The sequence below is a fragment of the Lentzea sp. NPDC020367 genome (assembly GCF_044387305.1).
Taxonomy (GTDB): Bacteria; Actinomycetota; Actinomycetes; order Mycobacteriales; family Pseudonocardiaceae; genus Lentzea.
This window is the reverse complement of record NZ_JBIRVV010000001.1, coordinates 628,385-684,145: the sequence shown is the minus strand read 5'-3', so window position 1 is coordinate 684,145 and position 55,761 is coordinate 628,385. Positions and strand designations below refer to the sequence as shown.

The window sequence follows — 55,761 nt, the reverse complement described above, 5'->3', positions numbered from 1 at the left end:
AAGGCCCTGGCAGGTAAGAGTCTCGGCCACACCGACTGGCTGCAGATCGACCAGAGCCGCGTCGACACGTTCGCCGCCGCCACCGACGACCACCAGTGGATCCACGTCGACCCGCAGCGCGCCGCCACCGGACCGTTCGGCGGCACGATCGCGCACGGCTACCTGACGCTGGCCCTCCTCATCCCGTTGATGACCGAACTCCTCGACGTCTCCGGCGTGCGGATGAGCCTCAACTACGGGCTGGAGAAGGTGCGGTTCCCCGCGCCGGTGCCGGTCGGGTCCAAGATCCGGTTGCTGGGCCGGGTCGAGTCGGTCGAGGACGTGCCGGGCGACGGCGTGCAGCTCACCGTCGACTTCACCGTCGAGATCGAGGGCTCCGCGAAGCCCGCTTGTGTCGCACGTGCCGTCTACCGCCACTACGCATGAGGTGAAGTCATGGCGACAACAACGCAGTTACGCCGTGCGGTCGCGTCGAGCTTCCTCGGCAGCGTGATCGAGTACTACGACTTCCTGCTCTACGCCACGGCCTCTGCGGTCGTGTTCAACAAGGTCTTCTTCTCCTCGTTGGACCCGCTGGTCGGCACGATCGCGAGCTTCGGCACGTTCGCCACCGGCTACCTCGCCCGGCCGCTCGGCGGAGTCCTCTTCGGACACTACGGGGACCTGCTGGGGCGCAAGAAGATGCTCGTGCTGACCATGAGCCTGATGGGTGTGGCGAGCTTCCTGATCGGCCTGCTGCCCACCTACGCCCAGGTCGGCTGGCTCGCGCCGGCCGGACTGATCCTGCTGCGCGTCGTGCAGGGCATCTCCGTCGGCGGAGAGTGGGGCGGAGCCGTGCTCATGTCCGCCGAACACGCCACGTCCCGGCGCGGACTGTGGGCGAGCTTCACCAACGCGGGCGCGCCGTGCGGCATGGTGCTGTCGACGCTCGCGTTGTCCGGCACCGCCGCGCTGGTCGGCGAGAAGGCCTTCCTCGAGTGGGGCTGGCGGGTGCCGTTCCTGCTGAGCCTGGTGCTGCTCGGCATCGGCCTGTTCGTGCGGATGAAGGTCGAGGAGACACCGGTCTTCAAGGCGGAGCGCAAGCCGGGCTCGATGCCGTTGCTCGACGTGCTGCGCAACCACCCGCGCACGCTGCTGCTCGGCATCGGCGTCGGCCTCTCGGCGTTCGTCGCGCAGTCGACGTTGACGACTTTCATCCTCGCCTACGGCGTTCAGGCGGGTAACACCAGGCAATCCATCCTCAACGCGCTGACGCTGTCCTCGGCGCTCGCGGTGATCGGCATCCTCGGCTGGTCGGCGGCCTCGGACCGGTTCGGGCGCAGGCCCGTCGTGCTCGCCGGCGCCGTGCTCATGGCGGCGTTCGGGTTCGTGCTGTTCCCGTTGGTGGACAACGGGTTCGTGGTCATCGCACTGGCGCTCGGCCAGGCCGTGATCCACCCGATGATGTACGGGCCGCTCGCCGCCCTGTACAGCGAGCTGTTCAACACCGGCAGCCGCTACACCGGCGCCTCGCTCGGCTACCAGCTCGCGGGCCTGGGCGCCGGACTCGCGCCGTTGCTCTTCGCGCAGGTGCAGAGGTCCTCCGGCACGGGCGCGATCCCGTTCATCCTCGCGGCGTTCTGCCTGCTCACCGTCGTGTGCACGGTGATCCTGCGGGAGACCAGCCGATCCAGCCTGACAGGAGACAGGAATGCGGAACTCGGGGCTGGGCAGCTGGCCGCACCGCCGCGCGCGCATGGCGCCGAAGCGTGAAGCGCTGACCTACGAAGGCGTCTCCACGACGTACGGGGAGCTGGCCGTCCGCACCACCCGGCTGGCGTGGCGGTTGCGGGAGCTCGGCGTCGGGCACGGTGACCGGGTCGCGTACCTCGGCCCGAACCACCCGTCGTTCGCCGAGACCCTGTTCGCCACGCACCAGCTGGGCGCGATCTTCGTGCCGTTGAACTTCCGCCTCTCCCCGGCGGAGATCAACTACCAGCTCGCCGACTGCGGAGCGCACGTGCTGGTGCACGCGCCTTCGCACGTCGTCGAGCACCCACGGGCGGTTTCTCTTGCCACGTACGAGGACTGGCTTCTCGGCGGTTCCGACGAGCCGCTGGACGAGCCGGTCGGCATCGACGACATCGCGCTGATCCTCTACACCTCCGGCACCACGGGCAGGCCCAAGGGCGCGATGCTGAGTCACGCCAACCTGTTGTGGAACACGTTCAACCTGATGATCGGCGTCGACATCGCCTCGGACGAGGTCGCGCTGGTCACCGCTCCGCTGTTCCACGTCGCCGCGCTCACCCAGACGTTGCTGCCCACCTTCATCAAAGGTGGGCACAGCGTCATCACCTCGGGCTGGGACGTCACCAAGTGCGTCTCGTTGATCGAGACCCATCGCGTGACGTGGATGTTCGGCGTGTCCACGATGTACGCCGACCTGGCCGGTTCCCCGTCGTGGCACACCGCGGACCTGTCGTCGTTGCGCGTGCTGCTGTGCGGCGGGGCGGCCGTGCCGGACGCGGTGATCCGCGCCTATCAGGACCGGGGTCTGGTGTTCTGCCAGGGTTACGGGCTCACGGAGACCGCGCCCGGTGCCACGTTCCTGGAGGCTTCGGACAGCGTGCGCAGGGCGGGCTCGGCCGGGCCGTGCGTGTTCCTCGGCGATCTACGGCTGGCCGACACCGGCGAGATCGAGGTGCAGGGCCCCAACGTCACCCCGGGCTACTGGAACGACCCGGTCGCCACCGCCGCCGCGTTCACCGACGACGGGTGGTTCCGCACCGGCGACCTCGGCAGGCTCGACGACGGTCATCTGTACGTCCTGGACAGGCTCAAGGACATGTACATCTCCGGCGGCGAGAACGTCTATCCGGCCGAGGTGGAGAACGCGATCACCTCGCACCCGGACGTGGCCGAGGTCGCTGTCGTCGGGGTGCCGGACCAGCGCTGGGGCGAGGTCGGACGCGCGTTCGTCCGGCCTCGCGACGGCGCTGTGGTCGACGCGGCCGGGTTGCGGGAGTTCCTGTTGCCGCGCCTGGCGAAGTACAAGATCCCGGTGCACGTCGAGGTGGTGTCCGAACTGCCGCGCACGGGGTCCGGGAAGGTCCTCAAGCCCGCGCTGCGCCGGTTGCCGCTGTGACCTCGTGCCGGGCCAGGATCGTCTGGACCGCCTCGTCCACCGAGTGGGCCATGGCCTTCTCGGTGGGCGCCCAGTTCATCAGCAGCATCCGGGGCCAGAACGCGAAGTTCGAGATCATGCCGAGGAACTGGGTGGCGGCCAGGATCGGATCCGGTACCTCCAGGGTGCCGGCGGTGTGCTCGGCGGCGAGGTAGTCGCGGACCGCGTCGAAGAACGGCTGTTTGCCCAGCTTGAACTGGGTCTGGCCGAGTTCGGGGAACCGCGGTGCCTCGGCGATGACGATGCGGAACAACGCGACCATGCCGGGCCTCGTCAGCAGCGCCACGTACCGGTTGCCGAGCGCTGTGAGCCCCTTCGCCGGATCACCGGGCTGCGGGGTGAGCGCGCCCTCCTCCGTGCGCCAGTAGTCCGTGACGATCGCGTCGAACAGCTCGGCCTTCGTCGGGAACTGCTTGAACAGCGTCGCCTTCGACACCCCGGCCGCGTCGGCGATGCGCGCGAGCGAGGTCTTGTCGTAGCCGGATTCCAGGAACAGTCCCGTCGCCGCGTCGACGATCGCCGTCCGCTTCTGCTCCGCCATGCGCTCGTGGTAGGTCGGCACGCCGTCCAGTATGCCATGAGATGAGTCACTTGACTCACCATGCCGGTCGTGTCTACCGTTCCGAGGTGAGTCACTCAACTCACCACTGGAGGACATGATGGGACGCTTCGAAGGCAGGACGGTGTTCGTCACCGGCGCCACGAGCGGGATGGGCGCGAGCCACGTGCGGGGCTTCCACGCGGAAGGCGCACAGGTCGTGATCGCCGCGCGGGACCTGGAGGCGGGTTCGAAGGCCGCCGAAGAACTCGGTGAGCGGGCGTTCGCCGTACGGCTCGACGTGACGGACGAGGACGCGTGGATCTCCGCGGTCCAGGCCGCGGAGGAGCGGTTCGGGCCGGTGTCGGTGCTGGTCAACAACGCGGGCGCGCAGCACGCGGCCGCGCTGATCGAGGACACCTCGCGCGAGGTCTGGGACCGGACCATGGCGGTGAACCTGACCGGTCAGTTCCTCGGCATCAAGCACGTCGCACCGTCGCTGCGCAGGGCCGGCGGCGGGTCGATCGTGAACATCGCGTCGACCATGGGCAACGTGGGTTCGCCGTACTACGCGCCGTACGTCGCGAGCAAGTGGGCGCTGCGCGGACTGACGAAGACCGCCGCGCTGGAGCTCGGCCGCGACGGGATCAGGGTGAACTCGATCCATCCCGGCGTGGTGTCGACGCCGCTGATCAACGAACCGGTCGCGGCCGGTCAGCCCGCGATCGGCGACCTCTACTCCCCCGCGCCGTTCGCCGTGCCGCGCCTCGGCGAGCCCGGCGAGTTCACCGCGCTGGTTCTCTACCTGGCTTCGGCCGAGGCGGCGTTCGCGACCGGCTCGGAGTTCGTGCTGGACGGCGGCCTGCTGCTCGGCCCGGCGCTAGCCGCGTAGGTAGTTCGTCACCGGGCCGAACGTGACCAGTCCGGTGCCCGCCACGAGTTCGTCCTTGGCGGGCAACAACAACGCGTGGGCGCGCTCCCGCAGTTCGTCGTCGCGCAGTCTGGTCGCCGCCATCGCCAGCAGGCAGGCGCGGACCTCGGTGAGCAGGTCCGCCGGCCCGTCCGGGAGCGCTCGCGCCGCGGCCAGCGCCTCGTCACGGGGCAGTGCCAGCGGGCGAACCCAGTCCAGCAACGGGCCCCAGTCGTCATCGAGTTCCACTGTGGACGGACCGTGCACGCTCAGCAGGGCCAGCGGCAGGAGTCCGCGCTCCATGCCCCACATCCCGGTGCCCTTGACGCGCTCGGCCGCGGCTCGGTAGGCGCGATCGGCGTCGGCGGTCTTCCCGCCCGCCGTGAGCTTCAGCGCCGCGTACCAGTCGGTGAAGACACCGACCAACGGCAGGTCGTGGCGCCGGGCGAGGTCGTCCGCCGCGGCCGCGTGCAGGTCGGCGGTGCCGAAGTCGGCCAGCGCGGAGCAGGCCTGGACGAGGATCAAGTGACCCAGCACCTCGTAGGTGACGTCGGTGGCGACTTCGAGGAGTTCGCGGCCGATCGCGGCACGCTCGTGGGCGAGGCCCGTGCGGCGGAAGGTGTGCATGAAGCGTGCGTTCAGCGCGAACGCCCGGAGTGCGGGATCGCCGAGGTCACGGGCTATGGCCTCGGCTTCCCGCGCTTCGCAGAGGCGGGCGCTGGTGCCCCGGTCTTCCATGGCGATGGTGGCGAGCAGACGGGCGCGGGTCGCGGTGGGGCCGGGAAACGCGGGCAGCGTGCGTTCGGCGGCGGCGATCAGTTCGGCGGAGTGGGCCGGGTCGTCGTTCGTGGTCCAGATACCGGGGACGTCGTACGAGCCGATCACCTCGGCAAGTTCCCGCGGACCGCCGGCCAGCCGCAACGCCGCCGACCTCTGCTCCCGTGCCGCTGCCAGGTCTCCGCTCACCGCCAACGCCCTGACCAGCCCCGCCAACCGCTCCGAGCCCGCCGCGATCGCGGCACGCCACAGCCGCACCGCCTCCCGTGGCGAACGCGTCTGCTCCGCGGCCTCCGCCAGTGCGTTCGCCGCCGCCGCGCTCCTCGTGCCCGCGAGGGCGTAGTGATGCGCGAGCGTCTGCACGTCACCAGGTCGCAGCGCCTCCGCCACCGCCTCGTGCCAGCGAGCACGCCTGGTCAGCGACACGTCCTCGTACACCGTGTCGCGCACCAACGCGTGCGTGAACCGGGCGTGACCGGGTGCCACCTCCACGACGAACCCGGCTTCGATCGCGACGTCCAGCGCGTCGAGCACGTCGTGACCGGCCAGTGCGGCCAGCAGGTCCACCTCGACGTCCCTGCCCAGCACGGAGGCCTGGCGCAGCACGGTCCGCGCCTGCGCGGGCAACTCGGCGAGGCGGTGGCGGAGCACGTCCCGCACGCCGGCCGGGACCGCGCCGAGATCGCCGCCGGACGCGACCAACCGGCCGAGTTCCTTGACGTAGAAGGGATTGCCGCCGCTGCGTTCGTGGATCGCGACCGCGTTCTTCGCCCCGACCAGTGCGGCGACGGCGTCCGCGTCCAGACCGCCGAGCTCGATCCGGACCGGTTCGGCCCGGGCCAGGGCCTCCAGCGGTACCGCGGAGCGTGAGGTCGCCACGATCAGCACCCGGCCGGAGAGCCGGTGGCCGGTGAAGGCGGCGAGCACCGCCAGGGTCTCCTCGTCGGCCTGGTGCAGGTCGTCCAGCACGACCAGCACCGGTGCCGCCGATTCCACAGTGGACACGATCGTGAGGCGGAGCTGGAACCTGTCCGCGGCGGCGAGCTTCTCCCCCAGCGCCTCCACGACCTGTTGCCACGGCCACGCGACGGGCGCGTCCTCCTGGCAGCGCGCCCACACCGTCCGCCAGCCCCGACCGGCCAGCATCCCGGCGAAGGCCGTCGCGAGCGCGGTCTTGCCCACGCCGGCCTCGCCCGTCACCAGCGCGATCCCCAGCCCGGCCGCCGGGACGGCGGACTCCAGCAGTGCGAGTTCGGCGGCACGTCCCACCAGCGACGACTCGGGTGCGGGCAGCAGGCGCGGCGACTGGGCCAGGATGTCCGCCTCCAGCGTGCGGAGTTCCTCACCGGGATCGACGCCGAGGTTCTCGACGAGCGCGTGCCGGGCGTCCCGCACTGCCGCGAGCGCGTCGCCCTGCCGTCCCTCCCGGTACAGCGCCAGCGCCAGCAGGTTCCACGCCTTCTCGCGCCACGGGTGCTCGGCCAGGTGAGCCCGCAGGTCCGCGACGACGCCCGCCGCGCGGCCCAGTGCCAGCGCGGCCTCGGCCCGGCGTTCGACCGCCACGAGCCGCAACTCCTCGAGGCGGTCGATCTCGGCCCGTGCCCAGTGGAACTCCGCGAACTCGGCGTAGGCGGGACCGCGCCACAACGCGAGCGCACCGTCCAGCACGGACAGATCGCCGCCGAGCATCTCCTCGAACCGCCACGCGTCCACGTCGTCGGCGAGCAACGCGTAGCCCGCGCCTTCGGTGACCAGCAACGAGGACGGAGTCCGGGGTGGACGGTCAGGTTCGAGTACCTTGCGCAACGCTCCGACGAACGTCTGCACCGTGCCGAGGGCGCCGTCCGGCGGCTCCTCCCACAGGTCGGCGACCAGCAGGCGCACCGGTACGACGCGACGCCGGGCGACCAGCAGGCGGGCCAGCACGGCGCGTTGTTTCGGGCCACCGAGGCGGGCGGATCCCGCGGTCAGCGGGCCGAGCACCCCGAACGTCACCACCCGCTGACCCTAACGCTGATTCGTTGCTGATCGGGCCTCGGCACAGTGACCTCGTGAACCACACCGCATTCGACCACCAGCGCGTTCAGGTCTCCGACGGCGTCGAACTGAACGTCGCCACCACCGGCCAGGGCAGCCCGGTCGTGCTGTTGCACGGCTTCCCGCAGACCCACCTCATGTGGCGGCACGTCGCCGCCGACCTGGCCGCCGACCACACCGTGATCATGCCCGACCTGCGCGGGTACGGCGACAGCGACAAGCCCGCCGACACCGGCCTCACCTACGCCAAGCGCACGATGGCCGCCGACGTCGTGGAGGTGGCCCGCGCATTGGGGCACGACACGTTCGCCCTGGCAGGGCACGACCGGGGCGCGCTCGTGGCGTTCCGCGCCGGGCTCGACCACCCGCTGCACGTCACGCACCTCGCGTCGCTCGACGTGCTGCCGACGCTGGACATGTGGGACGTCATGCGGGGAACGTCCGCCGCCGTCGGGTTCCACCTGTTCCTGATGGCCCAGCCGCCGGGCCTGGCCGAGCAGATGATCAACGCGGTCCCGGACGCCTTCTTCGGCCACTTCCTCGACATCTGGAGCCAGAAACCGTTCCCCGAGGGCATCCGTGCCGAATACCTGCGGGCGAGCCGGGAGGCTGTCACGTCGATCGTCGCGGACTACCGGGCGTCGGCGACGATCGACGTCGAGCACGACACCGCCGACAAGAACGCGGGCAACCAGCTGGAGATGCCGGTCACGGTGCTGCAGCAGGACTGGGGTGCCGCGCTCGGCTTCGACGCCAGGGCGCTGTGGCAGGCCTGGGCACCTGACCTCGACCACCGCACGGTCTCCTGTGGACACTTCATGGCCGAGGAGGCGCCGGAGGTCGTCGCCGGGGCGATCCGCGACCTGCTGGAGCGCTGACGCGAACGGGCCGGGGCTCGCGGCCCCGGCCCGTCGCACCGCTATCCGACCGTGAACGTCACCTTCAGCAGATCGCCGTGCCGGGTGACCGAGCTGACCGGCTGGTTGTTCAGCTCGACGGTGCGGACACCGGGGGCGTGCACGGTGATCGTCACCTGACCCCGGTCCGCCGTGCGCCCGACCGCGAGCCGCAACGTGCTCCCGTCGAACACCGCGGAGGCGTTCTCCAGCTTCTTCGACGCCGTGAGCCACGTGCGCCCGTCGACCTCGACCGACTGGCGGTTCAGCAGATCGATGCTCAGCGGCTTCTCGCCCGCCCTGCGCACCAACGCGTACCCGCCGTCGTACAGCACGTCGTCACGCCGATCGCCGGCCAGTTGCACGCGCACGTGCCCGTCACGCACCTGTTGCGCGGACACGATCGCACTCGGTGCGGCCGCCGACCTGGTCTCCAGCACCGTCGTGAACCGGGTGGTGGTCCCGTCACGCCGGGCCAGGACGAACGGGATCTGCTTGCCGTCCGTGGCCAGGCCGGGCCCTGTCGTCTGGAGCACCCGCGTGGACGACGGTTCGAGCGCCCTCATCGACAACACCGACTGCGGCGTCTTCCACTCCGCCTGCCAGGTGCCGTTCGCCGCGGTTCCCTCGGCCACGAACCGCAGTTCGTCGTAGCCGAAGTCCTTGTCGTTGGGATCGAGCACACACGTGCCGCAGGCCGGCGGCGTCATCGTCGGGCCGGACACCGTCAGGTCGCCTACCCCGTGCCACGACTGGTCGAACCGGTGCGCCGACGAACCACGAGCGTCGAACACGTCCACTGTGTACTCGTCGGTCATCAGCTCGGCTCGCCGCAGCGACACGTCCGGCATCGCCGCGTACGGCTTGTCCGCCTTGGCGTCGACCACCTTGAACCGCGGCGTGGTACCGAAGTACTCCAGCGCACCGCGGATGTTGCGGTCCTGGCTCTTGCCATCGACCACGACGGTGTTGTGCGACACCGACTCGCGGTACCAGTTGTTGGTCAGGTCCGCGTTGTCCACGCCGTAGATCTGGCCGAGGTCGGTGGACTGCAACCCTCCCCCGCCGACGACGTCGAGGTGCAGCTTGTCGGCGTGGCCGTGAGTGCCGCCCGCGACGCCGTGGTCGAGCCGCAACGCGTTGGCCTGGAACGGATCGACCGCGCCGGAGAAGCCCAGTCGCACGTCGTCGAACAACGCGACACCGGCGGCGTTCTCCACCGCCAGCGAGATCCGGGCCGCGATCGCGTCCTTCGGCACGTCGGCGCTCAGCGTCCGGGAACGCCAGCCGAGCAGGTCGTGGAACGTGGTCACGACCGGCGCCGAGACACCCGCGGGCGTCACGAACGACAGCTCGATCCGTGCGCCGCCGTTCTCCTTCAACGGCAGCAGCGGTGAGAACGTCCGCGCGTCGAGCTTCACCGACGTCACGTTCCCGCCGGTGACCGGGACATCGGTCGTCCACGCGCTGCGGTTCAGGCCGCCGGTGACCTTCGCCGACGACGCACCGCGGTACGGCAGCGGCGACAGTTCTGCCGCGCCCTGCTTGGTCCAGCCCTGGGCCGAGTCCTCGAACCCACCGGACCCCAGCAGGTCGTCGGCGAACAGGTCGACGTCGTCGACCGTCACATCGCCCCGCACGGTGAGCTTCACCGAACGGGCGAGCGGCGGCACGTCCAGGCCGGTCTCCCGAGCCGACCAGGAGTCACCGGTGATGTTCAGCGAACCCCGACCGACCTCCCAGCGGTCGAGCAGGAAGACCGCGTCGATGCTGCCCTTGCCCTTCGCCATCGCCTGCAGCGTCAGGTGACTGAGCCGGGAGCCGCCGAGCGGGAACGTCTGCGAAGCCGCTCCGGTCAGCCTGCGGTCCTTCCACGTGCCGCCGTCGAGCTGCCAGAACGCGGGCTTGGTCGCGTTGCCGAGCGACGCCTCCTCGAAACCGGGGTTCGGCACGAGGTTCGGCGCGTCGGAGGACCGCAGCACCGTCTCGCCGAGCCCGCCGAACGTGGCGCTGGGCTGACGCGGTCCGCTCAGGCTCGGCAGGGTGTCGACGCCGAAGCGCAACGCCCATCGGTCCGAACGGGGACGGCCGAGGTTGGTGTAGGCGTAGTTCAGGCCCGTCGCGAAGTCGCGTTCGCCGTACTCCGCGTAGGCCCACTCGGCCATAGCCGCGAAGCTCGGCCCGAAGCGCCGGCCCCACGTGCCACCGTCACCGGCCGCCGGGATCGTCAGGTCGGGATGCAGGTACGGCAGCAGCGTCGTGTGCATCGAGCGGAAGCGTTCGTCCACTGTGTAGTCGCGTTCGCCCAGGTTGCGCGCGGAGACCGCGAGCGAGGTGAGCGCCTGCAACGCGTACACGTGGTAGCTCGCGGCGCCCTCCCACCACCAGCCGTCGGACAGCCGGGCCTTGTTCAGCAGGAACTCGGTGCCCATCTCGGGATCGTCCAGCGCCCACTTCCGCAGACCCGCGTCCCCGATCGCGGACCCGATGCCGTGCACCGCCGCGACCGTCCAGGCCTGGAAGTTCGACGTCACCGTCGGATACGACTGCACCAGTTCCGCGAGTGGCTTCAACAGGTTCAGCGAGATGTCGACGCGATCGGACTCGGGCAGCGTGTCCCGGATCAGGTCGTAGCCGTCGATCAGGCCGATGGCGGCGACGGCCTCGTCCAGCGACTGGTAGTGCACCCGGCCGTAGATCACGTTCAACGGCACGGACAGGAACCGTTCGGCGTAGTACGCCAGGACGTCCCGTGCCTTGGCGGCGTAACGCTGGTCGCCGGTCACCCGGAACGCGAGCCCGAGGTCGGCGACGGCCTGGGCGGCGTTGTTGTGCCAGATCTCGATCCACGCCGCGTCCAGCAGATCACCGGTGTAGGACTTGCCGTCGATCGGGCAGCGGTGCAGCTTCGGGGAGCTGTAGTTGAACTCCAGCGAGGTGTTGGTGCCGGGGCACTTGAAGTTGCCGCTCCAGCCGCCGTGGTTCACCGGCTGGTCGAGCGGCCGCGCGAGCCACGCGTCCGCCTCGGCCTTCACGACCGAGTCGAACGCCTTGCGCGCCCAGTCCTGCCCGGCGATTCGCTGCTTCAGCGCGTCGAGCTGCGCGGGAGTGCTGTAGACCCGTGGCGCGCCGCCGGGAGAGGTCGCCTGGTCGGCCTTGAAACTCGCCTGCTGCACCAGGGTCACGTCGCCGGCGGGCGTCGCGGTCAGCACACCGGACGACCCCGCCGGCAGCGACACCGAGACGATCGTGGACTCCCCCGGTTGCAACACCGGAGTGACGGCGGGCGTCACCGAACCGGGCCCGTCCACGGCCAGTTGCAGCGAGTCGGCGACAGCGCGGCGGTTCGTGACGGTGGTCTGGAACTTCGCCTGACCACCGGCGGCCGCGCTCTTGGTCTGCGTGTCCGGGGAGATCCACGGCGACTCCGGCGTGACGCGGACGTCGTCGACCCACGCGGTGCCGGTGGCGTTCTGGATCGCCGGGATGATCTGCAGCTTCGTCATCAGCGGCGGCACGCGGAACGTGCCGGAGATCGTCGTCCAGTCGCGCGAGCCGGTCAGCACGCCGTTGAGCAGGCCTGACGGCGAGTAGACGCTCTGGCCGTTCGCGTCGGTGTAGAGGAACCCGACGGTGACCCGCAGGCCGCCCGGGAAGTCGGTGTAGTCGGCCGTCTCGACCCTGTCCAGCTTGACCCTCGCCGACACCTGCACGACGGGCCAGGTCTTCTGGTCGAGCGGAACGGTGACGAAGCCGCCGATCTTCTGCGTCGGCGAGGCGTCGATGCGCAGCGACCTGGTGCCCTGGAAGGCCGTCGTCGAGTCGACCTTGTAGGTGGCGCTCAGGTACGGCGTGCACCACGCGGGCGCCGGACAGGCCTCAGTGGACGGTGAGGTGAGCTCGAAGCCGGGGTTGCTGACCAGGTTCACCCAGGACTCGGCCCTGACCTTCAGGTCGTCGAACCGCACGGTGCCCTTGGCCCGGTCCAGCGCGATCGACAGGAACGCCGACACCGTGCCGGCCGGAACGGTGTGCACATCGGCACGCTCGGTCCAGTCCTGCGTGCCGGTGAGATTGACGCCCTTCCAGGTGCGCTTGCCGGTGGCGTCCACGAACGCGATGCTGATCTTCGCCGCGTTGTCGGCGGTCGCGCCCTGCACCACGTTGTCCAGCTGCACGCGGCCGGACACCTTGACCGAGCTGATCCGCCGGACGTCGATCCCGAACGACGCCGACGTGGCGCCTTCCCAGGCCGAGCCCGTGGCGGACGTGACGGCTAGAGCGCCGTTCTCGCGCTTGGCTCCGGTGGAGAGCGTCCACGACGTGGTGGCGTTCTCGAAGCCGCCGTTGCGCAGCAGTTCGTGTGCCACCGGTGTGTCCGGGGCCGGTGGTCCTGGTGCGGCGGAAGCGGTCGCACTCGTGGCGACGGCCATGGCCGCCACGACGACGAACGCCTGCAACACCGCGACAGATCTCCTCATCGGGTTCCTCCAGATAAGAATTCATTCCGCCTGAGGGAAGGAATGCAACGGCCCCCGCACGTTGCCGGAATCCTGCGACATCGCGGAAGTCCAGTCAATGCCCGGTTTTCGCTTCACCGTCCACACCGGAATCTTTGCGGAATGACTTCGTCTTCCGTTGACCCACCGCCCGCCACGTGGCAATACTGCGTCAGGTAAGTGGTGCAGACCACCTCGTCCTCCCGCCCGCCCGCGGGTCACACCCCTGTGGAGGAAATGCATGCGAACAAAGACGTTGCTCGTGCTTTCCAGTTGCGCGGCGATACTCGCCTCGACCATTGCCGCACCATCGGCGATGGCGGCAGCGCTGAACAACTACTTCGAAACCCCTGCCGCCGGTTCGCCCTACACGCTCGCGAAATGGGCTGCCGACGGCTGGAACGCGCCCTGGCACCAGGGTCTCGACACCCGCACCTACATCGACTCCAGCGTGAAGCGCAGCGGCAGCAAGTCGTTGCGGGTCACCTACCCGGCCGGGCAGTTCGGGCCGGGCCCGTCCGGTGCGCAGGCCCCGTTCGCGATCCCGCGCGCCCAGCAGTACTACGTGGCGCAGTGGGTGCGCTTCAGCTCGGACTTCAGCTGGGGCAACACGAACTTCGCCGGCAAGGTCGGCGTCGGCCTCGGCGCGGGCGCGTCCTGCTCCGGCGGCCAGGCGTGCGACGGCTACAACGGCTTCACGTCGCGGTTCATCTGGCGCAGCGGCGGCAAAGCAGCGATCTACTACTACAGCATGGATCACGCCAGCCAGTACGGCGACTACCGCGACCTCTCGCTCGACGGGAAGCCGGTCTACTACCCGCCGGGCCAGTGGGTCGAGATCGTGCAGCGGGTCAAGGTGAACACCGTGACGAACGGCAACGCCAACCCGGACGGCGAGATCCAGGTGTGGTTCAACGGCCGCCAGGCCGCGCTCATCACCGGCCTGAAGTTCGTGCGCAACGGCGACCTGATCGACCGGGCCTACCTGTCCTCGTTCGCGGGCGGCGGTGACGCGTCGTTCGCGCCGACCAGGACGGGTTACATCTGGTACGACGACCTGCGCGTGAACACCAGCCCGATCTAGCTCAGCCATACGTCACCAGCGGTTTCTCCGGCAGCAGAGCCAGAGTTTCCGGCAGTGAGTCGAACGTCAGGTGATCGCTGAACACCGGCAGGGGATCCACCTCTCCCCCGGCCACGAGAGCGAGCACGGCGGGCAGGTGCGGCGTGATGTCGGGCCTGCCCGTCGTGAACGTGACCGCGTTCATGTACATCGGCCCGGTCGGCACCGTGACGCCGGCGAAGTAGATGCCGGCGCTGTGGCAGTGCCCGCCCGGTTCGGTCGCCTTCAACGCCGCCGTGAGCCCGTCCGGATGCCCGGAGGCGTCGTAGGTCAGCGGGAACTCCCGCTGGTCCAGGTCGCCCGCCGATGCGACCGCCTGCGCGCCATACCCCTCAGCAATGGCGCGACGACGGTCGTTCGGATCGACGTAGACGACCCGGGACGCGCTCAGCGCCCGCGCGAACGCGCAGGCGTACAACCCGATGCTGGTGCCACCGAAGACGAGCAGCGCCGCACCGGGAGCGTGCGTCTGTCCCTTGAGGACGCTGCCGTACGCGTCCGTCAGGTTGTCCGAGGCTGACGCGAACGCCTCGGGCCTCACCCCGTGCGGCAGCTTGACCAGGTTCGCCGCCGCCCACGGCACTCGCACCAGTTCGGAGAACAGGCCGCCCCACGCACCACCGAGCGGCAGCCCGAACATCGCGTACCGGGGCACCGACAGACAGCGCGACGGCGCCCCCGCCGAGCACGTGGCACAGGTACCGCAGGAGGTGTGCCACGGCACGACGACGAGATCACCCGCGACCAGCCCGGAGACCTCGTCCCCCACCTCCACGACCTCGGCCACGCACTCGTGCCCGAGCTGCAACGGCGCCGGGAACGGCGTGCGTCCCGCGATCACCGCCCGGTCGAGGTCGCACGTGGTGGCGGCGACGGGCCGCACCACCGCGTCGCCGGGATCGACGACGCGCGCGTCCGGAACCTCACGCCAGCGCAGCTCACGAGTTCCGATGTACTCCAGCACCCTCATTTGACACTCCCCGCGGTGAGTCCTGAACGCCAGTACCGCTGCAACAGCAGGAAAGCGAGTACCAGCGGCAAAAGCGCGAACAACGACCCCACGACCATCAGCGGGTAGTAGTCCGGGTCGATGTTCGCGAGTGAGTTCCAGCTGTACAGACCGAGGCTGACCGGGTAGAGGTTCTGGTCGGACAGCATCACCAGCGGCAGGAAGAAGTTGTTCCAGATGGACGTGAGCTGGAACAGGAAGATCGTCACGTACCCCGGCGCGAGCATCCGCAGTCCCACGGACACGAAGCTGCGGATCTCCGTCGCGCCGTCGACCCGTGCCGCTTCGAGCACCTCGTTCGGCACGTAGGACGCGGAGAACACCCGCGCCAGGTACACGCCGAACGGGTTGAACAGGACCGGGATGATCACCGACCAGATCGTGTTCGCCACACCGGCCGCCGACGCCATCAGGTACAGCGGCAACGCGAGCACCGCGGCCGGCACCATCACCGACACCAGCACGAGCGCGAACAGCTGGTTCTTGCCGGTGAACGAGAACTTGTCGAACACGTACCCGGCGGCCGTGCTGATCAACGCGCCGACCGCCGCGCCGCCGACCGCGTACATGATGCTGTTGAGGTACCAGCGCCCGTAGATGCCCTTCTCCTGTGTGAACAGGCCCTTGACGTTGTCCACCAGGGCGAAGTTCTCGACTGAGAAGAAGTCGGACGCGAACAGCGCCTCGGTGTCCACGGTGGAGGCCAGCAGCAGCCAGACCAGCGGCAGCAACGCGTACAGCGCGCCGACACCGATCACGACGTTCGCGGTGAGCCGCCCGGTCATGCCCTACCTCCCCTGGACGCGCCACGGGTGACGGCGAACGAGAGCAGACAGCACACGACCAGCAGCAACACCGAGGCCGCCGAGGCCAGGCTGTGGTTGTTGCGCGCGAACGCGGCGTCGTAGATGTACATGTTGGGGGTGAAGCGCGGGCCGATCAGCGGGGTGACCTTGCTGAGCAGCATGGGTTCGGTGAACAGCTGCAGCGCGCCGATCACGGTGAAGATCAGCACGGTGACGATCGTGCCCCTGATCAGCGGCACCTTGATCGTCACGGCCGCGCGCACGGGCCCGGCGCCGTCGATCGCGGCCGCCTCGATCACCTCCTGCGGCACGGCTCGCAGCGCGGCGAAGAAGATCACCGTCGTGTAGCCGAGGCCGCTCCACAGCGCGATGTTCACCAACGACGGCACGACCATCTCAAGTCCGAGGAAGTTGACCTCGATGTCGAGGCCCTTCATCAGGTCGATCACCGGCGAGATGCCGGGCGTGTAGAGGTAGAGCCAGAGGACGGTGGCGATGATGCCCGGCACGGCGTGCGGCACGAACAGGATCGTCTGGCTGATCTGCCGCAGCCGCACCACTCCCGAGTCGAACAGCAGCGCCAGCGACAGCGCGCCGACGATCACCAAGGGAATGAACACGGCCGAGTACAACAACGTCACGCCGACGCCCTGCAGGAAGCTGGGGTCGGTGAGCACGACACCGTAGTTGCGCAGACCGACGAACGCCGTCCGACCGTTGCCGAACCCGAGCCCGGTGTGCGAGCGGGCGAAGAAGCTCAGGTAGATCGCGTACAGCGTGGGCACGAGGAACACGACGGCCAGCAGCGCGACGAACGGGCCGAGCAGCAGGCCGACGGCGGAGCGTTGCCTGATCACGAGCGCCTCACCGACAGACCGAGGCTGCGCATGTCCGGCAGCGTCTCCGCCTCGGCGTCACGAAGTGCCTGCGCGATCGTGGTGCCGTAAGGGATCCGGGCCAGCCCGTGGTGGATCGACGTGGCGGTGGACTGCATGCGCGGCCCCCACATCCAGCCGCCGTGCTGCAGTTCGTACTGCTGCGCGGCGAGTCCGTAGAGGTCCTGGCCGCCGTAGAACGTCGTCTTGAACTGCTTGGCGGCCGCGTCCCACAGCTTCGGCGCGGCGGGCAGCAGGCTGGACCGCCCGCTCGACAGGCGCGCGGTGATCGCCTCGGGCGAGGTCGACATCCACTCGATGAACCGCATCGCCCGTTCCTTCTTGACGCTCTCCGCGGTGATCACGTGCAGCGAGGCGCCGTCCCGTCCGATCGACGGTGTGGCGGGATCCCACTGCGGTGCCGCCGCGATACGCCACTTCCCCGTGCCGCCGGGCACCGAGGACGCCAGCGCCGCCACACCCCACGTGCTGACCAGATGGGTGGCGACCCGTCCCTCGGCGAGGGCGGCGAGCCACTCCTGGCTGCTGCCGGGGGCGATGAACAGCAACTGCTCGTCGAGCAGGCCCTGCCAGTACTCGGCCGCCTTCAGCGACCCCGCGTCGGTGAAGTTGACGACCCACGAGTCGCGGTCGACGCCGAACCACCGCCCGCCGGTCTGCATGACGTGCGCGGCGAACAGGTTGTAGCCGTTGGGGTGGAAGGCGGTCAGGTAGATGTTCTTGGCCTTCAAGGCGCGGGCCGCCTCGCGGAACTCGTCCCACGTCGTCGGCACGTCGACGCCGTGCTCGCGCAGGACGTCCTCGCGGTAGAGCATCAGCAACGGCGGCAGGTCGAGCGGAACGCCGTAGACGCGGCCGCCGAACGCCGCGCCGGACCACGCCACCTCGCCGAGCTCCGACCGCAACCGCGCGCTGACCAGGTCGGTCAGGTCGGTGGCGACGCCGTCCAGCGCGAACATCGGCAGGTCGGCGTCGGCCATCGACACGACGTCCGGCGCGTTGCCGGCGCGGGCGGCGTTCGACAGCTTCGCGTTGCCACCGGCGAAGCCCGAGGTCACCGTCTCCAGCACGACGGGTTCACGAGGGTTCAGCGCGTTCCAGGCGTCCACGACGGTGTTCGTGCCGCGCAACGACGACCAGAACTTCAACGGCCCGTTCGGGTCCTTTGTGGACGAGGAGCACCCGGCGAGCAGGGTGAGACCGGTGGCAGCCAGCAGGCTGCGTCGGCTGATCATGGGCGGACCGCGGGACGCGGCACGTCCACGGGGTTGCCGCGGTCGGCGGCCTGGTAGACGGCCAGCGCGGCGGACACGACCGACCGTCCGTAAGCGCCGTCGATGTACTCGCCGCCCTCGCCACGCGCAGCCGACGCGAACCCGTCGAGCTGGCTGCGGAACGCCGTGCGCAGGTGGCTGGGACTCGCCTCGACCAGCGTCGTGATGTTGCCGTCGCGCAGCAACAACAGGCCGTCGGCGGCGGAGACCCGGAGCGTCACCTCCGGCATGACGACGTCGGTCTCGTCGTAGTAGGGCGTTCCCCTGCTGGTCAGCACGACGCTGGCGGTGACCCCGTTGGCGAGCTCGATCAGCGCGAGCGAGTCGGTCTCGACGTCGATGCCCTCACGGCCCCGCACCACGCTGCTGACCCTGCGCACGGTGCCACCACCGAACCACTGGATGCGGTCCAGGCCGTGCGTGCCGACGTTCAGCACGATGCCACCACCGGCGAGAACCGGGTCGAAGAACCAGGCGGGCCGCGAGTTCCGCTCGTAGTGCGCGGACCGGCGGTGCGCGATCAGCAGCGGATCACCGAACTCCCCGGACGCGATCAGCGCGCGGGTCTCCCGTGCCACCGGGTCGAAGTGGATGACGTGGGCGACCGCGAGCAGCACGCCCGCGTCCCGGCAGACCTCGATCATCCGCGAGCAGTCCTCGACGGTGGTCGCCATCGGCTTCTCCACCAGCACGTGCAGCCCGGCCTGCGCGGCCTCCACGACCTGCTGGGCGTGCAACGAGTGCGGCGTCGTGATGATGACGCCGTCGAGGTTCGCCTCGGTGATCATCGTGCGGTAGTCGTCGTACACCTCGACGCCCGGTGCCGCGAGTGCCTCGGCCGCTTCGCGCCGCACGTCGCAGATCGCCGCGATCGCGTAGCCGTCGGCTCCGGCCGCCGCACGGACGTGGTGCGCGCCGACCGCGCCGGCACCCAGGAGTCCGATCCGGAATGAGGTCATGTCCCTGCTTTCTCGTGAAGCTTCAGCTCTGCCGAGCCGCACGACGCCCTGACGACGAGCCGCGGCTGGATGAGCACCTGCTGGGAGGGAACGTTGCGGCCACCGTCGATGCGGTGGAGGAGGAGCTGGGCGGCCAGCGCGCCCACCTCGGTCTTCGGGGGCGAGACGGCGGTCAGCGGGATGTCGCCGACCTCCGCCACCTCATCGTCGTAGGCGACCACGGCGAGATCGCGCGGCACGGACAGGCCGAGCCTGCGCGCGGCGACGATCAACGCGGCGGCGTCGCGGTCACCGTGGCAGAACACCGCCGTGACACCGGATTCGGCACAACGCCGGGCGTAAGCGGAGATGTCCTGCGCCTGCCAGAGCAGCCTGCGCACGGTGGCGGCGGCATCGACGTCCAGCAGCTCGACGGCCTCGTCGAACCCGTTCGCGACCTGCTCGGACGTGCCCGTGCTGACGCGGCCCAGGAACCCGATCTTCTCGTGTCCCAGCGACTTCAGGTGCCGGACGGCCTTGCAGACACCGCCGGCGTGGTCGGTGCCGACGAACGTGGTCGGGTCGTCCGGTTCCGGCGACGGCGGGCGCCGCTCGGCGAGCACGTACGGGACCGGGAGGTCGCGAAGACCGTCCACGTAGGACTGCGGGTCGTTCATCAGGTGCAGGCTCGGCACCAGGAGCAGGCCCTGCACACCGGTTTCGAGCATGGTGCGCAGTTCGTCGCGTTCGACGTCGAGGTCGTACTTCGAACACACCAGCACGACTCCGACGCCCGCGCCGCGCAACACGCGCTGCAGTCCGTCGATCACGCGCGGGTAGTAGTAGGTCGTCGACGGCACGAGCACGCCGACGAGCGGCCGTCCCGATCCGATCGGCGCGGTCTCGGAGCGGACGAACGTGCCCGCGCCCTGCCTGCGCAGCACGATCTGCTCGTGCACGAGCTGGCCGACGGCGCGCCGGATCGTGTTGATGCTGACCGACAGCGTGGTGGCCAGCTCACGTTCGACGGGCAGCTGGTCGCCAGGCCCGTACACCCCGTCGGCGATGTCCTTGCGCAGACGGTCAGCGGCCCACTGCCATTTCGGGCCAGCGGAGGAATGAAGGAATGAATCCCCCGATTCAGCTGATGTCATGCCGGGAAGAATGACTCATGCTGCTCCTTGCCGCAAGAGGTGACCTGTGATTTTGTGAGCCAAGACCACATCAGGCCAAAAATTCATTCCTTTCAAAGAATGAATTCGTCGCACGCTGGGAGTGTGCCCTCATGAATGAGGCAGACCTCGAAGAAGAACTCGTAAGGCCCTCTCCCGCGCTGGTCGCGGAGGCCGCCGGCTGGGGTGACGTCGTCGTGCTCGGGGCGGGCGGCAAGACCGGGTCGGGCATCGCCGGCATGGCCCAGCGAGCCCTGGCTCAGGCCGGTGGCGACGCACGGGTGCGGGCGGTGTCGCGGTGGTCCGACGAGGACGGTCGCGCGCGGGTCGAGGCCCAGGGCGTCGAGATCGTGACGGCCGACCTCGGGGATCCGGCCGCGGTCGCCGGTCTGCCGGACGCCGACACCGTGATCTTCCTGGTCGGCGCCAAGTTCGGCACCGCGGGCGCGCCGGAGCAGGCGTGGATGACCAACACCGTGCTGCCCGCGTACGTCGCCGAGCGCTACCCGAAGGCGCGGATCGTCGCGCTGTCCACGGGCAACGTCTACGGCATGACCGCGCCGGTCACCGGTGGCAGCGTGGAGACCGACGAACCGCGGCCCGACGGCGACTACGCGATCACGTGCCGCGGCCGCGAGCAGGTGTTCACGCACGCGGCACGGACCAGGGGCACGCCCGTGGCGTTGATCAGGCTCAACTACGCCTGCGAACCCCGGTACGGCGTGATAGCCGACCTCGCGCAGAAGCTCGTCAAGGGCACGACGATCGACCTCACCACCGGAGCCGTGAACGTGGTGTGGCAGCGCTACGCCAACGAGGTCGTGCTGCGCAGCGTCGCGCACGCCTCGGACTCGCCGTTCGTGCTGAACCTGACCGGACCGGAGACCGCGTCCGTCCGCTCGATCGCCACGCGGTTGGCGTCTCGCCTCGGCGTGGAGGCCTCGTTCACCGGCTACCTGCCAGAGACCTCGCTGCTCAGCGACGCGACGACGTGCCACGAGCTGTTCGGCTACCCGGACCGCACGCTCGGGCAGCTGATCGACCTCCAGGCCGAGTGGCTGCGCGGCGGCGGGGCGCTCTGGTCGAAGCCGACGAAGTTCGAGCGACGGGACGGGCGGTTCTGATGGACTTCGCGACAGCCGCCCTGCTGCACCGCGGCACGGTGATCCCCGCGCACCCGTTGGCGCTGGACGAGTCCCGCAGGCTCGACGAGGAACGGCAACGGGCGCTGACCCGCTACTACCTGGAGGCGGGCGCGGGTGGGCTCGCGGTCGGGGTGCACACCACCCAGTTCGAGATCCGGGAGCACGGGCTCTACCGGCCGGTGCTGGAACTGGCGGCGGAGGAGATCAACCGCCGGGCGCCGTTCACCACAGACGCCGGGCAGGCCGTCCCCGGCCCGTTCGTGCGCATCGCGGGCGTTGCCGGTCCCACGCGGCAAGCCGTGGCCGAAGCCGAGGTGGCCCGCGAACTCGGCTACGACGCCGTCCTCGTCTCCCCCGGCGGCCTGCCCGACCTCTCCCCCGACGACCTCCTCGACCGCGGCGCCGCGATCGGCGAAGTCCTGCCGACCATCGGTTTCTACCTCCAGGAAGCCGTCGGCGGCCGCTACCTGCCCCGCGCCTACTGGCGGCGCCTGGCCGAGCAGCCGTCGACGGTTGCGGTGAAGGCCGCGCCGTTCGACCGCTACCGGACGCTGGAACTCGTCCAGGGCGTCGCCGACTCCGACCGGGGCGCCGAAGTCGCGCTCTACACCGGCAACGACGACAACATCGTCAGCGACCTGCTCACGCCGTTCCACGTGCGGGGCGGCGTGAGGCGGTTCGTCGGCGGGCTGCTCGGCCATTGGGCGGTGTGGACGCGTTCAGCGGTGAGGATCCTCCAGGACGCCCACGCCGCAGTGGACGGCGATGCAGAAGCGCGTGCACGGGTCGAGGCACTCAACGCCATGTGCGTGGACGCCAACGCGGCGGTGTTCGACGTGCGGAACAACTTCGCGGGCGTCATCGCCGGCGTGCACGAAGTGTTGCGGCGTGAGGGAATCCTGCGTGGCATCTGGTGCCTCGACCCGCACGAGACCCTCTCCCCCGGCCAGGCCGAGGAGCTCACCCGCGTGCAGAAGACCTACGCGGACTGGTTGAGCTGACGCAGGTGCGGGCATCGCGTCCGCCCACGGATGCCCGCACCTCACCCTCGCCCGCGATCCTTTACATGTCAACGGAATCAATTCGTCCCAGGAGGAACGTCATGGCGATTCGCAGGCACGGCAAAGAACCCCGCCGCCGCACCGGACAGTTCCTGCTGGCCGAGGGCATGGACATCAGGTCGATCGGGAACGCGGGCGAAGCGGCGAAGCTGTTGCGCCGCTACGTCCACGAGGAGACGGGAATCGTCCTCGGCAACTCCCCGGAGGGCGTGGTGATGGTGACGCACGAGCCTGCGATGCGCGGACTCGGTGAAGACGGCTATGCCCTGCTGGTGAGCCCGAACGCGGTGATGCTGCGCGCGGCCACCCCAGCAGGGCTGATCAACGGTGTCGAGCAGTTCCGCCGGCTGGTGTCACCCGGCGGACGCGTGCCCGCGGTGGACCTGACTCACTTGACCGCGCCGGCCGTGGCCCCGGCCTGGATGTAGCGCTGGAAGCACACGTACGCGAGCAACACCGGCAGCATCGCGATGGTGAGGCCGGCGAACAGGCCGCTCCAGTCGCTCTGGTAGCCCTGCGACGTCGACAGCGCGGCGAGTCCCTGCGCCAGCACGTAGTTCTCCGGATCCGGGTTGAGCACCAGCGGCAGCGGGTACTGGTTCCACAGGCCGAGGAAGTTGAAGATCGCGACCGACACCAGGCCCGGTCGCGCCATCGGCAGCATCACCCGGAAGAACACGCCCCAGTGCGTGCAGCCGTCGATGAACGCCGCCTCGGCGATCGCGGACGGCAGCGTGCGGAAGAACGCGTGCAGGAAGAAGATGGTGAACGGCGTCGCGAACGTCGCGTACACCAGGATCAACCCGAGCTTGGTGCCCAGCAGGCCCATCTGCTCGACCGTGAAGAACAACGGCACCAGAGCGAGGAACGTCGGGAAGAACTGCGACGTCACGAACAGGTAGTAGACGAACCTGTTGCCGGGGAACCGATAGCGCGCCAGCGTGTAGGCAGCAATGCCCCCGAACAGCATGGTCAGGAACAACGCGCCGCCGACGACGATCACCGAGTTCAGGAAGTACTGCCCGATCGACGCCTCGTTCCAGGCGCGGCCGAAGTTCTCCCAGCGCGGCCTCTCCGGCACCGTCCACGGACTGGTGAGGATCTCCGTGTCGGACTTGAACGAGCTCGTCACCGCCCACAGCAGCGGGAACGCCGTGACGATCGCCCAGAAGCCGAGCGCGAGGTGCAGCGGGAACCGTTTCATGTCAGCTCCGTCCGGTTCTTGTTGCCGCGCAACGCGACGAGCGCGAACACGAGCGTGCCGAAGAACAACGCGACGCCCATCGCGCTCGCGTAGCCGAACTTGCCGTACTCGAACGCCGTCCGGTACAGCGACAGGCCCATGACCTCGGTGGAGCCGTCCGGGCCGCCCGGGCCGACCGTCATGATCTGGACCAGCGCGAACGCGTCCAGCGCGACCATGCCGAGGTACACGAACGCCACCTGGACGTTGTCGCGCAACAACGGCAGGGTGATGCGCCGGAACGTCGTCCAGCCCGTCGAGCCGTCGATCAGCGCGGCCTCGAAGATCTCCTTGGGAATGGCGTCGATCGCGGCGCTGAACAGCACCATGTAGAAGCCGACACCGGACCAGATCATCACCGCCATCACCGCGAACAGCGCGAGCGATGGTTCGGCGAGCCAGCTGCGGGCCAGCCCGTCGAGCCCGACAGCCCGCAGCACGCCGTTGATCAGGCCGTTGTTCGGGTTGTAGGCGAAACCCCAGAGCACGGCCACGATCGCGACCGACAGCATCTGTGGGAAGAAGAAAACGATCTCGTAGAACCGGGAGCCGCGAACACCGCTGCGCCCGTCCTTGCCGCCGCGCTGGATCATCGTGGCGAGGAACAGGCCGATGCCGATCGTCGCCGCGGGCATCAGCAGCAACAGCAGCAGGTTGTTCTTGATGGCGTCGAGGAACAACGAGTCGCCGGCCAGCCGGGCGAAGTTGTCGAACCCGACGAAATTCGCCTTGCCCGCCACGCCGTTCCAGTCTGTCAGCGACAGGTAGAACGCTTGAGCGTAAGGCGACACGACGAAGATGAGGTGCAGCACGAGCGCGGGTGCGAGAGCGCCGATGACGAACCCGTACCCGCGGTTGAGCCTGCGGCGCTTGCGCGGCACGGGTGGAGCGGGCGCCGCAGCCCGCTCCACCGGCCTGGTCAGGACGCTCACTTCCGTTCGTACTTCTTGATGCTGGTGTCCTTGGCCAGGTCGTCGGCCGCCTTCTGCACGCGGTCGACCCACTCCGCCGAGGTGATCCGGCGCGTCACCAGTTCGGCGACGGCGTCGTCGACGGCCTTGGTCAGCGTCGGGTACCAGATGCGGTGCCGGTAGTTGATGGTGTCGTCACCGGCCTTCTTCACCGCCTCCGCGACCGAGCTCAACGCCGGCGACATCGTGATGCCCTCGGTGGCGCCCTTGACCGACGGCAGGGTGCCGACGGACTTGGCGAAGTCCTTCATGGCGTCGCGGGAGAACAGCATCCGCAGGAACTCCAGGCCGCCCTGGACGTTCTTGCCCTGGCTCGGCACGAGGTACGCCTCGCTGCTGGCCGCGTGGATGGCGTTGGTCTTGAGCTTGCTGCTGGAGTTCAGCGACGGCACGGCGCCCATCACCATGTCGAACCCGGCGGGCGTGACGGACTTCTGCTCCGCCTCGAGCCACGAACCGCTGGGGATGATCGCGGCCTTGCCCTGACACCAGGCCGCCTGTGCCTCGGTGTGCGACAACGCTTCCGAGCCCTGCATGAGGTAGCCCTTGCCGGACAGCTCCGCGATCGCCTCGGCGGCCGCCTTCACCGACTCGTGCCGCCACGCGTTGGGCTGCAGGTTGTCGATGGACTTCAGCAGGTCCATGCCACCCCCGCGCACGGCCATGACCAACAGCGGATCGGTCATGTACTCGGGGAACTTGCCCTGGTAGGTCCAGGGCGCGACGCCGGTCTTCTTGATGTCCTCGCAGAGTTCGAGCATCTCCGGCCACGTCTGCGGCCACATCCAGCCGTTCTTCTCGAACAGCGGCTTCGAGTACCAGAGCCCCCAGGCGGTGTAGGCGTAGTTGAACCGCACGAACGCCCCGTCGTACGTGCCGTCCTCGATCACTCCGGGCAGCAGGGTGTCGCGCACCTTCACGTTCGGGTCGTCCCACGACGGCGAGTCGAGCAGCTTGTCCAGGTTCTCGAGCTGCTGGGACTGGTTGAGCGCGGCGATGTCGAGCCGGCCGGCGCCGGTGTTGTTGACGACGTCCGGCGGGTTGCCCGCGACGAACCTCGGCCGCAGCGTGTCGCCGACCTTCTGGATGCCCTTGTGGTCGATGGCCGAGCCGCCGAACTGCTTCTTGTACACGGCTTCGGCGGCGAGCACGTAGTCGTCGCCGTAGGCGCCCTTGAAGACGACGACCTCCAGCGGGGCGTCGGCCTTGACGCCGAACGGGTTGGTGGAGCTCTTGTCGCCGCCCTGCGACTGCTGCCCGGCGTTGCCGCCGGCGGTCACACACGCGGCCAAGGTGGGCACTGACAGGCCCAGCACGGCGGCGGCTCTGAGCATGCTGCGCCGCGAGATCTCGTGGGAGGACATGGCGAGGTCCGTTCTCGGTGGAGGGGATCAGGGAAGTGCGAGCCAGCCGCAGCCCTGGCGCCAGTGGCCGCCGGACTGGAGGTGGCTGACGATCGCGCGCTGCAGGGTGGTGTCCTGCGGCAGGGTGGCGAGGTCGCCGGTGCCGGGAGGCAGGTGGTGGACGAACTCCAGCACGTCGCTGTCGCAGTCCGGCGTGGGCCCGAACAGGCTCCACAGGCGTTGGAACCGGACGATGTTCGAGCTCTCCGGCAGGAAGTCGGCGAGCTGCGGGTCGAGCAGCCACGAACGGCAGGTGCCGTACTCGTAGCTCTCGTCCGGGAAGTGCGCCTTGAAGAACGGCCTGGCGCGGCGGAACGACTCGTCGCACGCCTCGGGGGTCATCGGCCCGTCGCCGGGGATGTGCACCTCCAGAACGGGTGTGCCGTCCTTCGGGCCGTCGTCCGACTCGGCCTGGTACTCGTCGACCGTGAGCACCGCGCGGTCGAACTGCAGTCTGCCGAGCCGGAAGAGCGTGCCGCGGAAGTGCCGAACGAGCCAGCCCTGCCGGTCGAAACCGCCTGTGTCGTAGTACTTGCGGTAGCTGGCGACCTTCGCGCCGAGGTCCTGCACGGTCGCCGCGGTGACGTCGAACGGGATGTTCAGCCTGCTGTGCAACGCCAGCAGCGACGGCAGTGCGAGCAGGAAGAGGTGGACGTAGAAGTAGCGTCCGGCCTCGCCGAGTTCGGCGGGGGCGTTCGGCCAGTCCACCTCCCTGCTCGGGATCGGGTCCGCCGCGTAGAGGACCTGGTGGCACCTCTGGAGCGCCTCCCACAGGTCCGGTGTCCTGTTCGGACCGGGCAGCGTCGCCAGCACGCCGGTGTGGTCGACGTCCGGGACGCCGAGCAGCGCGAGCCGTCGTGCGGCCTCCGCTGTCGTCACCGGTTCCAGGTCCGCGACGTCGGCTGCCGGTTGTTTCAGCAGCGCGGCGAGCCAGTCGTCGGTCGCGCTCATGGCGGCACCTGCTTTCCGGCGATTCCTTCCCCGAAACGGGAATGAATATGGCGTGTCTTGCCCTGGTTCGGCACATCATTATGTGTGACCTCCTGCACGTCAATGATTCTTCGCAGGTCACACGAACAGCTGAAGAATGACTACCGTGCGCTCATTCCCCCAGGCCAGAGCCTTGCACTACGTGAGGATTCATTCCTTCGAGTCCGGATTCATACCGTTGACTCGACAATCGGCGGCGCATTTGAATGGCACGCATGTCCCATCCCGGTCTCCGGCTCGCTGTCGCCGGAGCAGCACATCCGCACGTCGCCTACGTCCTCGACGAACTGCCTCTTCGCACCGATGTCTCACTCGTCGGCATCAGCGATCCGGACCCCGCGTTCGCCCACCGGTACGGGGTTCCGTCGTACACGGATCACCGCTCGTTGCTCGCCACCCAGCGACCTGATGTCGTTGTGGTCGCGGGGATCTACTCCGAACGTGGTCCCGTCGTGGTGGACGCACTGCGGGCGGGCGCGCACGTCATCGCCGACAAACCGTTGTGCACCAGCCTGTCCGATGTGGACGATATCGCGGCGGCGGCCTCCGAGACGGGGCGGTCCGTCTCGTTGCTGCTGGAGAAGAGGGGCTACCCGGAGACGCTCGCCGCCCGTGCGCTGCTCGACTCCGGAGCACTGGGATCGCTGGCGCTGGTGGCCGCGTCCGGACCGCACAAGCTCAACCGGAGCACTCGGCCGTCGTGGTTCCTCGACCGGTCGACCTACGGCGGAGTGGTGGCCGATCTGGCCGTGCACGACATCGATCTCGTGCTGTGGCTGACCGGCGCTCGCGAGGGCACGGTGAGCGCGGTCGGCGGCCCGTTGCACGGCGCGATCCTGCTGCGGGCCGGCGAGGTCGCGGCGACGATCGAGGTCAGCTGGCTGACACCGGACGCGGCACCGTGGCACGGCGACTACCGCATGCGCCTCACCGGCACCGACGGAACCGCGGAACTGCTTTGGGCACAGGGGGAACTGACCGCGGTCACCCGCGATCGTCCACCGTGGACGGTTCCGTTGCCGCCGGCAAGGCGCCCGGCCGCCGCAGCACTGGACGCGTTGGTGGCGGGCGAGGAACCCGAGGTCGGCACCTCCGCGAGCCTCCTCGCGACGCGGATCGCGCTGCTCGCCCAGGACAGCGCGGACGGCGGAGGGGTGGTGCACCGGTGGGCGGCCTGAGGTTCGCGCTGGTCGGAGCCGGTGCGATCGGAGAGACGCACGCACGGTCGATCACGTCCTCGGCCACGCTCGCCGTCGTCGTGGACAACAGCCTGGAACGGGCCCGGCGGGTCACGGCCGAGTTCGGTGGCACGCCGATGACGTCGCTGGCCGACGCGTTCGAGCACGTCGACGCGGTGAGCGTGTGCCTGCCCAGCGGCGCACACGCGGACGCCGCCGTGCTCGCGTTGCAGGCGGGCAAGCACGTGGTCGTGGAGAAGCCCATCGACATCACGCTCGCGGCGGCGGACCGGATCATCGCCGCGGAACAGGAGTCAGGGCGCACCGTGGCAGTGATCAGCCAGCGGCGGTTCCAGGCGGAGGCCGCGGCCGCGCATCGGGCGATCGGCGACCTCGGGCGGATCACCTCGGGCATCGCCGAGTCGACGTTCTGGCGGCCGCAGGAGTACTACGACTCCAAACCGTGGCGCGGCAACTGGGCGCTCGACGGCGGCGGCGCGTTGATGAACCAGGGCATCCACGCCGTCGACCTGCTGCTGTGGCTGATGGGCGAGCCGGTGGAGGTGCTCGCCCGCAGCGCTTGCCTGGCGCACGAACGGATCGAGGTAGAGGACACGGTCGCCGCCGTGGTGACGTTCGCGAGCGGTGCGCTGGGCACGATCACCGCGACCACGGCCGCCAATCCCGGCCTGCCGGTGCGGGTCGCGGTGCACGGCGATCGCGGCAGCGTCGTGATCGGCGAGAGCGGTTCCCTCGACGACGCGCATCTCGCCCAGTACACCGACTTCCTCGACGCCGTGCGCGACTCCCGCCCACCGCTCGTGGGCACCGCGGACGCACGCCGCGCGCTGGCCGTCGTGCTCGCCGTCTACGAGTCTGCCCGCACCGGGAAACCCGTCGCACTGAATGGAGAGCGGTAGTGCGCATCGGCATCATCGGCACCGAGAACAGCCACGTCGACCACATCATCGACTACGTCAACGCCAGGCAAGGCCCTCGTGTGGTGGCCATCAGCGGTGGCCGCTCGGAGCGCAACGAGTCGTTGCAGGCAAGGGGTTCGCTCGACCGGGTCGTGGACGCGCCGGAGGACCTGCTCGGCCTGGTCGACGCGGTCGTCGTCGCCGACCGGCACGGCGATCTGCACCGCGCCCACGCCGTGCCGTTCCTGCGCGAGGGCCTGCCGGTGTTCGTCGACAAGCCGCTGGCCTGCACGGTCGAGGACGCCTCTGCGATCGTCGCAGAAGCCGAGGCGCACAACGCACCGCTGACGTCCTTCTCCGCGTTGCGCTGGATCCCCGACACCGAAGCCCTTGCCGCGGAAGGTCCCGCACGCCGTGTCGTGACTTCCGGGCCCGTCGATCCGACCAGTCCGCACGGTGGCATCTTCTTCTACGGCATCCACCCCGTCGACGTGGCGTTGCGCCTCGCACCGGGGCCGATCCGGTCGGTCGGCGTCACCAGGCTCCCCGACCGCATCGCGGTTCAGGCCGAAGTGGGCGACACCGAGGTCGAGATCAACCTGGTGCTGGGCGAGGCACCGTTCACCGGCTCCCGCGATGGCGTGGAACGCACGCTCGAACTCGACGAGCACTACTTCGTGCCCGGCCTGCAGGCGTTCCTCGCCATGGCGGCCACCGGCGAACAGCCCATCGGCCACGACGACCTGCTCCGCCCAATCCACCTGCTCAACGCCGTCGCGAAGGCCATCGCATGATCATCCCCAAGCCGGTCCACCTGGTCCGCTCCCCTGGCGTCTTCACGCTGTCGCCCGCGTCCGCGATCGCCGCCTCAGGAGACGCGCTGCCCGTCGCCCGGCTCCTGCAGTCCTATGTGGATCTGCCGCTGCGCGAGGACGGCGACGTCGTGCTGGAGGTCGAAGGTGACGGAGAGGGCTACACCTTGTCCGTCACGCCGTCGTCGGTGCGGCTGCGCGGTTCGGTCGTGGGTCTGCGGCACGCCGTGCAGTCGTTGCGGCAACTGATCTCCGGCTCCGAGATCCCGGCGGTCGAGGTGCGCGACGAGCCGCGGTTCGCCTGGCGCGGCGCGATGATCGACGTGGCCCGGCACTTCCTGCCCCTGCCGTACCTGCGGCGGCTCGTCGACCAGATCGCGCTGTACAAGCTCAACGTCCTGCACCTGCACCTCACCGACGACCAGGGCTGGCGGATGCCGATCGACCGCTACCCGGCGCTGACCACCGTGGGCGGGCACCGCGCCGAGAGCATGATCGGCCCGGCCGGCAGCACCTCCTACGACGGACTCCCGCACGGCGGCGCCTACACCAAGGTGGAGCTGCGGTCGCTGGTCGCGTACGCGGCTGCTCGTGGCGTGACCGTGGTGCCCGAGATCGAGATGCCCGGCCACGCCCGCGCCGCGCTCGCCGCGTATCCGGAACTGGGCAACTTCCCCGACCGCACGCTGCCGGTGTGGACGGGCTGGGGCGTGTCCGAGGCACTGTTCGGCGTGCAGGAGAAGACCTTCGCCTTCCTGCGCGACGTCCTGACCGAGGTGCTGGAGGTGTTCCCGTCCCCGCACATCCACATCGGCGGCGACGAATGCCCCGCCGTCGAGTGGGAGACGAGTCCGCTCGCCGCCACCCGCGTCGCCGCCGAGGGCCTGCCGGGAGCGTCCGCGCTGCACGGCTGGTTCCTGGGCCGGATCAGCGAGTTCCTGGTCTCCCAGGGCCGTCACCCGATCTGCTGGGACGACGGCGAGAACCCGCACGGCCTCCCGCGCCAGGCCGCCGTGATGATCTGGCGCGACCCCCAGCACGGCCTGGAAGCCGTCCGCCGCGGCCACCACCTGGTCATGGCGCCGTTCCGCAGCACCTACCTGGACTACCCGCAGAGCGCCGAGGGCGAGCCGCCCGGCCAGCCCGCCGCCGTGGTGTCGCTGGAGGACGTCTACCGCAACGACCCGCTGCCGGCCTCGTGGGACGCGAAGTGCGCGGCGCGGGTGCTGGGGACGCAGGGCCAGCTGTGGACCGAGTTCGTGCGGACGCCCGAGCACGCCGAGTACCTGGCGTTCCCGCGACTGTGCGCGCTGGCCGAGTCGGCGTGGTCGGTCGAACGGGACTGGACCGACTTCCGCGCACGACTCGGCGAGCACCAGCCGATGCTCGCCGAGATCGCGCCTCACCACCGGAAGCTGGTCTGAGCACTCAGTTCCGGCCGGCCATCACACCGCCGTCGACGTTCCACACCGCGCCGGTCACCCAGTCACTCAGGCCCGACAGCAGGAACACGACCGCCTGAGCGACGTCGTCCGGCGTTCCGGTGCGCCCCAGCGGGTGGAAGGCGTTGAAGCTGTCGAGCGTGCCGTCGATCTCGTCCTTCGGGATGAACTCCTCGTAGATCGGGGTGCGCACGACAGCGGGCGCGACGGCGTTGACGCGGATGCCGAACGGCGCGAGTTCCAGGGCGAGGTGCTGGGTCAGCGAGTGCAGGCCCGCCTTGGCCATCGAGTACGCCGACGACGGGGTGGCAGCAACAGCCTGATGCGCCCACATCGAGCCGATGTTGACGATCGCGCCCTGGGAACCGCTCGCCTTGATCGCGCCGGCGACGGTCTGCGTGAGGAAGAAGAACGCACGGTTGATCGCCTGGTAACGGTCGTAGTCCTCCCCCGTGTGGCTGAGGAACTCCTTGGGGGAGAACACTCCTGCCGCGTTGACCAGCAGGGTGGCGTCGGCGTGGCCGGCCAGCTCCTCACGCAGCCGATCCACCTCGACGGTGTCCGCCAGGTTCGCGGCCAGTGCCGTCACCCTGCCCGGTGCGCCGAGGGCCGCAACGGCCTCCTCGGCGCTCGCGGGCGTGCGGCCGGTGACGACCACGGATCCGCCGGCGTCCAGCACGTGCCGGGCGACCGCGAGGCCGATGCCACTGGTGCCGCCGATGATGATCGCCTTCTGCCCGGTGAGGTCAGAGGTCTTGCCTGCCATGGTTTTCGCCTTTCACGTGTGCCTTTCTCGACGCCGAAACTACGGCCGGTCCTGGCAGCGCGGTAGACGATCTTCGGTGATGCGGTCATAACGAGAGGTAATCACTCACGGCACGCAGCCAGCGCGTCGGCGAACTCCTCCAGCTCAGCGGTCAGCGGGGTGTCCCGCGCCCAGACGGCCTCGTAGGAGATCTCCACCGACGCACCCGCGCGGACGAGCGGGCGGCACGAGGCGTCGCCGGTGACCTTCGACCGCGGCAGCAGAGCGGCACCGACGCCCATCCGCGCCCACTCCTCCTGCACGCGGAAACTGGCCGCCTCACCGGGATACCGGTGCAGAGGCAGGTCGTTGCCGCTGAAGAGCTGCGTCGTGAACTTCGTCAGGCCGCACGTGTCGGGAACAAGGATGTAGTCGGCGGCCGCGGCCGCCTCCAGTTCCAGCGGCGTTCCGTCGCCCGGCGCCGCGGAGTTGATCACGACGACCGGTTCGCTGGAGATGGACCGGCGGCGGAACGACGGCAACGGCAGCACGGCCGGAACCAGCAGAACGTCCAGCTCACCCGCGCGCAGGGCCTCGCCCAGCGCGTCCAGGTCCGCCTCCCGCAGCACCAGGTCACGAGGACGTGGCAGGCCACGGGCGGCCTCGAACGCGCAGGCCACCAGCTCGGACCCGATGAGCGGCGAGACGCCCATCCTCACGGCACCCGACCTCACCACCGCCAGTCGGCGCGACTCGCTCACCACGGCGTCGAGCAGTCCGAGCGCCTGGTCGATCATGGGCAGGATCCGCGTGCCGTGCGCCGTCGGCATCACCCCGCGCGGCGACCGGTCGAAGAGCTTGATGCCCAGCTCGTCCTCCAGCCGCGCGACGCCGTTGGACAACGCCGGCTGGGTGACGCCGTACGCGCGTGCGGCGGCGCTGAAGGACTTCGTCTGCGAGACGGCCTGCGCGTACCGCAGCCCTTCGACGTTCATCGCTGCTGGCAATCAGTCATACCCGCAGCTTATAGCCCGCTCACGCCTTGACGCGGGCCTTCGTGGTCCACATCCGGTAGCCCGCCGACACGGCCTCGGCCTCGGAGCCGAACGTCATGTCGCCCTTGGTCCGCCGGTAGTACGGCGAGTCGGGCGTGTGGTAGACCATCGTCTTCGAGTTGCCCTTGACCGGCAACGACTGCTGCTTCGCCGGCTTCGGCGCCACCGGCTGTTCGGCGATCACCACCTGTTCCGCCGCCGGCCGGGGCGCGGGCAGGGCGAGGCGGGTCTTCGGGCGTTCGGGCTGCAGGCGGCCGCGCACGGACAGCCACGTCACCAGCGAGCCGACCGCGAACGACACCAGGCACAGCAGGAACATCTGCGAGAACAACCAGAGCACAGCGAACTCCTAACGGACTACGACGTCGACCTGGCGTGTGGCCGGGTCGTACTCGCCGCCGGGGGCGGGACGGGTCTCGATGGCGATCAACGCGGGCGACACGCCTTGGCCCACAAGGACGTCGCGCACCAGTTCCCCGCGCTTCGTGGCCACCGCCTGGTCGGTGCCGTGTGCCACCAACGTGATCGAGGCGCGCGGCGCGACCAGCAGCATGCGGCCGACTCGTTGGATGAGCACCGTGCCGTGGCCTTCGTAGGCGGTGGTGCCCTGCACGAACCGGATCGCGCCGTTGCCGTTGACCAGGCGGGAGATCGAGTCGTGCAGCGCTTCGACGTTCAGGTCGCCGACCGCCGCGGACGGGCCGACCTCGATGCGGTCGGTGACCTGCAGGCCGTTCGCCGCCTGGGTGACGGCCTCGCGGACCGCGTTGGCACGGGCCTCGTCGGGGACGCGAGCGGCGATGGCGATCTGACCGTTGTGGACGGTCGCCGTCACGTCGGAGACCTTGGCGGACAGGGCGGCGGAGACCACCCGCCCGACGACGGCCGGGGGAATCGGCAGCAGGCCGCCGGTCCGGAGCGCGGCCGTGACGCGGTGGTCGGCGACCTGCACGGCCCCGATGAGCGCACCGCGTTCCTCGTCGTCGGCGACCGCGCCGGAGACCAGGATCTCGGCGCCCCGCACCGCGACGAACAGCTGGGCCGGTTCGGCCTGCCGCACCTCGGCCGCACCGACACCGGACACGTCGGAGACCACGGCGCGCACCGCGTCGACCGAGCGCGGCGCGACCTCGCTGACCACGACGGTCCGGCCCTCCACGGCGACAACACCGTGGTAGCCGGCCTTTCCGAGCGCCGAACGCACATCGGCGTCCAGCGTCCGCTCGATGCCACCGCCGTAGACGACCACGCCGGTGGCGGCGAGCAACGCGGGCAGCAACAGCCCGCCAATCCAAACCGCGTGAGGCAAACGCACGGCGCAGGGGTACCGGACCTCGCGACCGAAAAGCCAGCCGCTCAAGCCTTTCGAACCGAACTTCACCCGGTCAGGTGGCAGGAACCGGGCCTGCCACCTGATCCGGGGCAACTAGGCGACGACGGTCCGCGTCCGGCGCCAGGCGATCACGATCAACGCGATCAGGCCGAACAGCGGGATGGTGCTGACGGCCCAGGACAGGCCCATCGGCGGGCCGGGCTGCTCCATCACCTGGAGGTTCTTCAGCTCACCGGTCCCCGCGCCGGCCGGTCCGTCGACGTCGAACCGCATCGTCCACGTCCCGGGCTCGGGCAGGGCGTAGATGTCCAGGCCCCACACCTCCCGCTTGCGGGGATGACGGGCGAGCGGGTCGTCGTCCTCCGCCACACCCTCGTGGAGCACGGTCAGCGTGCCCTTCTTGCCGTCGATCCCGTCCTCGGGGGCGAACGTGAAGTCCAGCGACTGCATCGCCTTCACCGGCCACGTGCTGAAGCCGATGGTCAGGTCGTACGGTCCTGCCTGCACCTTCTCGGTGTGCACGACGTTCACCGGCTCGAAGGCCAGCGCCGGCGCGGCCAGCCCGAACAGCAGGGCGGCCGTGCCCAGCAGGCCCAGCAACGTCTTACGCATGGCGTTCTTCCTTTGCGGGTGCGAGGTGACGGAGCATGTGACCGAACCGGCGGCCGAGCATCCCGGCGAGGGCGCCGAGCAGCGCACCGGCGACGACGGTGGCCACGTAGCGCTCGATGGCAGGGAAGTTGCTGCCGTACACGAGAATGCGCTGCACGGGTGCGAGGCCCGTGATGATCACGCCACCGACCGCGCCGGGGACCCAGGCGGGCAGCCCGCGCATCAGTTCCACGGCGACCGCGACGAGGATCAGGCTCATCGGGATCATGTTGGGCAGGCCGGGGACGCCGTCGACGTAGTCGCGCAACGGCAGGCCGGTGGCGTCCGCGTAGACCTGGGTGGCCCACGGGGAGAACCACCAGAACACGGCCTGAAGTGCGGCGACGACCACTCCGACGACGAGAGCACCGCCGCGCTGCTTCAGGACGTACGCGCCCATGAACAGGATCATCACCGAGAAGAACGCGCTACCCGCGTTGACCGTGTTGACGAGTCCGCCGGGCAACGCGCGCAGGCCGAGCACGGTCACCATGCTGAACGCGAGCAACGTGGCCGCGGCACCCGCGACGCCGTACGTGCCCCAGCGCTCGTCACGGGCGACCGCGAAGATCATGACCGCGCCGACCATCGTGATGGAGATCGACAGCAGCAGGCCGATGTGCGGCGGCGAGTCGATCACGGCGTCGAAGCCGTACAGGCCGTGCCACCACTGGTCCCACAGTCCGTAGACCAGGAACAGGGCCGCGCCGATGCCGGAGATCAGGTAGCCGACGGGTGCCTCGAACGTGCGCCCGAAGACACCGACCGCGCGGCCGCCGACCATCGGGTCGATCGCCTTGTCCCGCTTGGCGTTCGCGGTCGTCATCAGCACCACGGCGAGGCTCGCCAGGCCCGAGATCGCGCTGCCCGCGTACAGGAACAGGTGCGGCATGGTGAAGAACGTGTCCGGGCCGACGTCGGAGTGCCACTGGATGTCCCAGGTCAGTCCGATCAGCGAAAGCAGGGTGCCGCCGAGCACGACGCTCGCCGGGATCAGCCCCCTCGGGACCGTCCTCGCCGACGACGCTGCGGTCGCCGCGATGTTCACAGTCATTTCCTCCCCCTTCTAGGTGAGCAGCAGCGGGATCACGACCCGCTCGCTGCGCAGTGACACGGTGATCTCCCATTGGCCGGCCATGAGCAGGTCGACGCCCGCGACCTGGTACTGACCGGGGGCCCGCGGCGCCGCCGTGATCGGGGCGAGCGCGTGGCCCATCTGCGGCATCGCCGGTTCGACCGTCACGTCGCCGTCGGCGGCGTTGCCGGAGCGGTCGGTGATGCGCAGGTCGAACGTGTTGCTGCCGGTTCTGGTGCTGGTGGGCGTGAGTTCGAACCGGAACCCTCCGCTCTCGGCGAGGTGGGGCTGGGCCTCGACGCCGCGAGGCCACAGCACGACCAGCGCGGCCACGATCGCGATCACCCCGGCCAGGACGGCTACCGCTGAACGCTTCACTTCGAGGCCACCTTCCCGGGAGGAACGTCGACGACCTCGGGCACGGTGACGATCGAGTAGTCCCGTTCGACCTGGATCCACACGAGGTACCTGCCCGGCAACGGGAACGAGTAGGTGAACGGCACGTCCGGCCCGTAGGCGGCGACGCTCTCGTCCGGCTTGTCGGGCATGCCCGGCGTCGGCGGGATCATCGAGTGGACGTGCGCCCAGATCGGCGCGCTGACGGCGGTGTCGGTGACCGGGCCGACGACGATCATGTGGCCGAGCATGCCCAGCCACGGCTGCAGGTCGCGCTCACCGAACTTCGCGGTGATCGTGCTCGGCCTGCCCGCTTCCCGGATGTCCATCGCCGTCTCGGTCTTCCCGTCGTTCGCCAGGGCGGCAGCGGATCCGGCAACGTCCACACTGGACCGCAGCAGCTGCACTCCCCCGCCGCGCCGGGCGATCTCGGCGGCGATGGCGTACGTGCCCTGTTCGGCGTCGCGCAGCCGGGCGCGGTACTCGCCAGGTGCCGTGCGGACCGGGTGCAGGTGCCGGAGGTGACCGGACGGCGACACCACGACGAGGTGGATGAACGCGCTGTCGTGCACCAGCAGGTCGTCCACGGGCCGTCCGGACGAGCCGTCCGTCAGGCTGAGCACCAGGTCGTTGCCGTCCATGCCCGGCACCAGATTCACCGGCGGTCGTGAGAAGTCCACTATGGATGTTCGCTCGTAGGGGTTCATCACGTTGTCGTAGGTCGGGTCCAGCTGCGTGCCGGGCGCCGCGACCGGCGGGATGCTCGGCGCCAGCAACGCCGCTGTCACCCCGACCGCCACCGCCGCGACCATGCCCGTCGTGGGCACGAGCGCGAGACCGGGCCTGCCGAACACGGCGAGCAGCAGTGCCGCCAGCAACAACACGCCCGCCGCGATGAACCCGCCGTAGGTCGCGTTCTCCCACGGCGACGGCACGAGCGCCGGGACGACGAACGGAATGGTCGCCTCGTCGACCGCCAGTTCCCACGGTCCTGGCCGGTCCACGCGCAGAACACCGGAGTAGAACCCAGGTGTGGCACCGAGTTCCACCCTGGCGGTGCTGGTTGGAGCACCCGCCGCGCGCAAGGTCAGTGCGACCTCACCGGCCGGGGTGCCGGCGTGCGTCACGACGTCGACGTGCACCGGCCCCGGCACCTCCGCGACCCGCCGGATGATCACCGTGAGGTCGCGGTCGCCGAGACTCTGCGCGACGTGGACGTCGGCACCGGACTGGACACCGTCGGCCAGTGCGGGGGCCGCGATCCCCAGGATCGCCCCCAGCACGAGCAGCAAGGTCACACCACGTCGTTTCATCGCGGCCGAACGTATCGATCATGCCCGCCTCACCGCGTCACTGCCGAGACGGAAACCGCATCCCCCGCACGGGGGACCTCCGACCCCTGCGAAGCGGGAGGTTCTCAGGGACGCCATCGGGCAGGATTGCGCTCGATGGATCTGATCAAGCTGCCCCTCAAGCACCAGTCGTGGCTGGTCGCGGCCGTCTGCATGGTCGTGGACGGCGGGTTCGTGCTGCTCGACGGCGAACCGTTGCGCCAGACCGTGATCGTGCTGGCCCTGACTCTGGCCGTGGACGCCATGCTCGCCGGTCCCGCCCGCCTGTCGATGTGGGTGGCGGCAGCGCAGGCGGCCGTCCCGGTGATCGTCCTCGTGTCGATGCGCAACGGGATCGACGCCAACGACGCCGGAATGCTGATCGCCGGTTACCGGGCCGGGGCGTGGTTGCGCGGCACACCGGCCTACGCGTCGCTCGGGTTCCTCTCGGCCAGCCTCATGGCCTGCATGATCCTCACCGGCCACGGTCCGTTGCAGGCGCTGCTCCTGGCGGGCAAGGGCGCGTTGCTGCCGTGGCTCGTCGGCCGCTACACGACGGCCCGCCGCGCCTACCTCGCCGAGCTGGAGAAGCGGTCGGCGATGGCGGAGAAGGACGAGAAAGCCGCTGTCACCAAGGCGATCACCGAGGAACGCGGCGCGATCGCCCGCGACCTGCACGACGTGATCATCCACCACGTGAGCGCGATCGGACTGCACGCCGGAGCCGCCAGACTCGGTCTGCCGGAAGGAAATCCCAAGCTCACGAACTCGTTGCGCGCGGTCGAGACGTCCAGCCGCGCGGCCATGGTCGACCTGCGGCACCTGCTCGACCTGCTGCACGGCGACAAGTCCGAGGGCGCGCGCCAACCGGGACTCGACAACCTCGACGAACTCCTCGACGGCGTGCGTGCGGCGGGCAGACCGGCTCAGCTGGAGGTGCGCGGGCAACGGCGGGACGTGCCGGAGTCGTTGGACATCACGGTCTACCGGATCATCCAGGAGATGCTGACCAACGCGCTGCGGCACGGCGACGCGTCCGGTGTGACGGTGACCTTGGAGTACGCGCCGGACGCGCTGACCGTCGCCGCGCGCAACGTCGCGGGTCCCGGCGACGACTCGGGATCGGTGCGCCGGGGCCTGGTCGGCATCCGCAACCGCGCGGGCATGTTCGCCGGCACCACCCGGTCCGGGCTCGAACCGGACGGCCGCACCTGGCGCACCGTCGTCACGTTCCCCCTGGAGGCGTCATGACCCTGTCGGTGCTGCTCGCCGACGATCACGCGATGCTGCGCTCCGGCATGCGCGCGATCTTCGACACCCAGGACGACCTCCAGTGCGTCGCGGAGGTCGCGGACGGGCGGGCCGCGGTCGCCGAGGTCGCGCGGCTGCGTCCGGACGTGGCGGTGCTCGACATCCGCATGCCCAAGCTGGACGGCCTCGGCGCGACGGAGCTGATCCTCGCCGACCCCGCGAACCGCACGAAGGTCCTGCTGCTCACGACCTATGACACCGACGAGTACGTCTACCGCGCGTTGAAGGCCGGTGCCAGCGGGTTCCTGCTGAAGTCACTGCCGCCCGAGGAGCTGATCTCCGCGGTCCGGGTGGCGGCACGCGGTGACGCGTTGATCGACCCGTCCGTGACGCAACGGCTGATCGCGCGGTTCGCCGTCAGCCTCGCCCCTCCCCCGACACCGCCCGAACTGGCCCTGCTCACCACGCGCGAACGCGAGGTGCTGCTCCTGGTCGCGGCGGCCCACAGCAACGCCGAGATCGCCGCGCGGCTGCACGTCGGGGACGAGACGGTGAAGACGCACGTCTCACGGGTGCTGTCGAAGCTGGGACTGCGGGACCGGGTGCACGCCGTGGCGTACGCGCACATCAACGGGCTGGTGCAGCACCGCCGCTGACCCGTTCGTCGACCGTCCAGGCGCGGGTGCGGGAGCGGTCGAGGAACCGCTCCTCGTCCTGCGCGATGCCCGAGTCCTCCGCGAGGACCGCCGCCAGCCACGCGTGATAGGTCGCCTCGTCCGCGAAGCTCAGCAGCGTCACCACGTCGAACTCGGCCGGCAAGCCGCGCTCACCGGCCTCCGGCAGGTAGTTGCGCGCGTAGCGGACCGGTGCCGGCGCGAGGCTCAGGACGAGCGGGACGTGGTGGTTCTCGTAGTAGTCGACGAACTCGTCCCTGCTCATCCCGGCGCGTGCCTTGAGCAGAGCCATGATGGTGGTCACGACTCACCACCCTACGGTCTGGTGAGCCGCGAGGACCCCTCGTTCGCCCCGCGGCTCAGCTCTCCCAGATCACCGGCGACTTGGTGTAGCCGTCGCCGCGGTTGTACTCGCCCGCCGCGACCTTGGAGCCGTCCGGCGCCGCGGTCAGCACGCAGGTCTCGTAGGTCTCACCGGCGGCGGCGAACGTCTTCGGCGCGCTGGTGGAGTCGCACTTCGGGGTGTCACCGCTGATGATCACGCCGGTGCCCTTGCCGTCGGTGCCGAGGCCGCGCAGGGAGACCGAGGTGTAGCTGAGGTCCGTGCCGCCGAGGTTCTCGACCTTGACCCGCAGGTAGAACGGGGTGACGTTCTTGGCCTTGTCGCCGAACTTCGCCAGGTCCTCCTTCGCGCCCGCCTCGATGGCGGTGAGCGTGACGGCGATGGTGCCGTTCTTGTCACCGGAGGCGAACGGGATGACCGCGCGGGCGCCGACCTTGAGCTTCGTGCCGGGAGCGGTGATGTCGCCACCGGCGGGCACGGCCGGAGCCTCCTTCGACGCGCTGGTCTCCTTGGTGCTGCTGCTCGCGGCCGTCGTGGTGTCGGTGGCGGGCGTCGCCGTACCGGTGGTCTCGGAGCCGCAGGCCGACAGCAGCAGACCCGCCGTCGCGGCGGCGGCGATGAACAGGGGGCCACGGGCGTGCGTCACTGCGGGACTCCTCGGACTGCGGAACCTGGGTTGCCCAGGACGCTAGGCCGGATGCCGCAGCGGCGGTATCGGTCGTTCACACCACACGGCTCAGAGGTCGTCGAGGCCGATCAGCCCGTCCTGGATCGCCCTGGCCACCAGCGCCGCCTTCGTGGGCGCCTGCCTGCCGATCGCGGCGTACTTGACCCTGATCCGCTCCAGGTGGGAGTTCACCGTGCTGAGCGTGATGTTCAGGCGTTGCGCCACGAACTCCTTCGACTCGGACTGGAACCACTCGACCAGGACCTCGGTCTCCCGCGGCGACAGCGCCGGCCTGCTGTCCGACCTGTCGCCCGCCAGCGCGCCCGCGAGTGCCGGTGGCGTGTACGACTGGCCCTCGGCCGCCGCTTTCACGGCCTGCACGAGGTGGTCGGCGCCTTCGGCCTTGGTCAGGTAGCTGAGCGCGCCGATCTCCAGGCACTGCAACGCGATCTCGTCGTCGTCGCGCATCGAGTAGACGATCACCTTGCGGCCGTCCTCGACGAGCTTGCGCAGTTCGGACGTGGCGGGCGCACCTCCGGTGAGGTGCAGGTCGAGCACGACGACGTCCGCCGTGGCACCGGGTCCGTTCCAGGCGGCGCCGGGGTCCTCGCCGCTCGCGACGAGCTCGATGTCCGCCGTGGACAGCCAGTGCGCGACTCCCGCGCGCACCACGGGATGGTCGTCGACCAGGACCGCAGTCACGCCGTCCGCCATCTCGCCTCGCTCCTCACCAGTCCGCTGTGGACGCTCGTCTCGACGGTGACCGCTTCCGTCGTACCGGCCTCCGGCAAGGTCTCCGGCGCGTCCGCCACGACGGCCACGCGCACCTCGGTGGCGGTGCGCAGCAGGCTCACCTTCGCACGTCCGTTCGCGACGGCGAGTGCCTGGGCCATCGGGGCGACCAGTTCACGACGAACCTCCGTCGGGACCGGTGTGGCCGTGCCGCTGACCGCGAGCGAGACGACGACACCGCGCCGTTCGGCCACGTCCACACACGCGGTCAGCTCGTGCAGCAACGGGTCGGGCACGTCGTCGTTCTCCGCGAACAGCCTGCGCAGCTGCACGGCCGCCACCGAGCACCGCAGCCTGGTCGTCTGGTCGGCGACGCTCACCTGCTCGTCGGCCAGGTCGGCGAGCAGCGGCAGCAACGCGCCGAGCTGGCCCTCGAACCCGGCTTTCAGGTCCTGTTCCCGTTGGCGGGCCAGCTCTTCGCGGGTGCGGGCGGCGTCGTGCTCGGCGGCGGCCTCGGCGGCGAGGCGGGCGTCCCGGTGCAGCACGCGCGTGATCACCAGGATGCCGACCTGGAAGCTCGTGCCGCTCAGGAGCACGACTCCGGCGGTGCCGACGTCACCGTTTCCGGCGTGCGCGAACCACGCGATGCTGAAGCAGATGTGCGCGCTCAGTGCCGCCAGCAGCGCCGCCGGCCGTTCGACCAGCACCAGCAGCAGGTACCAGCCGACGAGCCCGAACCCCCAGTCGGCCGGGCCGAACGACGCTCCGGCGGGCAGGGCGGTCGTCGCCAGCACCGACGCGGCGAGGGGTGCGACGGCCAGCCACGCGGGAAGCTCCGGGCGAGCCGCCGCGACGTTCCCGGCCACGACGCCCAGCGTCGAGGTCAGCAGGACGTACGCGACCCACGCCGCCGGGCCGTGCGGGGACCCGACGAGCTGGGGCAGCGTGAGGACGAGCTGAATGGCCAAGACCACGACGAGCAGCACCTGCCGCGTGGTGGTGAGAACCGCGTGGTCAGTCATCTGGCCACCTCAGCCGTGCGGTGGTGCCGTGACCTTCGGCCGACTCGATCACCGCGGTCCCGCCCACCGCCGCAAGCCGGTCTACGACCGATCCACGCAGGCCACGGCGGTGTCCTGGCACGTCCGCAGGCGTGAAACCCCTGCCGTCGTCCTTGATCACGACCAAACCGCGCTGCACCGTCAGATCTGCGCTGGTGGTGCCCGAGTGCCGTTCGACGTTCGTGAGCAACTCGCGTGCGGCCCGCACGAACGCCAGCGCGACCCCGGCCGGCACCGGCACGACCTCGGTCTCCACCCGCACGTGCACGGAACTGTCCCGCGCCACCGCCGCGAGCGCGGCCCCGAGGTCCACGGTCCCCTGCCCCTGACCACGTTCGGCCAGCACCACCAGATCCCGGCGCGCCTGAGCGGCCACCGCGGCCGGATCACCGCCGTGCGCGGCCATCAGGAACGTCGCGGCCGCCGTGTCGTGCAGCAGAGCCAGGTACTCCCGCTCCCGTCGTCCCTGGTCAAGGGCGACCGCCGCCGCCCGCCGCTGCTCAGCGGCCCGTTCCCGCAGCAGGTCCACGCGCCGGCTCGACCGTCGCAACAACTCGTACGCCAGCCGCGCGAGCACCGACTCCAGCACCGCTCGCACCAGCACGGCGGGCCCGGTCGTCACGACCTGCACCGCGAGCAACGCCGCCGTCGCGGGCACCGTGACCTTGAGCGGCCACTGCCACTGCCACGTGATCAACGTCGTCGTGAGCACCGTCAGCACCCACTGATCGGCGTCTGCGCCCAGCAACACGGACAGCACCACGACGCGGAGGAACGCCACCGGCAACGCCACGCGCGGCAACCGGAAGTCGGCGACTGTGCTCACCGCGACCAGGGCGAAGAGGGTCCAGCCCAGCGGCGAGTTCAGCGAGAACGCGCCGAAGAGGCTGATCAGGACGACCCCGGCGCCGCGGACGGGACCCGCGAGACGGGACACCGTCGCAAGCAGCCTGGCCTCCAGCACGCCCGCATTCTGCACATACCGTCCGCGTATCGAAAAACGCGTACGCCCTCGCAACGGTCACTCGGCTTCAGTTGGGACGTGCTCAACACCTGGCAGGAGTGGGTCGGTACGGAGACCGGGGTCGTGCTCGGCTCAGTGCTGGGATTGCCGCTGGCCGTTCTCGTGATGCTGGTTCTGGCGCTGTACCGGAGGTTCCGGGGAGCCGCGCGGCCGTGGCGGAACTCGTTCGCCGAGGTCGGGCTCTTCTACGGGACGCTGCCGTGGGTGTGGATCATCATGCTGCCGGGAGAGGAGCCGGGTGTCGCGGGCAAGCTGAGCCTGGTGCCGTTCGAGGACATCCTCGATCTGCTCGCCCACGGCGACACGGGCCAGATCATCGGCAACATGCTGGTGTTCGCGGCGCTCGGGTTCTTCGGGCCGCTGCGGTTCGCCGGTCTGCGGTCGGTGTGGCGGGTGCTGGCGTTCGCGGCGGCGTGTTCGGCGTTCCTGGAGATCCTGCAGTTCGTGCTGATGCTGGACCGGGTGTCCTCTGTGGACGACGTGCTGCTCAACGCCGTGGGAGCGGCGCTGGCCTCGATGTTGTCCTGGTGGTGGTGGCGTGCCAAACCCGCGGTGGCGCCGGAACTCCAGCTCGTCGGCGTCTGACTGCCTAGGCTGGCGGCATGCGCGTGCTGATCGTGGAGGACGAGCCCCACCTGGCGGAGGCCGTCCGGGACGGGTTGCGGCTGGAGGCGATCGCCGCGGACATCGCCGGGGACGGTGACACGGCGCTGGAGCTGCTGAGCGTCAACTCCTACGACCTCGCGGTGCTCGACCGCGACATTCCCGGGCCGTCCGGGGACGAGGTGGCGCGGCGGATCGTCGCGTCCGGCAGCGGCATGCCGATCCTCATGCTCACCGCGGCCGACCGGATCGACGACAAGGCGTCCGGGTTCGGGCTCGGTGCCGACGACTACCTCACGAAGCCGTTCGAGCTGCGGGAACTGGTGCTGCGGCTACGGGCACTCGCTCGCCGGCGCGCGTACGCACGGCCCCCGGTCAGCGAGATCGGCGGTCTGCGGCTCGACCCGTTCCGGCGCGAGGTGTTCCGCGACGGGCAGTACGTCGCGCTGACCCGCAAGCAGTTCGCGGTGCTCGAGGTGCTGGTCGGCGCGCAGGGCGGGGTCGTCAGCGCCGAGGAACTGCTGGAGCGGGCCTGGGACGAGAACGCCGACCCGTTCACCAACGCCGTCCGCATCACGGTCTCGGCGCTGCGCAAGCGGCTCGGCGAACCGTGGCTGATCGCGACCGTGCCGGGTGTCGGCTACCGCATCGACGCGGATGGCTAGGCGTCCCGGCCTGAGCGCCCGCCTGAAGTTCACCCTCAGCTACGCGGGAATCGTCGTCGTGGCCGGCGCCGTGCTGATCGCGGTGGCCTGGTGGTACCTGCTGCGCTACCTGCCCGACAACGACAAGGGCCTGCTCTTCACCAGCCCCAACCGCTACCTGCTCTCCCGCATCTTCGGCCGCGCCGCCGCCATCGCCATGCTGTTCCTGGTGGCGTTCGGCCTGCTCGGCGGATGGCTGCTGGCAGGCCGCATGCTCTCCCCGCTCGACAAGATCGCGGACGCCGCCCGGCTGGCCGCCAAGGGGTCCCTGTCGCACCGGATCCGGCTTCCCGGCAAGGCGGACGAGTTCCGCGAACTCTCCGACGTCTTCGACGACATGCTCGGCAAACTCGAATCGCACGTCGCCGAGCAACGCAGGTTCGCCGCCAACGCGTCCCACGAACTGCGCACCCCGCTGGCCATCTCGCAGTCCCTGCTGGACCTGGCCCGTCAGGACCCGGCGCTGGTCGACCGCGAGTTCCTCGACCGCCTGCACACCTCGAGCCGCCGCGCGATCGACCTCACCGAGGCCCTGCTGCTGCTCAGCCGGGGCGACCGGGGTCTGTTCAGCCGCGAGCCCGTCGACCTCTCGCTGATCGCCGAGGAGGCCGCCGAAACCCTTCTCCCCCTGGCGGAACGGCGCGGGATCACGCTCGACGTCACCGGCGGGAAGGCGACCACGACCGGTTCCGCGGAACTGCTCCTGCGCGTGATCACGAACCTCGTCCAGAACGCCATCGTCCACAACCTCCCGGCCGGCGGCACGATCACCGTCCACACCGAACCGCAGCACCAGGCGTGCGTCGTGCGGGTCGAGAACACGGGCCGGGTGCTCCCCGCGGACCTGGTGCCGACGCTCACCGAACCGTTCCAACGCGGCGGCGAACGCGTTCGCGACGACGATCACGCGGGTGTCGGCCTGGGCCTCGCCATCGTGCACAGCATCGTCCGCGCGCACGAAGGCGCACTCGACATCGTGCCGCGCCCGGAAGGCGGCCTGCGCGTCACGATCCGGCTGCCCAGTCACGCAGTCGCGGGTGAATCTCGGTGAAGAACGCCGTCTTGGCGCGCGTGTAGTCGTCGTAGTCCTGGGCGCCCGCGTGCTCGTCGGCGAGCCCGCGCTTGATCTGCTCGTAGCGCAGGGCCTGCTCGGGGTGACACCGCAGCCAGTCGCGGAAGTCCACGACGAACCGCGCGAACGGCGAGTCGGCGCGGCGGACGTGCAGGATGGCGCTCTCCGCCGGGGAGTGGAACAGGCGCTTCTCGTAGACGGCGTCATCCGATCGGTCGCCGGGCCTCCTCGCGTCCCGGTACACGCCAGGGGAATCCGGCCGCGCGCCGTGTGCCGGGACGAACGGGGTGGACGCCAGCAGCCCGGCCAGGTCGTCGAGTGGCGGCAGGTCGGGCATGCGCACCTGCAGGTCCACGATCGGCTTGGCGCCGAGGCCCGGCACGGCGGTCGAGCCGATGTGCTCGTAGCCGAAGCCCTCCGCCCCAGGCAGTGACGCGAAGGCCGAACGCACCTCAGCGAGGAGTTGTCGTGCGCGAACTGGCCAGGCGGCGTCGTATTCGACGATGACAGCGGAAGGCATGCTTCCACCCTAGGCCGATCGGGGAGGTCGCCCTTCGCCGCTTTGCCGTTACACCACCACTTTGCACAATCCATCGATTCCGCGAATGCGACGGAGACCTTCGACCCTGGGGGATCCTGCCATTCGGGGTCAGGATTGTTGGTCTTCTGCGTGGACGGGAGTGAACACGATGACCGAATCGAGTGGCAGCGGCCAGTTCCGCGTCGGCCCCGAACTCAGAACCGGCATGATCCAGACGCAGAACCAGGGCGCGAAAGCCGTGCTGTACACCGAGGTCGACGGCGAGCCGATGGTCGAGGGCGACATCGTGCTCACCCTTGTGCGGGACGGCGAGCTGCACCCGGAGGGCGTGGTCATCCCAGGTCAGCAGTTCCGCTGGCCGGGCGGGCGGGTGCCGTTCGAGATCGACCCCGCCCTGCCGGACCAGGCGCGCGTGCACAACGCCATCGCGCACTGGGAACGCAACACGCGCATTCGGCTGGTGCCGAGAAACGCGACAGACACGAATTTCATTCGTTTCCAGCCCGGTGACGGGTGCAGTTCTCCCGTGGGCATGCGGGGAAACCGGCAGAACATCACGCTGGCGACGACCTGCCCGACCGGCGCGACCATTCACGAAATCGGGCACAGCGTCGGTCTGTGGCACGAGCAGAGCCGCGAGGACCGCAACAACTTCGTGACGATCGACTTCACGAACGTCCAGCAGCAGAACGCCCACAACTTCAACCAGCACATCACCGACGGAGACGACGTCGGTCCGTACGACTACCACTCGATCATGCATTACCCGCCGCGCGCGTTCGCCATCGACACGAGCCGCAACACGATCACGCCGACCCAGAACGTCGCGATCGGCCAGCGCGACGGCCTCAGCCCCGGCGACTGCGCGGCGGTGCGGGCGATGTACAGCGGCCTCGAACCGGCCGCGGTGTTCCGCGGCGTGCAGTTCACGGGCTCCGTCGCGGCGAACTCGACGCGGACCTGGTTCACCCACAGCTGGCCCGCCCACTGGTACGTGCTGTGGACGGTCGTGCCGACCGCGCCCGCCGTCGACGGCCCGGCGCAGATCGAGTGGACCACCCAGGTCACCCGGCAGTCCGGTGGGCTGCTCAAGTACTTCCTCGCCATCAGGAACCTGACCGCCGGTCAGGTCGAGATCGAGGCCCGCTACGACGTGCTCGGCTGGTCGCCGGACGCACTGTGAGAGGAGCTGCCATGAGCGCCGACCTCGACGGCGGGGCCGCCCCCGCGTCGCTCGACGACCTGGTCGTGGCCGAACCCGCGCAGGCCGCGGGCAACGGAGGCGCGGCACCAGATGCCGCCGCCGACACCGAGAACGCCGCCGTCGAAGCCCAGCCCGAGGCTGACGACGCCGGTCCCGCGCCTGACCCACAAGACTGAAGGGGGAATCCCGATGCGACTTGGTGTGCAGTTCCGAGGACAGGTGCCCGGCGGGTCGTCGCGGCGCTGGTTCACCCACAGCTGGCCGGAGGCCTGGCGGGTGGTGTGGATGGTCGTGCCGACGTGGCCGATGGTCGACGGCGCCCAGCAGATCGAGTGGAAGGTGCAGGTCGACCGGCAGGCCGCCGGGCTGATCAAGTACTTCATCGAGATCCGCAACCTCACCGGCGGCCCCGTCGACATCGAGGCCCGCTTCGCCGTGCTGAACTGATCAGGTGCACGGCACCGTCGTGATCCCGGCAGGCACGCCCGCGTTCGGCCGGGCGGTGCTGCGGGTGCGGCTGCTCGACGTCTTCCTCGCCGACGCGCCCGCGGTCACGAAAGCCGAGCACGTCAGCGAGTTCTCCCGCGACGACACGGCCGAGCAGCGCCTGCCGTTCCAGCTCGACGGGGACGGCCAGGCGCTGAACGTCGCCGCCCACGTGGACGTGAGCGGCGACGGACGCGTTCGTCACGGCGATCTGGTCAGCACCAACGCGATCAGCCCTGCGGACGACGTGGTCGTGCGCGTCGAACTGGTGTAGATCAGCGCCGATAGATCCCGAACTCGTAGAGCGAGTAGCCCCAGCCGGTTCCTCGCTGGGTGGCGTGCAGCCGGACGTAACGGCCGGTCGCCGTCACGTCGATCGAGTCCACTCCACCGTTGCCGGTGGTGGTGCCGTAGACGGACCGGAAGTTGGTGCCGTCGTCGGACACCTGGATCTCATAGGCACGCCCGAAAGCGCCTTCCCACACCAACTGCACGTGCTGGAACGTGGTCACCGCACCCAGATCGACCCGGATCCACTGCGGATCGGCCCAGTCCGTGGCCCAGCGCGAGGTTCCGTTACCGTCCACCGCGTTCGACGGCGGGAACGGCGCCCCATCACCGACCTGCTGGTAGGAGGAGGCGAGCGTGGGCTTGCCCTGAGCGACGTTCACACCAGACGGTTGCGGTGCCACGACTCGAACCGAGCGGGTCTCGATGCCGATGTTGCCGCGCCCGTCCTCAGCCATCACGTAGACCTTCCACACGCCGAGGCGGTCGGGTGCGGTGACGGTGAGCCGGTTTCCGTTGACCTGCACGGGAGTCCCCGCGAGTCCTCCGCTGTTGTCGATGTACTTGCTGTTGAACGCCGCCGACCATTGGATAGCGTCACCGTTGGGATCGGACGCGGCCACGTCGATGTTCAACGGCGCACCGGCGGCGATGGTCTGCGGCAGGTTCATCGCCGAGATCACCGGTGGAGTGTTCGCCGGAGTGGCGCCACCAAACGCCTTCTGCACCGAGTAGAACGACAGCCGCTTCTTACCGGCAGGCGTCAGGTTGAACCAGACAGCACCGAAGTCGTACTCCGTGCCGTAGTGGAACAACGTGCCACCGAACGACACCCCGGTGTGGCCGATGATGCAGTTCCACGCCTGCGTGTAGCCGTCGCGCTTCTGGACGTCGGTCGGTTCCGCGGGCACGCCGTTGGCGTCGTTGGGCACTTCCCACTCACCGGCCGGTCCGGCCTCGGTCAGGATGTACGGCTTCGTGTAGCCACCGGAGATCCAGTCCTGACGGACCTTGCAGACGTTGCCGTAGGAGTTGACCGAGTACAGGTCCAGGTCGGGCGTGTGCGCCTTGAGGTAGACCCACGCACCGGTCCACGCGTCCGTGTTCGTCACGGGGTGGTTGGTGTCGATGGCGTGGATCGCCCGCGCCGCTTCGTTGATGTACTTCGCGTACTCGACCCGCTGGGTCTCCAGCTCGGCGCCGGAGTAGCAGTTCTGCAAGCCGAGGATGGACTCGTTGCCGACGTTCCACATCAGCACACCAGGATGATCCTTGTACGTGGTGACCCACTGACGAATCTGACCCAACATGTCCGCCTTGTACTGGCCGTCGGTCACGTAGTTCACGCAACCACCCGAACCAGGACCACCACCAGGCTGTAGCCAGAACCCGTTGATCACGCGGAGACCATTAGCGGCAGCCGCATCCAACAACGGACGAGTCGAAGCGTCCGTACCCCAGGTGCGCAACGTGTTGACACCCATGGACTTCAACTCCGGCATGTACCGCGCCGCATCCGCAGCAGGCGGACCCCAGGTCAACCCCTTCACCACCCACGGCTGACCATCCACCGTCAGCCGCCAATTACCCTGCGACCCGGTCACCCGCACACCGGTCCCCGGCACGACACCGCCCTGCTCGCCGTAGACCCGGAACTCCCACAACGAAACGCCGTAACCGTTGGCGCGCTGAGTCGAGAGAACTCGGACGTACCGGCCGGTGCCGGTCACGTCGTAACCCTGCCGGCCGCCCGTCGAACCGGTCACCGAACGGATCGGCTGCCACGCGTTGCCGTCGGCGGAGACCTGGATCTCGAACGCCGTCGCGTACGCGGACTCCCAGTCGAGCTCGACCCGGCTGACCGTCGAAGAGGCGCCCAGGTCGACCCGCAGCCACTGCGGGTCGCTCCACGCACTGGACCAACGGGTTCCCGGATCACCGTCGACCGCGGCCGAGGCGGGCGTGCCGCCGTTCTCGGTCGACGAGGCGAGGGCGGGTTTGCCCTGGGAGAGCAGGGTGGGAGCGGCGTGAGCCGGTAGGACTGCCAGGCCGAGGAGCACGGCGATCACCGTGCAGATGGAGCGGACGCGGACCATCGCGCCTCCTGCCACAGGTAGGGATGTAGGAGGAGAGCGCTCTCACAACCCTGCCGTCGAACGTTACGACCAGACGTCGGCGGTGTCAAAAGAACCGGTCTTGACACCTCGGGAGGGCTAGCGGGACGCTGTTTGGGAGAGCGCTCTCCAAGCCGGTTCCCCCACGTCGGCAGGAGGACATTGGTGTCCCGAAAACTCAGCGCACTATCGATGACGGCTGCCCTGGTGGCGGCCGTGGTCGTGGTCGCGACCAACTCGGCTCAGGCCGATGACCTGGTCACGCACCACGAGTTCCAGGCGAACTGCTCGGTCACGACCCATCTCCCGGACGACCCGATCGTCTTCCCGGGACTGCCGGGCGCGTCGCACATGCACACCTTCCTCGGCAATCCCTCGACCAACGCCCGCAGCACGAACGACTCGCTCAAGGGTGCTCAGACCAACTGCAAGACGCCCGACGACAAGTCCGCGTACTGGTTCCCGTCGGTCATCAACGGCGACCAGATCGTGCCTCCGAACTTCCCGCAGGTCATCTACTACAAGTCCGGCATCCTGAGGTACCAGGACGTCGTGCCGTTCCCGCCGGGCATGCGGTTCGTGGTCGGCAGTCCCACGGCGACGCAGGAACAGTTCCGCACCGCGCCCGGCGCGGTCGAGGGCTGGGAGTGCGGCGACAGCTTCCACAACTGGGACATCCCGGCGTACTGCACGCCCGGCAGTCAGCTCAACGTCCGTTACCAGGCCCCGAGCTGCTGGAACGGCCGCGACCTCGACTCAGCGGACCACAAGTCCCACATGGCCTACCCGGACCGCGCGACGCTGGTGTGCCCGTCAAGTCACCCGGTCGCCGTTCCGATGATCGAGTTCAAGATGGCGTTCCCGGTGTCCGGTGACATGTCCCGCGTACGACTCTCCAGCGGACGCGGCTACACCTGGCACTACGACTTCATGAACGCCTGGGACGCACCCACTCAGGCCGCGCTGGTCCGGCACTGCATCAACGGCGGGCTGCAGTGCGACCCACGCGGGTTCGACCTGTACAAGCCGAATCGAGGCGCCGCACTAGGACCGGACTACCGGTTGCCGCGGTGAGGTTCCTCGCCTCATGCACCCCAGGGCGGCGCGTGCCCTGGGGTGTTTCCGCGTTGCTGCTGGCGGGATGTGCCGCGCCCACTCCCCCGCCCGCGCCGCCGGTGTCCCCGTTCAACGCCACGGACACCGCGTGGGTGCAGCTGATGATCCCGATGAACGAACAGCTCCTGCCGGCACTCGACGTCGCCCCGCCCCAGATCGCCCGGTTCGCGGCAGAGCTCAAGGCATCGCACTCGGACGAACTGGTCCGCCTGCGGCAGTTGCGTGACCGGGCAGGGTTGCCGGACACCAACGTGCACGCGGGCCACCAGATGCCGGGCCTGGTCTCCGCGGCCGATCTGCTGACCATCAGAACGGATCCCTCGGCGCTCACCAAGAAGCTGCACGAGCACCTCGACCAGACGGCCAAACTCGCTCGCAGTGAACAGGAGAACGGAACGGACGCCGCGACCAAGGAGTTCGCGGCGTCCGTCGAGTCGTCACGCAGGGATCAGCTCACCAGGCTCGGTCAGGGGTAGTTCACGACGTACCGGACCTGGTTCGCCAGGTCCGCCTGACCGCCCGTGCCGTTGATGACGTTGGCGATCGTGCCCACGCCGCCCAGCGACACCGCCACGAGGTGCGTGAACCGAACTCCTGACCGGTTCGGCGCCTCGAAGCCGTTGTCGGTGACGATGCTCGGATCAGCTTGGTTGAACGCGTACACGCCGACGCCGAACGCATCGTGGGTGGTCACCGAATCAGCCACCTTGTACCCGGCCCAGCCCCGCTTGGACCCGTTCATCCACGCGGCCTGGTTCGGCGGGTCGTACGGCAGCTCGTTCTGGTACAGGTAAACGCGACCGCCGTTGCCGTTCCAGACCAGGTTGTGCTGCTGGTAGTGCTCGACGAACAACCCGTACGCGATCACGTTGTCGCCGTTGACGACCACACCGTTCTGACCGGGGTTGGCCGTCCAGCTGACGCCCGTGCCGTGGTCGGCGCGCCACACCCAGGTGTGGTCGATGATCGTGTTGCGGCTGTTGACGCGCATGCTGACCGTGGCCTTACCGGCCTGCGACCCGCCGACACGCAGGTACACGTCGTGCAACGAGGTCGGGTTCGCCGCGTGCGAGGTGGCGCTGGAGTCACCGATCTCCAGCAGCACCGGGGAGTTCTGCACGCCTGCGTCGACCAGGAACCCGGCCAGCTTCACACCGTCCACATCGGACGTGGTCAGCGCGGCCTTGCCCGTCGTGGGCGTCAGGGTCGCAAGTCCCAGCCCCAGCACGACCGTGTTCGGGCGGGTCACCCGGATCGTGTCGTCGAGCTGGTGGATGCCCGGCGTGAGCAGCAGGTGCTTGCCCTGCGCCAAAGCCGCGTTGATCGTCGCGGCCGAGGTGCCGGGCTTGACGATGAAGAAGTCCGCCAGCGACACCGACGTGCCGGGGTTGCCGTTCTCCCAGCTCGTACCGCGCGAGTTCTGCCGCAAGGCGGGCAAGAAGACGCGGTACTCACCGGAGTTGTCGAAGTACAGGTACGGCTTCTCCCGCGTCACCGGCGAGTTGTCCACCGTCGTGTGCGACGGGTTCGGGAAGTTGTTGGGCGGCGCGCCCTGCGTGCCCGCGAACACCATGTTCCACACCGACCCCGACCAGCCACCGGCCAGGTTGCTGTTGCGGGTCAGGAACTGCTGCTGCGAACCGGAGACGGTGACGCCGTCGATCTTGCTGTCCACGATCAGACCGCCGCTGGCCCAGCCGTCGTAGCCGTTCCACAGGTGTGCCTGACCGCGCAGGTGCATCCGCCGGTACGCGGTGGCCTGCGAGACCGCCCAGCGCTCGATCTGGTTGGGAGGCAGGGTGACCGAGAGGTTCTCGGTGCCGCGCCAGAAGTTCTGCGTGGCGTTGCCGAGGTTGTTCGGGTCGTTGCCCTGCTGGAGCCAGTCTGCCTCGACGCGGATGTGGCCGTTGATGTTCACGTCGTCCGGCATCAGCCCGAGCCCCGCGATCTGCGTGTAGAACCGCAGGTTCACGTCGGCGTTGTAGCTGCCGGGCTTGAACAGCACGGCGTAGCGCTGCGGCCCGAACTGGTTGGTCTTCATCTGCGTCGCGATGGAGTCGAGGCGCGACTGCATCTCCGACTGCGACGAACCCGGCCCGTAGACGAACACATTCGGGCCGAAGTCGGGGTTGCGCGGGTCGGTCGGCGGCACACCCGGCGTGTCGGTGGTCGTGAAGACTCCCAGCTCCCACAACGAATAGCCGTAACCAGTACCGCGCTGCGTGCCGAGCACGCGCAGGTAGCGGCCGGACCCGGTGACGTCGACCGACTGCGTGCCACCTGTACCGGTCGTGGTCGAGTAGAGGTTGCTCCAGGAACTCGCGTTCGCCGGGGTGTCGGTCACCTGGACCTGGAACGCCTTGCCGTACGCGCCTTCCCAGCTCAGCGACACGCGGCAGACCTGCTGACTGGAACCCAGATCGACCTGCAACCACTGCGGATCCGAGAACTGCGAGGACCAGCGCGTATCGGCGTTGCCGTCCACGGCAGCGGAAGCAGGGGTGCCACCGTTCTCGGTCGACGACGCGGTGGCGGACTTGTTGAGAGCGACGTTGGAGGTACCGCACGCGGCGGCACCCGCTTGGGAGGTAACGCTGATCGTGGTCACTAAACACAGGGCGGCAGCGGACAGCGCGGCGGCCCTGGACAGGGTTGAGCCCATGATCCTGCCTGACGGGGAAAGGGCTGAAAGCCTTGGACAGGGGCGTGAGAGCGCTCTCCCAAGGGACGTTAACGCCGGGTGTCGAACAGGTCAATCAGGCAGAGGCCCGTACGACGAGTTCCGGTTCGAAGATGACGGATTTCGGCCGTTGTCCCGGTTTTTCCAGGTCGGCGAGCAACAACTCGGCCATCGAGGCGGCCATCCGCTCCACGGGCTGCCGGATCGTGGTGAGCGGCGGGCGACAGGCGAGGGCGGGCGCGCTGTCGTCGAACCCGACCACGGCGACGTCACCGGGCACGCGCAGTCCGTGTTCCTGCAGCACGTCCACGGCCGCCTGCGCCATCAGGTCGTTCGCGGCGAACACGGCGTCGAGGTCCGGGCACTCGGTGAGGAGCCGGTGCATCGCGGCCGTGCCGCTCTCGGCCGTGAAACCGCCCTCGACGGTCGGGACGAACGGGAACCCGTGCCGTGCCATCGCGTCGCGGAAGCCGGCGTGCCTGTCCTGGCTCGCGAGCACGTCCATCGGGCCGGAGATCGTGGTGATGTTGTACCGCCCCGCCGCCACCAGGTGGTCCGCGGCCATCCTGCCGCCCGCGCGGTGGTCCATGTCGACGTAGCTCACCGGCATCGGACTGCCGGGCCGGGCGTAGAGCACCGCGGGAACCCCGGCTTCGAGCAGCCGGGCGGGCAACGGGTCGGCGGGATGGGTCGACACCAGCAGCGCGCCGTCGGCGCTGCCCTGTCTGAGGAACTCGACGACCTCGGTCCGCGCGTGGTCCGAGTCGGCGAGCATGAGCACCGGGTGCACGCTGTGCGTGCGCAGGAAGTCGACCACGCCCGCCGTCACGCGGCCGAAGAACGGGTCGGTGAACACGTCCGAGCCCCCGCCGGCGCCGCAGATCACCAGCGCGACCGTGCCGGTGCGCCGAGTGACGAGAGACCGGGCCACGCGGTTGGGCGTGTACCCGGTCTGCTCGATCGCGTTGCGCACCGTCTCCTGGATGTCAGGATCGACGTTGCGCGTGCCGTTGACGACCCGTGACACCGTCGCGCGGGACACGCCCGCGACTCTGGCAACGTCCTCCAACGTGGGTGCGGCCTTGCTCATGCACCGGTTGTACCACGATCGGAGAGCGTTCTCCCAACATCAAGAGGTCACGACGACGTCCTTGATCGCACCAGGCCAGTAGTCGACGTTCTGGCCGTTGTACTTGGCACGTCCCACCGCGAGCGCGCCGGTGCTCACGATCGCCGGTCCCGCCGGGGCCGTGGCCACCAGCGCGCCGTCGAGGTAGAGCCGGATCTCGCTGCCCTTCTTCTCTCCCTTGAGCTCGTACCAGCGACCGATCTCCGGCGTGGTCTCGAACCGGGCGCGGTTGCCTCCCGGCGTGCTGAACGCGAACGCGCCCTGGCCGTACTGCAGGTAG

At 69.5% G+C, this 55,761-nt stretch carries 55 protein-coding genes (2 of these 55 only partly in view); 24 read left to right on the top strand and 31 right to left on the bottom strand.

Translation table 11 applies throughout. The annotated features are described in order from the left end of the window. The 3 genes in view from ACH413_RS03010 to ACH413_RS03000 are tightly spaced (at most 9 nt apart) and all read left to right on the top strand, a layout consistent with a single transcriptional unit that may run on beyond the window. On the top strand, positions 1-426 hold the 3' portion of the coding sequence (locus tag ACH413_RS03010; protein ID WP_360030010.1) for a MaoC family dehydratase. 33 nt of this gene lie to the left of the window's left edge; only the last 426 of its 459 coding nucleotides appear in the window; the start codon falls outside the window, past its left edge; it ends in the stop codon at positions 424-426. Between the two features lie 9 nt (positions 427-435). Then, positions 436-1,752, top strand: coding sequence for an MFS transporter (locus ACH413_RS03005; protein ID WP_360030008.1), 1,317 nt, complete (start codon positions 436-438; stop codon positions 1,750-1,752). Then, a complete protein-coding gene (locus ACH413_RS03000) occupies positions 1,691-3,127 on the top strand; it encodes a long-chain fatty acid--CoA ligase (protein ID WP_360030006.1) in 1,437 nt (478 codons plus the stop codon). Before ACH413_RS03005 ends, ACH413_RS03000 begins: the two co-directional genes overlap by 62 nt. On the opposite strand, the gene ACH413_RS02995 is transcribed toward ACH413_RS03000, so the two are convergent. Then, positions 3,096-3,728 carry a TetR/AcrR family transcriptional regulator gene (locus ACH413_RS02995; protein ID WP_360030004.1) on the bottom strand — a complete coding sequence of 211 codons (633 nt, stop codon included), beginning with the start codon at positions 3,726-3,728 and terminating at the stop codon, positions 3,096-3,098. The two genes, ACH413_RS03000 and ACH413_RS02995, sit on opposite strands and share 32 nt — an antisense overlap. Before the next feature lie 97 nt (positions 3,729-3,825). On the opposite strand from ACH413_RS02995, the gene ACH413_RS02990 reads away from it, so the two are divergent. Beyond that, positions 3,826-4,596, top strand: coding sequence for a glucose 1-dehydrogenase (locus ACH413_RS02990; protein WP_360030002.1), 771 nt, complete (start codon positions 3,826-3,828; stop codon positions 4,594-4,596). Here the strand turns inward: ACH413_RS02990 and ACH413_RS02985 are convergent. Further along, positions 4,585-7,389, bottom strand: a complete 2,805-nt coding sequence (locus tag ACH413_RS02985) for a BTAD domain-containing putative transcriptional regulator (RefSeq protein WP_360030000.1) — start codon at positions 7,387-7,389, stop codon at positions 4,585-4,587. The genes ACH413_RS02990 and ACH413_RS02985 overlap by 12 nt on opposite strands. 53 nt (positions 7,390-7,442) lie before the next feature. Here ACH413_RS02985 and ACH413_RS02980 point away from each other — a divergent pair, with 53 nt between their 5' ends. Continuing rightward, complete coding sequence (locus ACH413_RS02980; RefSeq protein ID WP_360029998.1) at positions 7,443-8,306, top strand: alpha/beta hydrolase; 864 nt, start codon at positions 7,443-7,445, stop codon at positions 8,304-8,306. A gap of 41 nt (positions 8,307-8,347) precedes the next feature. Here the strand turns inward: ACH413_RS02980 and ACH413_RS02975 are convergent, their stop codons facing one another. After that, positions 8,348-12,805 (bottom strand): alginate lyase family protein, encoded by a 4,458-nt coding sequence (locus ACH413_RS02975; RefSeq protein WP_360029997.1) that lies wholly within the window; start codon positions 12,803-12,805, stop codon positions 8,348-8,350. A 259-nt stretch (positions 12,806-13,064) separates the two neighbouring features. Here ACH413_RS02975 and ACH413_RS02970 point away from each other — a divergent pair, with 259 nt between their 5' ends. Continuing rightward, positions 13,065-13,907: a polysaccharide lyase gene (locus tag ACH413_RS02970; RefSeq protein WP_360029995.1), complete on the top strand. Its 843-nt coding sequence runs from the start codon at positions 13,065-13,067 to the stop codon at positions 13,905-13,907. Between the two features lies 1 nt (position 13,908). Here the strand turns inward: ACH413_RS02970 and ACH413_RS02965 are convergent, their stop codons facing one another. The 6 genes from ACH413_RS02965 to ACH413_RS02940 are packed head-to-tail and all read right to left on the bottom strand — an operon-like array spanning position 13,909 to position 20,023. Beyond that, positions 13,909-14,916 carry an alcohol dehydrogenase catalytic domain-containing protein gene (locus ACH413_RS02965; protein ID WP_360029993.1) on the bottom strand — a complete coding sequence of 336 codons (1,008 nt, stop codon included), beginning with the start codon at positions 14,914-14,916 and terminating at the stop codon, positions 13,909-13,911. Further along, positions 14,913-15,740 (bottom strand): carbohydrate ABC transporter permease, encoded by an 828-nt coding sequence (locus tag ACH413_RS02960; protein ID WP_360029991.1) that lies wholly within the window; start codon positions 15,738-15,740, stop codon positions 14,913-14,915. Before ACH413_RS02960 ends, ACH413_RS02965 begins: the two co-directional genes overlap by 4 nt. Beyond that, positions 15,737-16,618, bottom strand: coding sequence for a sugar ABC transporter permease (locus tag ACH413_RS02955; protein ID WP_360029989.1), 882 nt, complete (start codon positions 16,616-16,618; stop codon positions 15,737-15,739). Before ACH413_RS02955 ends, ACH413_RS02960 begins: the two co-directional genes overlap by 4 nt. Continuing rightward, a complete protein-coding gene (locus ACH413_RS02950) occupies positions 16,615-17,892 on the bottom strand; it encodes an extracellular solute-binding protein (RefSeq protein WP_360029987.1) in 1,278 nt (425 codons plus the stop codon). Before ACH413_RS02950 ends, ACH413_RS02955 begins: the two co-directional genes overlap by 4 nt. Then, a complete protein-coding gene (locus tag ACH413_RS02945) occupies positions 17,889-18,890 on the bottom strand; it encodes a Gfo/Idh/MocA family oxidoreductase (RefSeq protein WP_360029985.1) in 1,002 nt (333 codons plus the stop codon). Before ACH413_RS02945 ends, ACH413_RS02950 begins: the two co-directional genes overlap by 4 nt. After that, positions 18,887-20,023 carry a GntR family transcriptional regulator gene (locus ACH413_RS02940; RefSeq protein ID WP_360029983.1) on the bottom strand — a complete coding sequence of 379 codons (1,137 nt, stop codon included), beginning with the start codon at positions 20,021-20,023 and terminating at the stop codon, positions 18,887-18,889. Before ACH413_RS02940 ends, ACH413_RS02945 begins: the two co-directional genes overlap by 4 nt. A 131-nt stretch (positions 20,024-20,154) precedes the next feature. Here ACH413_RS02940 and ACH413_RS02935 point away from each other — a divergent pair, with 131 nt between their 5' ends. From ACH413_RS02935 to ACH413_RS02925, 3 genes are all read left to right on the top strand, one after another. Continuing rightward, positions 20,155-21,165 (top strand): NAD(P)-dependent oxidoreductase, encoded by a 1,011-nt coding sequence (locus ACH413_RS02935; protein ID WP_360029981.1) that lies wholly within the window; start codon positions 20,155-20,157, stop codon positions 21,163-21,165. Beyond that, positions 21,165-22,187, top strand: coding sequence for a dihydrodipicolinate synthase family protein (locus ACH413_RS02930; RefSeq protein WP_360029979.1), 1,023 nt, complete (start codon positions 21,165-21,167; stop codon positions 22,185-22,187). The genes ACH413_RS02935 and ACH413_RS02930 overlap by 1 nt, the downstream gene beginning before the upstream one ends. Before the next feature lie 101 nt (positions 22,188-22,288). After that, on the top strand, positions 22,289-22,675 hold the full coding sequence (locus ACH413_RS02925) for a glycoside hydrolase family 20 zincin-like fold domain-containing protein (protein WP_360029977.1): 387 nt from the start codon (positions 22,289-22,291) through the stop codon (positions 22,673-22,675). Here ACH413_RS02925 and ACH413_RS02920 read toward each other — a convergent pair. The 4 genes from ACH413_RS02920 to ACH413_RS02905 are packed head-to-tail and all read right to left on the bottom strand — an operon-like array spanning position 22,636 to position 26,815. After that, positions 22,636-23,451 carry a carbohydrate ABC transporter permease gene (locus tag ACH413_RS02920; protein WP_360029975.1) on the bottom strand — a complete coding sequence of 272 codons (816 nt, stop codon included), beginning with the start codon at positions 23,449-23,451 and terminating at the stop codon, positions 22,636-22,638. The two genes, ACH413_RS02925 and ACH413_RS02920, sit on opposite strands and share 40 nt — an antisense overlap. Next, positions 23,448-24,422: a sugar ABC transporter permease gene (locus ACH413_RS02915; RefSeq protein WP_360029974.1), complete on the bottom strand. Its 975-nt coding sequence runs from the start codon at positions 24,420-24,422 to the stop codon at positions 23,448-23,450. The genes ACH413_RS02920 and ACH413_RS02915 overlap by 4 nt, the downstream gene beginning before the upstream one ends. Beyond that, positions 24,419-25,825 (bottom strand): N-acetylglucosamine/diacetylchitobiose ABC transporter substrate-binding protein, encoded by a 1,407-nt coding sequence (gene ngcE, locus ACH413_RS02910; protein WP_360029972.1) that lies wholly within the window; start codon positions 25,823-25,825, stop codon positions 24,419-24,421. Before ngcE ends, ACH413_RS02915 begins: the two co-directional genes overlap by 4 nt. 27 nt (positions 25,826-25,852) lie before the next feature. Next, positions 25,853-26,815, bottom strand: a complete 963-nt coding sequence (locus tag ACH413_RS02905) for an acyltransferase domain-containing protein (RefSeq protein ID WP_360029970.1) — start codon at positions 26,813-26,815, stop codon at positions 25,853-25,855. 254 nt (positions 26,816-27,069) lie between these two features. On the opposite strand from ACH413_RS02905, the gene ACH413_RS02900 reads away from it, so the two are divergent. The 4 genes from ACH413_RS02900 to ACH413_RS02885 are packed head-to-tail and all read left to right on the top strand — an operon-like array spanning position 27,070 to position 31,188. Further along, positions 27,070-28,032 (top strand): Gfo/Idh/MocA family oxidoreductase, encoded by a 963-nt coding sequence (locus ACH413_RS02900; RefSeq protein ID WP_360029968.1) that lies wholly within the window; start codon positions 27,070-27,072, stop codon positions 28,030-28,032. Further along, positions 28,020-28,952, top strand: a complete 933-nt coding sequence (locus tag ACH413_RS02895) for a Gfo/Idh/MocA family oxidoreductase (protein WP_360029966.1) — start codon at positions 28,020-28,022, stop codon at positions 28,950-28,952. Before ACH413_RS02900 ends, ACH413_RS02895 begins: the two co-directional genes overlap by 13 nt. Beyond that, positions 28,952-29,746 (top strand): Gfo/Idh/MocA family oxidoreductase, encoded by a 795-nt coding sequence (locus ACH413_RS02890; RefSeq protein ID WP_360029964.1) that lies wholly within the window; start codon positions 28,952-28,954, stop codon positions 29,744-29,746. Before ACH413_RS02895 ends, ACH413_RS02890 begins: the two co-directional genes overlap by 1 nt. Beyond that, the gene (locus ACH413_RS02885; RefSeq protein ID WP_360029962.1) at positions 29,743-31,188 is read left to right on the top strand and encodes a beta-N-acetylhexosaminidase; all 1,446 of its coding nucleotides are present in this window, start codon (positions 29,743-29,745) and stop codon (positions 31,186-31,188) included. Before ACH413_RS02890 ends, ACH413_RS02885 begins: the two co-directional genes overlap by 4 nt. A gap of 4 nt (positions 31,189-31,192) precedes the next feature. On the opposite strand, the gene ACH413_RS02880 is transcribed toward ACH413_RS02885, so the two are convergent. The 8 genes from ACH413_RS02880 to ACH413_RS02845 all read right to left on the bottom strand — a co-directional run bounded on the left by ACH413_RS02880 (position 31,193) and on the right by ACH413_RS02845 (position 37,774). Next, positions 31,193-31,972 (bottom strand): SDR family oxidoreductase, encoded by a 780-nt coding sequence (locus ACH413_RS02880; protein ID WP_360029960.1) that lies wholly within the window; start codon positions 31,970-31,972, stop codon positions 31,193-31,195. 101 nt (positions 31,973-32,073) lie between these two features. Beyond that, positions 32,074-32,946, bottom strand: a complete 873-nt coding sequence (locus ACH413_RS02875; protein WP_360029958.1) for a LysR family transcriptional regulator — start codon at positions 32,944-32,946, stop codon at positions 32,074-32,076. A gap of 40 nt (positions 32,947-32,986) precedes the next feature. After that, the gene (locus tag ACH413_RS02870; protein WP_360029956.1) at positions 32,987-33,346 is read right to left on the bottom strand and encodes a hypothetical protein; all 360 of its coding nucleotides are present in this window, start codon (positions 33,344-33,346) and stop codon (positions 32,987-32,989) included. A 9-nt stretch (positions 33,347-33,355) separates the two neighbouring features. Continuing rightward, positions 33,356-34,321: a hypothetical protein gene (locus tag ACH413_RS02865; RefSeq protein WP_360029954.1), complete on the bottom strand. Its 966-nt coding sequence runs from the start codon at positions 34,319-34,321 to the stop codon at positions 33,356-33,358. 111 nt (positions 34,322-34,432) lie between these two features. Next, a complete protein-coding gene (locus tag ACH413_RS02860; RefSeq protein ID WP_360029952.1) occupies positions 34,433-34,951 on the bottom strand; it encodes a hypothetical protein in 519 nt (172 codons plus the stop codon). Then, on the bottom strand, positions 34,944-36,044 hold the full coding sequence (locus ACH413_RS02855; protein WP_360029949.1) for a hypothetical protein: 1,101 nt from the start codon (positions 36,042-36,044) through the stop codon (positions 34,944-34,946). The genes ACH413_RS02860 and ACH413_RS02855 overlap by 8 nt, the downstream gene beginning before the upstream one ends. Before the next feature lie 12 nt (positions 36,045-36,056). Continuing rightward, positions 36,057-36,443 (bottom strand): FixH family protein, encoded by a 387-nt coding sequence (locus tag ACH413_RS02850; RefSeq protein ID WP_360029947.1) that lies wholly within the window; start codon positions 36,441-36,443, stop codon positions 36,057-36,059. Beyond that, a complete protein-coding gene (locus ACH413_RS02845) occupies positions 36,440-37,774 on the bottom strand; it encodes a hypothetical protein (protein WP_360029945.1) in 1,335 nt (444 codons plus the stop codon). The genes ACH413_RS02850 and ACH413_RS02845 overlap by 4 nt, the downstream gene beginning before the upstream one ends. Positions 37,775-37,909: 135 nt before the next feature. Between ACH413_RS02845 and ACH413_RS02840 the strand changes: the two genes are divergently transcribed. Next, positions 37,910-39,043, top strand: a complete 1,134-nt coding sequence (locus tag ACH413_RS02840) for a histidine kinase (RefSeq protein WP_360029943.1) — start codon at positions 37,910-37,912, stop codon at positions 39,041-39,043. Continuing rightward, on the top strand, positions 39,040-39,699 hold the full coding sequence (locus tag ACH413_RS02835) for a response regulator transcription factor (protein WP_360029941.1): 660 nt from the start codon (positions 39,040-39,042) through the stop codon (positions 39,697-39,699). Before ACH413_RS02840 ends, ACH413_RS02835 begins: the two co-directional genes overlap by 4 nt. Here ACH413_RS02835 and ACH413_RS02830 read toward each other — a convergent pair. The 5 genes from ACH413_RS02830 to ACH413_RS02810 form a co-directional block, all read right to left on the bottom strand. After that, the gene (locus tag ACH413_RS02830) at positions 39,671-40,021 is read right to left on the bottom strand and encodes an EthD domain-containing protein (protein ID WP_360029939.1); all 351 of its coding nucleotides are present in this window, start codon (positions 40,019-40,021) and stop codon (positions 39,671-39,673) included. The genes ACH413_RS02835 and ACH413_RS02830 overlap by 29 nt on opposite strands. Before the next feature lie 55 nt (positions 40,022-40,076). Further along, entirely contained in the window at positions 40,077-40,706 is a 630-nt protein-coding gene (locus ACH413_RS02825; protein WP_360029937.1) for a hypothetical protein, read from the bottom strand. 90 nt (positions 40,707-40,796) lie between these two features. Further along, entirely contained in the window at positions 40,797-41,441 is a 645-nt protein-coding gene (locus ACH413_RS02820) for a response regulator transcription factor (RefSeq protein ID WP_360029935.1), read from the bottom strand. After that, entirely contained in the window at positions 41,426-42,481 is a 1,056-nt protein-coding gene (locus ACH413_RS02815) for a hypothetical protein (protein ID WP_360029933.1), read from the bottom strand. The genes ACH413_RS02820 and ACH413_RS02815 overlap by 16 nt, the downstream gene beginning before the upstream one ends. Next, positions 42,474-43,484 (bottom strand): ATP-binding protein, encoded by a 1,011-nt coding sequence (locus tag ACH413_RS02810; protein ID WP_360029931.1) that lies wholly within the window; start codon positions 43,482-43,484, stop codon positions 42,474-42,476. Before ACH413_RS02810 ends, ACH413_RS02815 begins: the two co-directional genes overlap by 8 nt. Before the next feature lie 78 nt (positions 43,485-43,562). Between ACH413_RS02810 and ACH413_RS02805 the strand changes: the two genes are divergently transcribed. The 3 genes from ACH413_RS02805 to ACH413_RS02795 are packed head-to-tail and all read left to right on the top strand — an operon-like array spanning position 43,563 to position 45,902. Further along, entirely contained in the window at positions 43,563-44,129 is a 567-nt protein-coding gene (locus ACH413_RS02805) for a VanZ family protein (RefSeq protein WP_360029929.1), read from the top strand. Between the two features lie 17 nt (positions 44,130-44,146). Continuing rightward, a complete protein-coding gene (locus ACH413_RS02800) occupies positions 44,147-44,812 on the top strand; it encodes a response regulator transcription factor (protein WP_360029927.1) in 666 nt (221 codons plus the stop codon). After that, a complete protein-coding gene (locus tag ACH413_RS02795) occupies positions 44,805-45,902 on the top strand; it encodes a HAMP domain-containing sensor histidine kinase (RefSeq protein WP_360029925.1) in 1,098 nt (365 codons plus the stop codon). The genes ACH413_RS02800 and ACH413_RS02795 overlap by 8 nt, the downstream gene beginning before the upstream one ends. Here ACH413_RS02795 and ACH413_RS02790 read toward each other — a convergent pair. Continuing rightward, on the bottom strand, positions 45,856-46,443 hold the full coding sequence (locus ACH413_RS02790; protein WP_360029923.1) for a GrpB family protein: 588 nt from the start codon (positions 46,441-46,443) through the stop codon (positions 45,856-45,858). The two genes, ACH413_RS02795 and ACH413_RS02790, sit on opposite strands and share 47 nt — an antisense overlap. Before the next feature lie 169 nt (positions 46,444-46,612). Between ACH413_RS02790 and ACH413_RS02785 the strand changes: the two genes are divergently transcribed. Genes ACH413_RS02785 through ACH413_RS02770 form a run of 4 tightly spaced genes read left to right on the top strand, consistent with a single transcriptional unit; the run spans position 46,613 to position 48,428 of the window. Continuing rightward, positions 46,613-47,647, top strand: a complete 1,035-nt coding sequence (locus ACH413_RS02785; RefSeq protein ID WP_360029921.1) for a M12 family metallopeptidase — start codon at positions 46,613-46,615, stop codon at positions 47,645-47,647. Positions 47,648-47,658: 11 nt separating this feature from the next. Beyond that, on the top strand, positions 47,659-47,844 hold the full coding sequence (locus ACH413_RS02780; RefSeq protein WP_360029918.1) for a hypothetical protein: 186 nt from the start codon (positions 47,659-47,661) through the stop codon (positions 47,842-47,844). Between the two features lie 13 nt (positions 47,845-47,857). Further along, on the top strand, positions 47,858-48,115 hold the full coding sequence (locus ACH413_RS02775; protein ID WP_093601689.1) for a hypothetical protein: 258 nt from the start codon (positions 47,858-47,860) through the stop codon (positions 48,113-48,115). A gap of 4 nt (positions 48,116-48,119) precedes the next feature. Next, positions 48,120-48,428 (top strand): hypothetical protein, encoded by a 309-nt coding sequence (locus tag ACH413_RS02770; RefSeq protein WP_360029916.1) that lies wholly within the window; start codon positions 48,120-48,122, stop codon positions 48,426-48,428. Between the two features lies 1 nt (position 48,429). On the opposite strand, the gene ACH413_RS02765 is transcribed toward ACH413_RS02770, so the two are convergent. Beyond that, positions 48,430-50,538 (bottom strand): discoidin domain-containing protein, encoded by a 2,109-nt coding sequence (locus tag ACH413_RS02765; RefSeq protein ID WP_360029914.1) that lies wholly within the window; start codon positions 50,536-50,538, stop codon positions 48,430-48,432. A gap of 210 nt (positions 50,539-50,748) precedes the next feature. On the opposite strand from ACH413_RS02765, the gene ACH413_RS02760 reads away from it, so the two are divergent. Then, on the top strand, positions 50,749-51,630 hold the full coding sequence (locus tag ACH413_RS02760; RefSeq protein ID WP_360029912.1) for a DUF1996 domain-containing protein: 882 nt from the start codon (positions 50,749-50,751) through the stop codon (positions 51,628-51,630). 32 nt (positions 51,631-51,662) lie between these two features. Then, positions 51,663-52,148, top strand: coding sequence for a DUF305 domain-containing protein (locus ACH413_RS02755; protein ID WP_360029910.1), 486 nt, complete (start codon positions 51,663-51,665; stop codon positions 52,146-52,148). Here the strand turns inward: ACH413_RS02755 and ACH413_RS02750 are convergent. The 3 genes from ACH413_RS02750 to ACH413_RS02740 all read right to left on the bottom strand — a co-directional run. Further along, the gene (locus ACH413_RS02750) at positions 52,139-54,334 is read right to left on the bottom strand and encodes a discoidin domain-containing protein (RefSeq protein WP_360029908.1); all 2,196 of its coding nucleotides are present in this window, start codon (positions 54,332-54,334) and stop codon (positions 52,139-52,141) included. The genes ACH413_RS02755 and ACH413_RS02750 overlap by 10 nt on opposite strands. A gap of 94 nt (positions 54,335-54,428) precedes the next feature. Beyond that, the gene (locus ACH413_RS02745) at positions 54,429-55,442 is read right to left on the bottom strand and encodes a LacI family DNA-binding transcriptional regulator (RefSeq protein WP_360029906.1); all 1,014 of its coding nucleotides are present in this window, start codon (positions 55,440-55,442) and stop codon (positions 54,429-54,431) included. A 39-nt stretch (positions 55,443-55,481) separates the two neighbouring features. Further along, positions 55,482-55,761, bottom strand: partial view of a PA14 domain-containing protein gene (locus ACH413_RS02740; RefSeq protein ID WP_360029904.1) — the 3' end only. The gene runs 2,813 nt beyond the window's last position; only the last 280 of its 3,093 coding nucleotides appear in the window; the start codon falls outside the window, past its right edge — the gene reads right to left on this strand; it ends in the stop codon at positions 55,482-55,484.

Bases quoted from the DNA above. Each gene is read 5' to 3' on its own strand.
- ACH413_RS03005 (WP_360030008.1), top strand. From the start codon at position 436: ATGGCGACAACAACGCAGTTACGCCGTGCGGTCGCGTCGAGCTTCCTC.
- ACH413_RS03000 (WP_360030006.1), top strand. From the start codon at position 1,691: ATGCGGAACTCGGGGCTGGGCAGCTGGCCGCACCGCCGCGCGCGCATG.
- ACH413_RS02990 (WP_360030002.1), top strand. From the start codon at position 3,826: ATGGGACGCTTCGAAGGCAGGACGGTGTTCGTCACCGGCGCCACGAGC.
- ACH413_RS02975 (WP_360029997.1), bottom strand. From the start codon at position 12,805: ATGAGGAGATCTGTCGCGGTGTTGCAGGCGTTCGTCGTCGTGGCGGCC.
- ACH413_RS02970 (WP_360029995.1), top strand. From the start codon at position 13,065: ATGCGAACAAAGACGTTGCTCGTGCTTTCCAGTTGCGCGGCGATACTC.
- ACH413_RS02965 (WP_360029993.1), bottom strand. From the start codon at position 14,916: ATGAGGGTGCTGGAGTACATCGGAACTCGTGAGCTGCGCTGGCGTGAG.
- ACH413_RS02960 (WP_360029991.1), bottom strand. From the start codon at position 15,740: ATGACCGGGCGGCTCACCGCGAACGTCGTGATCGGTGTCGGCGCGCTG.
- ACH413_RS02950 (WP_360029987.1), bottom strand. From the start codon at position 17,892: ATGATCAGCCGACGCAGCCTGCTGGCTGCCACCGGTCTCACCCTGCTC.
- ACH413_RS02945 (WP_360029985.1), bottom strand. From the start codon at position 18,890: ATGACCTCATTCCGGATCGGACTCCTGGGTGCCGGCGCGGTCGGCGCG.
- ACH413_RS02940 (WP_360029983.1), bottom strand. From the start codon at position 20,023: ATGACATCAGCTGAATCGGGGGATTCATTCCTTCATTCCTCCGCTGGC.
- ACH413_RS02935 (WP_360029981.1), top strand. From the start codon at position 20,155: ATGAATGAGGCAGACCTCGAAGAAGAACTCGTAAGGCCCTCTCCCGCG.
- ACH413_RS02930 (WP_360029979.1), top strand. From the start codon at position 21,165: ATGGACTTCGCGACAGCCGCCCTGCTGCACCGCGGCACGGTGATCCCC.
- ACH413_RS02925 (WP_360029977.1), top strand. From the start codon at position 22,289: ATGGCGATTCGCAGGCACGGCAAAGAACCCCGCCGCCGCACCGGACAG.
- ACH413_RS02920 (WP_360029975.1), bottom strand. From the start codon at position 23,451: ATGAAACGGTTCCCGCTGCACCTCGCGCTCGGCTTCTGGGCGATCGTC.
- ngcE (WP_360029972.1), bottom strand. From the start codon at position 25,825: ATGTCCTCCCACGAGATCTCGCGGCGCAGCATGCTCAGAGCCGCCGCC.
- ACH413_RS02905 (WP_360029970.1), bottom strand. From the start codon at position 26,815: ATGAGCGCGACCGACGACTGGCTCGCCGCGCTGCTGAAACAACCGGCA.
- ACH413_RS02900 (WP_360029968.1), top strand. From the start codon at position 27,070: ATGTCCCATCCCGGTCTCCGGCTCGCTGTCGCCGGAGCAGCACATCCG.
- ACH413_RS02885 (WP_360029962.1), top strand. From the start codon at position 29,743: ATGATCATCCCCAAGCCGGTCCACCTGGTCCGCTCCCCTGGCGTCTTC.
- ACH413_RS02880 (WP_360029960.1), bottom strand. From the start codon at position 31,972: ATGGCAGGCAAGACCTCTGACCTCACCGGGCAGAAGGCGATCATCATC.
- ACH413_RS02875 (WP_360029958.1), bottom strand. From the start codon at position 32,946: ATGAACGTCGAAGGGCTGCGGTACGCGCAGGCCGTCTCGCAGACGAAG.
- ACH413_RS02860 (WP_360029952.1), bottom strand. From the start codon at position 34,951: ATGCGTAAGACGTTGCTGGGCCTGCTGGGCACGGCCGCCCTGCTGTTC.
- ACH413_RS02855 (WP_360029949.1), bottom strand. From the start codon at position 36,044: ATGACTGTGAACATCGCGGCGACCGCAGCGTCGTCGGCGAGGACGGTC.
- ACH413_RS02845 (WP_360029945.1), bottom strand. From the start codon at position 37,774: ATGAAACGACGTGGTGTGACCTTGCTGCTCGTGCTGGGGGCGATCCTG.
- ACH413_RS02840 (WP_360029943.1), top strand. From the start codon at position 37,910: ATGGATCTGATCAAGCTGCCCCTCAAGCACCAGTCGTGGCTGGTCGCG.
- ACH413_RS02835 (WP_360029941.1), top strand. From the start codon at position 39,040: ATGACCCTGTCGGTGCTGCTCGCCGACGATCACGCGATGCTGCGCTCC.
- ACH413_RS02820 (WP_360029935.1), bottom strand. From the start codon at position 41,441: ATGGCGGACGGCGTGACTGCGGTCCTGGTCGACGACCATCCCGTGGTG.
- ACH413_RS02815 (WP_360029933.1), bottom strand. From the start codon at position 42,481: ATGACTGACCACGCGGTTCTCACCACCACGCGGCAGGTGCTGCTCGTC.
- ACH413_RS02800 (WP_360029927.1), top strand. From the start codon at position 44,147: ATGCGCGTGCTGATCGTGGAGGACGAGCCCCACCTGGCGGAGGCCGTC.
- ACH413_RS02795 (WP_360029925.1), top strand. From the start codon at position 44,805: ATGGCTAGGCGTCCCGGCCTGAGCGCCCGCCTGAAGTTCACCCTCAGC.
- ACH413_RS02790 (WP_360029923.1), bottom strand. From the start codon at position 46,443: ATGCCTTCCGCTGTCATCGTCGAATACGACGCCGCCTGGCCAGTTCGC.
- ACH413_RS02785 (WP_360029921.1), top strand. From the start codon at position 46,613: ATGACCGAATCGAGTGGCAGCGGCCAGTTCCGCGTCGGCCCCGAACTC.
- ACH413_RS02780 (WP_360029918.1), top strand. From the start codon at position 47,659: ATGAGCGCCGACCTCGACGGCGGGGCCGCCCCCGCGTCGCTCGACGAC.
- ACH413_RS02775 (WP_093601689.1), top strand. From the start codon at position 47,858: ATGCGACTTGGTGTGCAGTTCCGAGGACAGGTGCCCGGCGGGTCGTCG.
- ACH413_RS02765 (WP_360029914.1), bottom strand. From the start codon at position 50,538: ATGGTCCGCGTCCGCTCCATCTGCACGGTGATCGCCGTGCTCCTCGGC.
- ACH413_RS02760 (WP_360029912.1), top strand. From the start codon at position 50,749: ATGACGGCTGCCCTGGTGGCGGCCGTGGTCGTGGTCGCGACCAACTCG.
- ACH413_RS02750 (WP_360029908.1), bottom strand. From the start codon at position 54,334: ATGGGCTCAACCCTGTCCAGGGCCGCCGCGCTGTCCGCTGCCGCCCTG.
- ACH413_RS02745 (WP_360029906.1), bottom strand. From the start codon at position 55,442: ATGAGCAAGGCCGCACCCACGTTGGAGGACGTTGCCAGAGTCGCGGGC.